Origin of the sequence: Corynebacterium sp. NML180780 (assembly GCF_007786415.1) — a bacterium.
GTDB classification, from domain to species: domain Bacteria; phylum Actinomycetota; class Actinomycetes; order Mycobacteriales; family Mycobacteriaceae; genus Corynebacterium; species Corynebacterium gottingense.
The window spans coordinates 57,672-113,515 of record NZ_VNKN01000003.1 but is presented as its reverse complement, the minus strand read 5'-3'; the positions used below and the strand labels follow the sequence as shown (position 1 = coordinate 113,515).

The 55,844-nt window shown below is 66.2% G+C and carries 55 protein-coding genes, 1 tRNA gene and 1 pseudogene (2 of these 57 cut by a window edge); 32 read left to right on the top strand and 25 right to left on the bottom strand.

Annotated elements, in window-relative coordinates; translation table 11 throughout:
• From FPP74_RS02770 to FPP74_RS12135, 4 genes and pseudogenes are all read right to left on the bottom strand, one after another.
• Positions 1-433 carry the 5' portion of a hypothetical protein gene (locus tag FPP74_RS02770; RefSeq protein WP_255456041.1) on the bottom strand. It extends 431 nt beyond the left edge of the window, so the window shows 433 of its 864 coding nt (coding positions 1-433); the start codon lies at positions 431-433; the stop codon falls past the left edge of the window.
• Between the two features lie 896 nt (positions 434-1,329).
• Positions 1,330-1,419, bottom strand: a pseudogene (locus tag FPP74_RS12395) (hypothetical protein); the annotation flags it as partial.
• Positions 1,420-1,493: 74 nt separating this feature from the next.
• Positions 1,494-1,802, bottom strand: coding sequence for a Shedu anti-phage system protein SduA domain-containing protein (locus tag FPP74_RS12390; RefSeq protein WP_255456047.1), 309 nt, complete (start codon positions 1,800-1,802; stop codon positions 1,494-1,496).
• 65 nt (positions 1,803-1,867) lie between these two features.
• On the bottom strand, positions 1,868-2,227 hold the full coding sequence (locus FPP74_RS12135; protein ID WP_095535076.1) for a hypothetical protein: 360 nt from the start codon (positions 2,225-2,227) through the stop codon (positions 1,868-1,870).
• A 103-nt stretch (positions 2,228-2,330) separates the two neighbouring features.
• Here FPP74_RS12135 and FPP74_RS02755 point away from each other — a divergent pair, with 103 nt between their 5' ends.
• Positions 2,331-2,690, top strand: coding sequence for a helix-turn-helix transcriptional regulator (locus FPP74_RS02755; RefSeq protein WP_095275948.1), 360 nt, complete (start codon positions 2,331-2,333; stop codon positions 2,688-2,690).
• Positions 2,687-3,289 (top strand): cadmium resistance transporter, encoded by a 603-nt coding sequence (locus FPP74_RS02750; RefSeq protein WP_095535075.1) that lies wholly within the window; start codon positions 2,687-2,689, stop codon positions 3,287-3,289. The genes FPP74_RS02755 and FPP74_RS02750 overlap by 4 nt, the downstream gene beginning before the upstream one ends.
• Positions 3,290-3,610: 321 nt before the next feature.
• On the opposite strand, the gene FPP74_RS02745 is transcribed toward FPP74_RS02750, so the two are convergent.
• The 5 genes from FPP74_RS02745 to FPP74_RS02725 all read right to left on the bottom strand — a co-directional run bounded on the left by FPP74_RS02745 (position 3,611) and on the right by FPP74_RS02725 (position 8,740).
• A tRNA-Arg gene (locus tag FPP74_RS02745) sits at positions 3,611-3,684 on the bottom strand.
• 315 nt (positions 3,685-3,999) lie between these two features.
• Positions 4,000-4,653, bottom strand: a complete 654-nt coding sequence (locus tag FPP74_RS02740; protein WP_144717081.1) for an LUD domain-containing protein — start codon at positions 4,651-4,653, stop codon at positions 4,000-4,002.
• A gap of 2 nt (positions 4,654-4,655) precedes the next feature.
• Positions 4,656-6,224, bottom strand: coding sequence for a LutB/LldF family L-lactate oxidation iron-sulfur protein (locus FPP74_RS02735; protein WP_173783207.1), 1,569 nt, complete (start codon positions 6,222-6,224; stop codon positions 4,656-4,658).
• A complete protein-coding gene (locus tag FPP74_RS02730) occupies positions 6,221-7,006 on the bottom strand; it encodes a (Fe-S)-binding protein (RefSeq protein WP_095535074.1) in 786 nt (261 codons plus the stop codon). The genes FPP74_RS02735 and FPP74_RS02730 overlap by 4 nt, the downstream gene beginning before the upstream one ends.
• Before the next feature lie 57 nt (positions 7,007-7,063).
• On the bottom strand, positions 7,064-8,740 hold the full coding sequence (locus FPP74_RS02725) for an L-lactate permease (RefSeq protein WP_095535073.1): 1,677 nt from the start codon (positions 8,738-8,740) through the stop codon (positions 7,064-7,066).
• A 288-nt stretch (positions 8,741-9,028) separates the two neighbouring features.
• On the opposite strand from FPP74_RS02725, the gene argS reads away from it, so the two are divergent.
• The 4 genes from argS to thrB all read left to right on the top strand — a co-directional run bounded on the left by argS (position 9,029) and on the right by thrB (position 14,437).
• The gene (gene argS, locus FPP74_RS02720; RefSeq protein ID WP_095535072.1) at positions 9,029-10,681 is read left to right on the top strand and encodes an arginine--tRNA ligase; all 1,653 of its coding nucleotides are present in this window, start codon (positions 9,029-9,031) and stop codon (positions 10,679-10,681) included.
• Between the two features lie 15 nt (positions 10,682-10,696).
• Positions 10,697-12,052, top strand: coding sequence for a diaminopimelate decarboxylase (gene lysA / locus FPP74_RS02715; protein WP_144717080.1), 1,356 nt, complete (start codon positions 10,697-10,699; stop codon positions 12,050-12,052).
• Between the two features lie 85 nt (positions 12,053-12,137).
• Positions 12,138-13,490: a homoserine dehydrogenase gene (locus FPP74_RS02710; protein ID WP_095546172.1), complete on the top strand. Its 1,353-nt coding sequence runs from the start codon at positions 12,138-12,140 to the stop codon at positions 13,488-13,490.
• Between the two features lie 17 nt (positions 13,491-13,507).
• On the top strand, positions 13,508-14,437 hold the full coding sequence (thrB, locus tag FPP74_RS02705) for a homoserine kinase (RefSeq protein WP_144717079.1): 930 nt from the start codon (positions 13,508-13,510) through the stop codon (positions 14,435-14,437).
• Positions 14,438-14,447: 10 nt separating this feature from the next.
• Here the strand turns inward: thrB and FPP74_RS02700 are convergent, their stop codons facing one another.
• The 4 genes from FPP74_RS02700 to FPP74_RS02685 are packed head-to-tail and all read right to left on the bottom strand — an operon-like array spanning position 14,448 to position 17,585.
• Positions 14,448-15,458 carry a ThiF family adenylyltransferase gene (locus FPP74_RS02700; protein ID WP_144717078.1) on the bottom strand — a complete coding sequence of 337 codons (1,011 nt, stop codon included), beginning with the start codon at positions 15,456-15,458 and terminating at the stop codon, positions 14,448-14,450.
• Positions 15,451-15,933, bottom strand: coding sequence for a molybdenum cofactor biosynthesis protein MoaE (locus FPP74_RS02695; RefSeq protein WP_144717077.1), 483 nt, complete (start codon positions 15,931-15,933; stop codon positions 15,451-15,453). Before FPP74_RS02695 ends, FPP74_RS02700 begins: the two co-directional genes overlap by 8 nt.
• Positions 15,923-16,396, bottom strand: coding sequence for a MogA/MoaB family molybdenum cofactor biosynthesis protein (locus FPP74_RS02690; RefSeq protein ID WP_144717076.1), 474 nt, complete (start codon positions 16,394-16,396; stop codon positions 15,923-15,925). The genes FPP74_RS02695 and FPP74_RS02690 overlap by 11 nt, the downstream gene beginning before the upstream one ends.
• Before the next feature lie 25 nt (positions 16,397-16,421).
• Positions 16,422-17,585, bottom strand: a complete 1,164-nt coding sequence (locus tag FPP74_RS02685) for a molybdopterin molybdotransferase MoeA (RefSeq protein ID WP_144717075.1) — start codon at positions 17,583-17,585, stop codon at positions 16,422-16,424.
• Positions 17,586-17,625: 40 nt separating this feature from the next.
• On the opposite strand from FPP74_RS02685, the gene FPP74_RS02680 reads away from it, so the two are divergent.
• On the top strand, positions 17,626-17,880 hold the full coding sequence (locus tag FPP74_RS02680) for a MoaD/ThiS family protein (protein ID WP_095275974.1): 255 nt from the start codon (positions 17,626-17,628) through the stop codon (positions 17,878-17,880).
• 29 nt (positions 17,881-17,909) lie between these two features.
• Here the strand turns inward: FPP74_RS02680 and FPP74_RS02675 are convergent, their stop codons facing one another.
• Complete coding sequence (locus FPP74_RS02675; RefSeq protein ID WP_144717074.1) at positions 17,910-19,703, bottom strand: ATP-binding cassette domain-containing protein; 1,794 nt, start codon at positions 19,701-19,703, stop codon at positions 17,910-17,912.
• Positions 19,700-20,443, bottom strand: a complete 744-nt coding sequence (modA, locus tag FPP74_RS02670; RefSeq protein ID WP_240511650.1) for a molybdate ABC transporter substrate-binding protein — start codon at positions 20,441-20,443, stop codon at positions 19,700-19,702. The genes FPP74_RS02675 and modA overlap by 4 nt, the downstream gene beginning before the upstream one ends.
• 297 nt (positions 20,444-20,740) lie before the next feature.
• Between modA and FPP74_RS02665 the strand changes: the two genes are divergently transcribed.
• A complete protein-coding gene (locus tag FPP74_RS02665; RefSeq protein WP_144717073.1) occupies positions 20,741-22,027 on the top strand; it encodes an HNH endonuclease signature motif containing protein in 1,287 nt (428 codons plus the stop codon).
• Here the strand turns inward: FPP74_RS02665 and FPP74_RS02660 are convergent.
• Genes FPP74_RS02660 through FPP74_RS02640 form a run of 5 tightly spaced genes read right to left on the bottom strand, consistent with a single transcriptional unit; the run spans position 21,991 to position 27,163 of the window.
• On the bottom strand, positions 21,991-22,590 hold the full coding sequence (locus FPP74_RS02660) for a molybdenum cofactor guanylyltransferase (protein WP_255456040.1): 600 nt from the start codon (positions 22,588-22,590) through the stop codon (positions 21,991-21,993). The two genes, FPP74_RS02665 and FPP74_RS02660, sit on opposite strands and share 37 nt — an antisense overlap.
• A gap of 3 nt (positions 22,591-22,593) precedes the next feature.
• Positions 22,594-23,091: a cyclic pyranopterin monophosphate synthase MoaC gene (gene moaC / locus FPP74_RS02655; protein WP_144717127.1), complete on the bottom strand. Its 498-nt coding sequence runs from the start codon at positions 23,089-23,091 to the stop codon at positions 22,594-22,596.
• Positions 23,092-23,099: 8 nt separating this feature from the next.
• Positions 23,100-24,362, bottom strand: coding sequence for a molybdopterin molybdotransferase MoeA (locus FPP74_RS02650; RefSeq protein ID WP_144717072.1), 1,263 nt, complete (start codon positions 24,360-24,362; stop codon positions 23,100-23,102).
• Between the two features lie 3 nt (positions 24,363-24,365).
• On the bottom strand, positions 24,366-25,394 hold the full coding sequence (gene moaA, locus FPP74_RS02645) for a GTP 3',8-cyclase MoaA (protein WP_144717071.1): 1,029 nt from the start codon (positions 25,392-25,394) through the stop codon (positions 24,366-24,368).
• A complete protein-coding gene (locus FPP74_RS02640) occupies positions 25,391-27,163 on the bottom strand; it encodes a long-chain fatty-acid--CoA ligase (protein WP_144717070.1) in 1,773 nt (590 codons plus the stop codon). The genes moaA and FPP74_RS02640 overlap by 4 nt, the downstream gene beginning before the upstream one ends.
• A gap of 393 nt (positions 27,164-27,556) precedes the next feature.
• On the opposite strand from FPP74_RS02640, the gene rho reads away from it, so the two are divergent.
• The 19 genes from rho to FPP74_RS02545 all read left to right on the top strand — a co-directional run bounded on the left by rho (position 27,557) and on the right by FPP74_RS02545 (position 44,278).
• Positions 27,557-29,380: a transcription termination factor Rho gene (gene rho, locus FPP74_RS02635; RefSeq protein WP_144717069.1), complete on the top strand. Its 1,824-nt coding sequence runs from the start codon at positions 27,557-27,559 to the stop codon at positions 29,378-29,380.
• Entirely contained in the window at positions 29,380-30,453 is a 1,074-nt protein-coding gene (gene prfA, locus FPP74_RS02630) for a peptide chain release factor 1 (protein WP_095553094.1), read from the top strand. Before rho ends, prfA begins: the two co-directional genes overlap by 1 nt.
• 10 nt (positions 30,454-30,463) lie before the next feature.
• Positions 30,464-31,294 (top strand): peptide chain release factor N(5)-glutamine methyltransferase, encoded by an 831-nt coding sequence (gene prmC, locus FPP74_RS02625; RefSeq protein ID WP_144717126.1) that lies wholly within the window; start codon positions 30,464-30,466, stop codon positions 31,292-31,294.
• A 24-nt stretch (positions 31,295-31,318) separates the two neighbouring features.
• Positions 31,319-31,978 (top strand): L-threonylcarbamoyladenylate synthase, encoded by a 660-nt coding sequence (locus tag FPP74_RS02620; RefSeq protein ID WP_095275998.1) that lies wholly within the window; start codon positions 31,319-31,321, stop codon positions 31,976-31,978.
• Positions 31,979-33,181: a glycosyltransferase family 4 protein gene (locus FPP74_RS02615; RefSeq protein WP_095548255.1), complete on the top strand. Its 1,203-nt coding sequence runs from the start codon at positions 31,979-31,981 to the stop codon at positions 33,179-33,181. It abuts the gene before it with no gap.
• An 11-nt stretch (positions 33,182-33,192) separates the two neighbouring features.
• Complete coding sequence (locus tag FPP74_RS02610) at positions 33,193-33,657, top strand: hypothetical protein (RefSeq protein WP_095548256.1); 465 nt, start codon at positions 33,193-33,195, stop codon at positions 33,655-33,657.
• Between the two features lie 440 nt (positions 33,658-34,097).
• A complete protein-coding gene (gene atpB / locus FPP74_RS02605) occupies positions 34,098-34,892 on the top strand; it encodes a F0F1 ATP synthase subunit A (protein WP_095276005.1) in 795 nt (264 codons plus the stop codon).
• Positions 34,893-34,993: 101 nt separating this feature from the next.
• Complete coding sequence (locus FPP74_RS02600) at positions 34,994-35,239, top strand: ATP synthase F0 subunit C (RefSeq protein ID WP_095276007.1); 246 nt, start codon at positions 34,994-34,996, stop codon at positions 35,237-35,239.
• A gap of 54 nt (positions 35,240-35,293) precedes the next feature.
• A complete protein-coding gene (locus FPP74_RS02595) occupies positions 35,294-35,866 on the top strand; it encodes a F0F1 ATP synthase subunit B (protein ID WP_095536947.1) in 573 nt (190 codons plus the stop codon).
• 5 nt (positions 35,867-35,871) lie between these two features.
• Positions 35,872-36,705 (top strand): F0F1 ATP synthase subunit delta, encoded by an 834-nt coding sequence (locus FPP74_RS02590; protein WP_095276012.1) that lies wholly within the window; start codon positions 35,872-35,874, stop codon positions 36,703-36,705.
• A 10-nt stretch (positions 36,706-36,715) separates the two neighbouring features.
• Positions 36,716-38,380: a F0F1 ATP synthase subunit alpha gene (gene atpA, locus FPP74_RS02585; RefSeq protein ID WP_095276014.1), complete on the top strand. Its 1,665-nt coding sequence runs from the start codon at positions 36,716-36,718 to the stop codon at positions 38,378-38,380.
• A 56-nt stretch (positions 38,381-38,436) separates the two neighbouring features.
• Positions 38,437-39,411, top strand: coding sequence for a F0F1 ATP synthase subunit gamma (locus tag FPP74_RS02580; protein ID WP_095536946.1), 975 nt, complete (start codon positions 38,437-38,439; stop codon positions 39,409-39,411).
• Between the two features lie 3 nt (positions 39,412-39,414).
• The gene (atpD, locus tag FPP74_RS02575; RefSeq protein WP_233126885.1) at positions 39,415-40,923 is read left to right on the top strand and encodes a F0F1 ATP synthase subunit beta; all 1,509 of its coding nucleotides are present in this window, start codon (positions 39,415-39,417) and stop codon (positions 40,921-40,923) included.
• A gap of 9 nt (positions 40,924-40,932) precedes the next feature.
• Positions 40,933-41,304 carry a F0F1 ATP synthase subunit epsilon gene (locus tag FPP74_RS02570; protein ID WP_144717068.1) on the top strand — a complete coding sequence of 124 codons (372 nt, stop codon included), beginning with the start codon at positions 40,933-40,935 and terminating at the stop codon, positions 41,302-41,304.
• A gap of 219 nt (positions 41,305-41,523) precedes the next feature.
• On the top strand, positions 41,524-41,982 hold the full coding sequence (locus tag FPP74_RS02565; protein WP_095535050.1) for a DUF2550 domain-containing protein: 459 nt from the start codon (positions 41,524-41,526) through the stop codon (positions 41,980-41,982).
• A 74-nt stretch (positions 41,983-42,056) separates the two neighbouring features.
• Positions 42,057-42,749, top strand: coding sequence for an endonuclease NucS (gene nucS, locus FPP74_RS02560; protein WP_144717067.1), 693 nt, complete (start codon positions 42,057-42,059; stop codon positions 42,747-42,749).
• A gap of 16 nt (positions 42,750-42,765) precedes the next feature.
• Complete coding sequence (locus FPP74_RS02555; protein ID WP_095276028.1) at positions 42,766-43,053, top strand: hypothetical protein; 288 nt, start codon at positions 42,766-42,768, stop codon at positions 43,051-43,053.
• 25 nt (positions 43,054-43,078) lie between these two features.
• Positions 43,079-43,405 (top strand): thiamine-binding protein, encoded by a 327-nt coding sequence (locus FPP74_RS02550; RefSeq protein WP_095554637.1) that lies wholly within the window; start codon positions 43,079-43,081, stop codon positions 43,403-43,405.
• Positions 43,406-44,278: a tetratricopeptide repeat protein gene (locus tag FPP74_RS02545; RefSeq protein ID WP_144717066.1), complete on the top strand. Its 873-nt coding sequence runs from the start codon at positions 43,406-43,408 to the stop codon at positions 44,276-44,278. It abuts the gene before it with no gap.
• On the opposite strand, the gene glgB is transcribed toward FPP74_RS02545, so the two are convergent.
• Both glgB and FPP74_RS02535 read right to left on the bottom strand, forming a co-directional pair.
• Complete coding sequence (gene glgB / locus FPP74_RS02540) at positions 44,275-46,479, bottom strand: 1,4-alpha-glucan branching protein GlgB (RefSeq protein ID WP_144717065.1); 2,205 nt, start codon at positions 46,477-46,479, stop codon at positions 44,275-44,277. The two genes, FPP74_RS02545 and glgB, sit on opposite strands and share 4 nt — an antisense overlap.
• A gap of 38 nt (positions 46,480-46,517) precedes the next feature.
• The gene (locus FPP74_RS02535; protein WP_144717125.1) at positions 46,518-48,542 is read right to left on the bottom strand and encodes a maltotransferase domain-containing protein; all 2,025 of its coding nucleotides are present in this window, start codon (positions 48,540-48,542) and stop codon (positions 46,518-46,520) included.
• A gap of 188 nt (positions 48,543-48,730) precedes the next feature.
• Between FPP74_RS02535 and FPP74_RS02530 the strand changes: the two genes are divergently transcribed.
• The 5 genes from FPP74_RS02530 (at position 48,731) to FPP74_RS02510 (ending at position 54,026) form a co-directional block, all read left to right on the top strand.
• Positions 48,731-49,588 carry an ABC transporter ATP-binding protein gene (locus FPP74_RS02530; protein ID WP_095276037.1) on the top strand — a complete coding sequence of 286 codons (858 nt, stop codon included), beginning with the start codon at positions 48,731-48,733 and terminating at the stop codon, positions 49,586-49,588.
• A gap of 52 nt (positions 49,589-49,640) precedes the next feature.
• A complete protein-coding gene (locus FPP74_RS02525) occupies positions 49,641-50,513 on the top strand; it encodes an NUDIX domain-containing protein (RefSeq protein WP_095535046.1) in 873 nt (290 codons plus the stop codon).
• Complete coding sequence (locus FPP74_RS02520; protein WP_144717064.1) at positions 50,494-51,663, top strand: SAM-dependent methyltransferase; 1,170 nt, start codon at positions 50,494-50,496, stop codon at positions 51,661-51,663. Before FPP74_RS02525 ends, FPP74_RS02520 begins: the two co-directional genes overlap by 20 nt.
• Positions 51,664-51,684: 21 nt before the next feature.
• Positions 51,685-52,821: a cysteine desulfurase family protein gene (locus FPP74_RS02515; protein WP_144717063.1), complete on the top strand. Its 1,137-nt coding sequence runs from the start codon at positions 51,685-51,687 to the stop codon at positions 52,819-52,821.
• Positions 52,822-52,922: 101 nt separating this feature from the next.
• A complete protein-coding gene (locus FPP74_RS02510; protein WP_240510581.1) occupies positions 52,923-54,026 on the top strand; it encodes a glycoside hydrolase family 25 protein in 1,104 nt (367 codons plus the stop codon).
• A gap of 13 nt (positions 54,027-54,039) precedes the next feature.
• On the opposite strand, the gene FPP74_RS02505 is transcribed toward FPP74_RS02510, so the two are convergent.
• The 3 genes in view from FPP74_RS02505 to FPP74_RS02495 are tightly spaced (at most 31 nt apart) and all read right to left on the bottom strand, a layout consistent with a single transcriptional unit that may run on beyond the window.
• The gene (locus FPP74_RS02505; RefSeq protein ID WP_144717062.1) at positions 54,040-54,870 is read right to left on the bottom strand and encodes a spermidine synthase; all 831 of its coding nucleotides are present in this window, start codon (positions 54,868-54,870) and stop codon (positions 54,040-54,042) included.
• 31 nt (positions 54,871-54,901) lie between these two features.
• Positions 54,902-55,651 (bottom strand): ABC transporter permease, encoded by a 750-nt coding sequence (locus FPP74_RS02500; protein ID WP_144717061.1) that lies wholly within the window; start codon positions 55,649-55,651, stop codon positions 54,902-54,904.
• 2 nt (positions 55,652-55,653) lie between these two features.
• Positions 55,654-55,844 carry the final stretch of an ABC transporter permease gene (locus tag FPP74_RS02495; RefSeq protein ID WP_144717060.1) on the bottom strand. The gene runs 556 nt beyond the window's last position, so the window shows 191 of its 747 coding nt (coding positions 557-747); its start codon lies beyond the right edge, outside the window; it ends in the stop codon at positions 55,654-55,656.

Genomic DNA, 55,844 nt, shown 5'->3' with positions numbered 1-55,844 from the left:
CGGCCGGTGGTGCCGTCTCGGCGGGCGTCGGCCCCTCGTACTCAGTGACGGTCTGTTTCACCGTCACGGTTTCGGGCGAATCCTGTGCCGCATTCGGGGCGCCACATGCGCTGATGGCAAGGCCGGAGGCGAGCAGGAGCGTGCTGGCGAGTCCTCGTTTCATGTTGGTGAGTGTAACCGAACTTTGAGTAAGGTTGCAGTACTCTGTCAGGCAGCGTTGACGTGTGGTCGGGTGGTCTACCTCTGTGGACACGCGGAGCATCCGTCTGTTGCCCGGCATCACCAAGAACTGGAGCAGTGCAAAGAGAGCGTGCGCGATCCGCCCAAGCATCGGCGTATCAATGAGAATCCAGCACAGCAGCGCCATCAGCAGCGAAGGCACCACGAAGACCAGCATCAAGGTTCGCGGGTCCCGATGCAGCTGCGTGAGCACTCGCTTAGCGACGGCTAACGTCACCCTCATCGTCCCATCACCGCCAACAATGCGTCTTCCATCGAATCCGCTCCGGTGCGTTCCAGTACTTCGTTGCGGGTTGCGTGCTCGACGCGTCCCTCATCCACAAAGAGCAGGTGCTCGCTACCCTCCGTCTCGTCTTCAACGACAAGGACACCCGAGCCCCTGTCACCGGATACATCGAGAGGGAGATTCTCGTTGAGGCGGAAAAATCAAGGCGCGGCACCCCGCCCCACCACCGCAAGCGCGTATGAGGCCGTCATCGACCTCTCAACGGTGCTGCTCGGCGTGCACGTGTCGCGCTACCTCCTTCGTGCTGGTCCGCACGCAGGCACGTCCGTATACGACTTCGGTGGGGTCATGGAGCGGGTGCTCAGAGGTGCGCTGGGGTGGGGACTACCCCGCTGACCCTCGCACGATGAATGTGCCGGAGGAGTGATGGATTCCAGGATCACTACCGCCAATGAAGCCGGTGCGCCCCGCTTCGCCAGATACCGATACCGGCATGGCGAGAATGCAGTACAGGGGGCCAAACGCCTACTCAGGGCCCCGGCGATAACGGCAACAAAAAGAAAGAAGCCCCGAGACATAACCGGAACGATGTCTCGAGATTTCGGGGCTTTCGCGAAACACCCTGACCAGTTATATCAGATCCGCGGCTACACCCCGGTTACACCGGGTTCCTCCTCCGGTTACACGACAGTAGTCAAGCAAATGCCGCGAGCAGGAACTTCGTCTTAGAACTCAAAGTCAGGAACTTCCGTCTCCGTGCCTTCTCGCTTCTCGGCAAGCTCCACATCCCACCGTGCCTGCTCGACAAGTTCGTCAAAGGTAAGCACCTCCGGTGACTTAAGGTTCGAGCGGAAACTTTCAAAGCTACGGAACTTCGCGTCAATCCGGTTTCCTTGCGAGCTACACAAGTCGCTCATGGAGCCGATCACCAAAAACGAGCGTGGCTCGACCAAATTCGCACCGTCGCCAGTGCTGCCGCCCTCGGTGCCCCTCTCGGGAATCCAGCTAGCGTGGCTCTCTTTGGCGACTAGAACCGTTTCTTGGCCTGGGCTTCTGCGCCGAAGAACTCGCGGCTGATCCCGTAAACATCACTGCGGTATTGGTCTCGTGTCAGCAAAGGCGTGTCCGGGTGTTTAATCTCTGCCAGCGCCACTGAACGCAGCAGGCCGTTGGACACTAAGAAGGCGTCGGCACGTTTCCCGGAAGTGTGCAGGTTTGCTCCGCGAACTGTTTGCTCAAGTTTTCCCTCGTCCCAAGTGGTGTAGAGCCCTATCTCCGAGACCAATGCCGAGGACCCATGGGTTGGCTTCGAGAAGGTTCTGCCACGCCTTCTCATCGCCACCCGCCGCGTTTTTCGCTTCGGCAAACGCTTCGTGGTCGTCGAGCCACGATTGCATAGTGTTAACGACGTCGCGATGGTTCTTCAGTTCCCTTGATCTCAGCCGCCGAAGTCTCGGCTTCTACGAGTGCCTGGAGCGCCTTAGGGTCTCGCTTGTACAGCCGTTGAAGTTCGCTTTGGTCGGCGATGATGCGGTTGAGAACGTCATCGTCAACCCTGGAGGTTTTCTCGCCGTTAACGGGAATCGAATCGAGGTTGCGGGTCAGGTCGATAATTTTGTTCGAGCCTTCCCGGTTCAAGATGATCAGGTCATCAAGTTTCGGGTCGTTCGGGTCTTTTCTTCGCGCTTGAATTCGGATTTCCCGAACTACGCCCAGTTCACGAACGACATGAACCTTGATCTGGCGACGCTGTTTTCGCAACTTGCCGGAATCTCTGCCACTTCCACTGTCCTTTGAGCAGCGCACACAGCTGCACCGCTACCCGGAATTTGACTAGTTCAGTGCTCGCTGTATAGTTCAGTGCATGCTGACTATTGCTTCACGTCTCGACGTGATGAACCGCCTGGGTCGTGCACTGGCCGACCCCACTCGATCGCGGATCATCTTGACCTTGCTCGACCATCCCGCTTACCCGGCGGAACTGGCTCGAGCTTTGAATCTGACACGCCCGAATGTGTCCAACCACCTGGCATGTCTGCGCGATTGCGGGATTGTCGTCTCCGAGCCCGAGGGGCGTCGGACGCGATATGAGATCGCCGATCCGCACTTGGCGCAGGCGCTGACTGCATTGGTCGATGCCTCCTTGGCAGTAGACGAAGACGCCCCGTGCATCGATCCCGCCTGCTCGCTTCCCGGGTGCTACACAGCTGGGGAGGGCGCATGATCCTCACCGCAGTCTTGCAGGCGATAGGCCTGTTCGCAGCTACCAACATCGACGACATCATCGTGCTCTCTCTCTTCTTCGCGCGAGGGGCAGGCCAGCGCGGCACAACCGCGCGCATTATGGCCGGCCAGTACCTCGGATTTGCCGGCATCCTCGTCGCCGCGATCCTTGTGACCATCGGCGCCGGAGCATTTCTGCCCCCGGCAGCTATTCCATACTTTGGTCTCATCCCTCTGGGCATCGGCCTCTGGGCCGCATGGGAGGCTTGGCGCGGAGACGATGACGACGATGACGACGAGGCCAAGGTTGCCGGCAAGAAGGTCGGCGTTTGGACAGTCGCAGGCGTCACGTTTGCCAACGGTGGCGACAACATTGGCGTCTACACCCCTGTATTCCTCAGCGTGGAACCTCTCGCAGTAGTCGCCTACTGTGTTATTTTCCTCGCGCTCGTTGCGGTCCTGGTGGCCCTGGCAAAGTTCGTCGCCACCCGCCCCCCGATCGCGGAAGTGCTCGAACGCTGGGAGGGCATCCTCTTTCCCGTCGTTCTCATCGGCCTCGGCATCGTGATCCTCGTCAGTGGCGGAGCCTTCGGGCTCTGACGTAGCGGCAGCGTTCCAAACGGTCCTGACCGGGCGCACCCCTCTCGGTTCAGACCCCAACAACTACCCGCAGCCAGTCCTGCGTGATCACAGCAACAAGACCGCTATGACGGGCTGCAAAAACCGTGCCACCAGATGAGTACGGAAACTCTTCCGCGGCTCGGTCCGCGCTCATAAACAATCCGCGCTATAACCCGAGCAGGAACGGCGTTCAGACAAAGAAAAATGACCCCTCCGAACGAACGGAGCGGGTCATTTTTGTGTTCGCGGCCGTATTCCTTCGGTCGACAGGAGGTTTCGTGAAACCCCCACTTCACAGCGTGTCCCCGACAGGATTCGAACCTGCGACCTTCGGTACCGGAAACCGATGCTCTCATCCACTGAGCTACGGAGACAGTGCTTTACCTGCACATACGTGCGCGGGAAAGCAATACCGTAAAGGGTAGCACTTGGGGTGGGCGGGGGAGTAATCGGCCTGGTCGGTGGCGTCGACAAGCGAATGCGACGGAGTCCGGAATTTCCTAAGCACGTCTATGGAATGGGCCAGGGAGTTTTCACGGATTTGCAGGGGTGGTGTCGCATGATGATTGTGCGCCTTTGAGGAGGCGTGACACGGGAAACAATGACAGCAGAACGGCCGGTACCGAAAGGTACCGGCCGTTCTGTGTGTGGAGACCGCTGGAGGGCGAAGCCTTAGCGGTCGTGGCGTTCTAGTGAACGACCATCACGATCAGGTCGCGGGGACCGTGCACGCCCTCGACGCGGACCAGCTCGATGTCGGAGGTTGCGGAGCCACCGGAAATCATGGTGGCCGGCTTCTCCGCGTCGATGCGGCTCATCATCTCCGGGACGCCGTAGACCAGCGAGTCCGGGCGGACGATGACCACGTGGCGGTCGGGCACGAGCGAGAGCGCGCGGCGGCCGCAGAGGTCGCCGGACTCGAGCACGATGGAACCCGTCTGCGCGGAGGTGACCTGGGAGTCGGTCACTGCGGCGCCGATGTCGCCAAGCTGGCGCGGGTCGGACGCGGGGTCGTCCGCGCGGGCCTCGCCGTCGAACTCAGCGAACAGGGAGGCGTCCAGGCCTGGGGCGTAGACGATGTCGTTCGCGCCGCGCTCGGCGAGGATCTTGGCAATGTTGGACGCGAGGTCCGCCTCAGACGTCTCAACGACGCTTGCCTTGTAATCCAGCAGGCGGTCGATGAGGATCTCGCGGAGCTGCTCCGGGGTGTGATCGGAGGTGGTGCGGTACTCGCGCACTGCCTCGACGTGGGACGGGGCCTCGGAGAGCTGCTGCGCATCGCGGACGCGCTTGAGAATCTCCTTCTTTGCGTCCTCGTTACGGGAGGAAACGTTCGGTGCCATGCTTACTTATCCTCTCCGGTGTTCGGGTCGACAAAGTTGGTGGCGTGCGACTCGGAGTCGCGCCCCGGGACGCCGCGCTTGCGCTCGGCGGCGAGCAGGTCGCGCGCCTCGTCCGTCTCCCACCACTGGCGGAAGGACTTCTTCGGCGGCACGGCCACGTCGCGGTACTCCGTCCATCCGGACAGCGGCGCCGGCATGGACGAGATCTCGCCCTTGAAGCCGCCGAGGATGCGGCCGAGCGCGACCATGCGCACTGCCTTGTCCCACAGCTTCGGGTTGCCCCACATGGTGCCGATGAGGCCGAAGGCCTTGGACTCCATGAACGGACGGTGCTGCTCCACCTTCTGGTGGCGCATCTCCAGCAGGATGTCCGTGATCGGGATCTTCACCGGGCAGACCTCGTTGCAGCGGCCGCACAGGGACGACGCGTACGGCAGGGAGGAGTTCGGATCATCCAGGTCTTCCATGCCGGTCAGCTGCGGGGTAAGGATGGCACCGATCGGCCCCGGGTAGGTGGAGCCGTAGGAGTGTCCACCCGCGCGCTCGTAGACCGGGCACACGTTCAGGCAGGCGGAGCAACGGATGCACTTGAGGGCCTCGCGGCCGATCTCATTGGACAGCGCCGCGGTGCGGCCGTTGTCCAGCAGCACGATGTGGAAGTTCTGCGGGCCGTCGCCCTCGGTCACGCCGGACCAGAGGGAGGTGTACGGGTTCATGCGCTCACCGGTGGAGGAGCGCGGCAGGAGCTGCAGGAAGACCTCCAGGTCCTGGAATTTCGGCACGAGCTTCTCAATGCCCATGACGGAGATGAGGGTCTCCGGCATGGTCAGGCACATGCGGCCGTTACCCTCGGACTCCACGATGGAGACGGTACCGGTCTCGGCAACACCGAAGTTCACGCCGGAGATAGCGACCTTCGCCTTCATGAACTGCTCGCGCAGGTACTGGCGGGCAGCCTCTGCCAGCTCGGCCGGGTCCGAAGTGAGGGACTCGTCCGTGTTGGGCATCTTATCGACGAAGATGTTTCGGATCTCAGCGCGGTTGCGGTGAATCGCCGGCACCAGGATGTGGGAGGGGAAGTCCTCGCCGAGCTGCACGATCAGCTCCGCAAGGTCGGTCTCCTGCGCGGTGATGCCGCGCTTTTCCAGCTCCTCGTTGAGGGCGATCTCCTGGGTGGCCATGGATTTGATCTTGACCACGTCGGTCTCGCCGGTCTCGCGGATGAGGCCCTCGATGATGTCGTTGGCCTCGGCGGCGTCGCGCGCCCAGTGGATGTGGCCACCGCGGGCGGTCACGTTGCGCTCGAACTCCTCGAGCAGCTCCGGCAGGCGCGCGCCGACGTCCTGCTTGATGGTGGAACCTGCGGTGCGCAGCTCCTGCCAGTCATCCAGCTCGTCGACAACCTCCTGGCGCTTCACGCGAATCGCGGTGGTGGCGTAGTTCAGGTTGCGGCGCTTGGTGACGTTGTCTAGCTCGTGGTGCGCAGCCTTCTGAAACTTCTCGGTGCCGCGCAGGTGGTTGGGGCCAGCCGCGTGGGGCGGCATCTGGGGTTTGCCAAGTGCAACTTTCACAGCATGGTCTCCTTCGAGTAAGCGGCCGACTTGGGGGTCCACGGGTGCTCCTTCGTGGAGGCGAGGATCTCGGCCATGTGCAGGGCGCGGACGCCCGAGTGCTGGCGGCTCATGGAGCCGGCGATGTTCATGAGGCAGGAGGAGTCACCGGCGGTGACGAACTCGGCCTGGGTCTCCTTGATGTGGCGGGTCTTGTCAGAGACCATCGCGGCGGACACCTCAGACATCTTCACTGCGAAGGTGCCGCCAAAGCCGCAGCACTCCTCGCGGTTGGGCAGCTCCACCAGCTCGAGGCCCTCGACTGCGCGCAGCAGCTTGTAGGGGCGATCGCCAACTTCCAGGAAGCGGCGGGAGTGGCAGGACTCGTGGTAGGTGACGCGGTGGGGGAAGAACGCTCCGACGTCCTCGGTCCCTGCGACGTCGATGAGGAACTCGGAGAGCTCGTAGGTCTTCTTGGAGGCCTTCTTCGCGCCGTCAATCAGCGCGGAGCTGCCGTAGCGGTCGGCCAGGAAGACGTGCTGCTCGCGGACAGCGCCAGCGCAGGAGCCGGAAGGTGCGACGACGTAGTCAATGGACGGGTCGGCGAATGCGTCGACGTAAGACTCGACGATCGGGACGGCTTCCTTCTGGTATCCGGTGTTGACGTGCATCTGGCCGCAACACGTTTGACCTTCTGGGAAGACGACCTCGTAGCCCAGACGGGACAGCACAAGGGCGGTTGCCTTGTGTGCGTCCGGGAACAGAGCGTCGCCGATACAAGTAGAAAACAGTGCTACTCGCAAAGTGGACTCCTTAGAAAAATTGCTACTGCCGGTTCATCCGACAGCCGGGCGGGTGCATTATACGGCAGGTGCCAGGAAGCTGAGAATATTGGTCTGCAGGAAGACCATCACGCAGACCGCGAGCAAGAAGATAAACGAGTAGCCGACAACCTTCTTGAAGATCTCCGATTCCTTGCCCTCCATATCTACCGCTGTTGCAGCGATTGCGAGCGACTGAGGCGAAACCATTTTACCCACAACACCACCGGTGGTGTTGGCGGCGAGCATGAGATCCGGGTTGAGATTCAGCTGATCAGCCGCTGTGACTTGCAGTTTGGCAAAGAGTGCGTTGGCGGAAGTGTCGGAACCGGTGACGGCGACACCCACCCAACCCAATATGGGGGCAGCGAAGGCGAAGAACCCACCCAGGTTGGCAAAGAACTCGCCGATGGTCACCGTCTGGCCGGAGTAGTTCATCACGTAGGCGAGTGCAAGAACGAGCACGATGGTGGCGGCGGACCAGCGCATGCGGTACATGGTGTCCGTCAGCTCCTTGCCCACCTGGCCCCAGGTCAGCGAGTAGCGGCCGTTCTCGTTGAACATGATGTAGGCCAGGGCGACGATGAGGCCGGAGATGACCAGCAGGGTGCCCGGGTTGTTGAGGTAGGCGAAGGAGTAGTCGGCCTTGACGTCGGCGCCGTTGGCGTCGAGAAGCGAGCCCTGCGGCAGGCCCGGCCAGGGGAAGGTGACCTTGAAGGAGCTCAGCCACTCGGGGATGGTGGAGCCCAGGTTGGCCAGGCCGAAGATGACCACGACGACGGCGTAGGGCATGAGTGCCATCCAGATGCGGTTGCCGGGCAGCTCGACCTCGTCGGGGTTCTCCGAGCGCGGGAGCTCAAGGCGTTCGCGCATGTCGGCGATGCCCTTCGGCTGCCAGAAGCGGAGCAGCAGGAAGGCTGCGCCGAGCGCGACGATGCAGGCGACGACGTCAGTGAGCTGGTAGGCGAAGAAGTTCGAGGTGAACCACTGCGCGATACCGAAGGAGAGGCCGATGACTAGGGCTGCGGGTGCGGTCTCGCGGACGCCGCGCATGCCGTCGATAATGCCGGCGATGATGAAGGGGACGAAGAACGCCAGGAACGGGGTCTGGTGGCCGACGATGGCAGCGATGTTCTCGGTCTGCTCGAGGGTGCGGCCACCGACCTCGCCGGCGGTGGTAATCGGGATGGCGACGGCGCCGAACGCAACCGGTGCGGTGTTGGCAATCAGCACGATCGTTGCGGCGCGCAGCGGCTTGATGCCCAGGGCGAGAATCATGGTCGCGGTAATGGCGACGGGGGCGCCGAAGCCTGCGAGGGCCTCGAGCAGTCCGCCGAAGCAGAACGCGATGAGCATGGCCTGGATGCGCACGTCACCGTGGCCCATCTTGTCAAATACGAGGCGCAAATCTTCGAAGCGGCCCGAGGCGACCGTGATTTGGTAGAACCAGATCGCCGCCATGATGACAAAGACGATGGGGAGCAGGCCGAACAGGCCGCCACGGAAGGCGGAGGAGATGGCCATTCCCGCGGGCATGTTGAAGCCAAAGATGGCGACCAGCAGGGCGGCGACGAGGGCGACGAGGCCGGAGAGGTGCGCGCTGGCTTTCACGCCCAGCAGCATGATGAAGAAGGTGAGCAGAGGGATCGCCGACACCAATGCGGAAAGTCCGACGCTGCCCCCGACTGCGTCGGTGAAGACCTGGAACTGGTCCATGTTTGCGCTCCTTGGTTGGAAGGAAATGTATGAAATGCCACGCGGGGCGTTCCCCTGTGTGTGCGCCGACATTCTCACGGAATTATGACACGCGAGTAAACGTATTCGCAGGAGAATTTTGAGAAAAGTACATTCAACGCGAAACTATTCTGAGCTGGGCCGACGCCGGAGGCGGGGGTATAAAAGGCGGCCAGACGGGGGAGGAGGTACCACCATGCGAACCGGGAAACGTGGTGCGCACGCGGGCCATGGAGAGAATGCGGTAGGGGTGAATTAGACTTGCACCCCATGACGCCAGCAGACCTTTCTCAGCTCATCAGGACGACGACCGTTTCCGTGCTCACGCAGCACGACCTCGACGCATCCGTAGTGCCGGACAACGTCACCGTGGAGCGCCCGCGCAACCCGGAGCACGGCGACTACGCCACCAACATCGCGCTGCAGGTGGCCAAGAAGGCGGGGACCAACCCGCGCGAGCTCGCCACCTGGCTGGCCGAGGCGCTGTCGTCGGACGATGCAGTGGACACCGCCGAGGTCGCGGGCCCCGGGTTCCTCAACCTGCGCCTGGCATCCGCCGCGCAGGGGCGCCTGGTTGGCCAGATCCTGGACGCGGGAGAGGGCTTCGGTGGCTCGACTCTGTACGCAGGCGAGAAGATCAACCTTGAGTTCGTCTCTGCAAACCCGACCGGCCCGATCCACCTGGGCGGCACCCGCTGGGCTGCCGTGGGTGACTCGCTGGGGCGCGTGCTGGAGGCTTCCGGCGCCGAGGTGACCCGCGAGTACTACTTCAACGACCACGGCGGGCAGATCGACCGTTTTGCCCGCTCACTCGTGGCCGCGGCGAAGGGGGAGCCGACCCCCGAGGACGGTTACGGCGGGGACTACATCAAGGAGATTGCGGGCGCTGTCGTCGATAAGCATGCCGATGCACTCGACGGCGATGACGCGCAGGTGCAGGAAAACTTCCGCGCGGCTGGCGTGGAGATGATGTTTGCGCAGATCAAGGAGTCGCTGCACGAGTTTGGCGTGGACTTCGACGTGTTCTTCCACGAGAATTCACTGTTCGAGTCGGGCGCGGTGGACAAGGCGATCCAGACGCTGAAGGACAACGGCAACCTCTACGAGGCTGAGGGGGCCTGGTGGCTGCGCTCGAGCGACTTCGGCGACGACAAGGACCGCGTGGTGCTGAAGTCCGACGGCAACGCCGCCTACATTGCGGGCGATATTGCCTACGTGGCGGATAAGTTTGATCGCGGCCACGACCTGGCCATCTACATGCTCGGCGCGGACCACCACGGCTACATCGCGCGACTGCGGGCCGCAGCGCAGGCGCTGGGCTACAACCCGGAGGCCGTCGAGGTGCTCATTGGCCAGATGGTGAACCTGGTGCGCGACGGCAAGCCGGTGAAGATGTCCAAGCGCGCGGGCACGATCATCACGCTGGATGATCTTGTGGACGCCATCGGTGTGGACGGCGCGCGCTACTCGCTGGTCCGCTCCTCCGTCGACTCCAGCGTGGACATCGATCTGGACTTGTGGACGAAGCAGTCCAGCGACAACCCGGTCTACTACGTGCAATACGGCCACGCGCGCCTGTGCTCGCTGGCACGCAACGCGCAGGACGCCGGCGTGAGCGCCGAGGGCGCGGACTTCGCGCTGCTCACGCACGAGAAGGAGGGTGACCTGATCCGCACGCTCGGCGAGTTCCCGGCAGTGGTTAAGGCCGCCGCTGAGCTGCGCGAGCCGCACCGCATCGCCCGCTACGCCGAGGAGCTGGCGAGCTCCTTCCACAAGTTCTACGACTCCTGCCAGGTCCTGCCGAAGTCCGGCGAGGACACCGCCCCGATCCACGGCGCGCGCTTCGCGCTATCTATGGCCACCCGCCAGGTGCTGGCAAACGCGCTGCGCATGGTCGGCGTGTCCGCCCCGGAGCGGATGTAGGGGGACTGGCGCACCATGGATAATGCTGTAGAAACCCCGTCTGCGCAGCAGTTTAATGAGCTCCCCGCGCACGTCTGGCCCCGCAACGCGGCGCGCCAGGAGGATGGCGTGATCACCATCGCGGGTGCGCCGCTGCCCGAGATCGCCGCGGAGTACGGCACGCCCGTCATGGTGGTGGACGAGGACGATTTCCGTTCGCGGTGCCGCGACATGGCAGAGGCGTTCGGCTCCGCCCGCAACGTGCACTACGCGTCGAAGGCGTTTTTGACCCGCCACATCGCCCGCTGGGTCGACGAAGAAGGCCTGGCCCTTGACGTAGCGAGCGAGAACGAGCTGCGCATCGCACTGGCCGCCGATTTCCCGCCGGAGCGGATCACGGTCCACGGCAACAACAAGTCCGCCAGCTTCCTGCGCCTGTGCCTGGACGCCGGCGTGGGCCACGTGGTGATCGACTCCCGCCAGGAACTCACCGAACTCGCGGCGCTGGCGGAAGAGTGTGGCAAGGTGCAGGACGTCTTCGTCCGCGCCAAGCCGGGTGTGGACGCGCACACGCATGAGTTCATCGCCACCAGCCATGAGGACCAGAAGTTCGGCCTGTCGCTTGCCTCCGGCTCGGCGTATGAGGCCGCGGTCGCCGCGATCCGCTCGCCGAACCTGGAGCTCACCGGCTTGCACTGCCACGTCGGTTCCCAGGTCTTCGACGCTGAGGGCTTCAAGCTTGCCGCCCAGCGCGTCCTTGGCCTCTACGCCCAGATCTGGAAGGAGCAGGGCGTCGCGCTCAAGTTCCTCGACTTGGGCGGCGGCTACGGCATTGCGTACATGAACGGTGAGGAGCCGCTGGACGTCGGGGCGGTGGCGAAGGACCTTCTGCGCGAGGTCCAGCACGTCGCCGACGACTTGGGCATCGAGGCCCCCACTGTGGTGGTCGAGCCCGGCCGCGCCATCGCGGGCCCGTCCACGGTGACGGTGTACCGCGCCGGCATCGTCAAGGACGTCCACACCTCGTACACCGCAACGCGCCGCTACATCGCGGTCGACGGCGGCATGAGCGATAACATCAGGCCAGCGCTCTACGCATCGCTTTACGACGCCCGCGTGGCCAACCGCTTCACCGAGGGCACCCCAGTGCCGACGCGCCTGGTCGGCTCGCATTGCGAGTCTGGCGACATCCTGGTGGAAAACGTCGCGTGGCCCGACGACATTGCGTCCGACGACCTCATCGCCATCGCGGCGACGGGCGCGTACTGCTACTCCATGAGCTCGAACTACAACTCCTTCGGGCGCCCGGCCGTGGTTGCCGTGCGCGCGGGGCAGGTAAAACCCATGGTCAGGCGCGAAACGGTCGAGGACATTTTGGCCCGCGAATATTAACACCGGTACCCGGCCCCGAAAAAGTAGACCAAGCGGTACACTGTGCCGGGTACGCAGACCCGTTACTTGAGGAGAGGGAACACGCATGACCGTCGCAAGCGCCGAAGGCCACAACGGCAACTACCCGGGCAAGGGGATTGGGCACGCCGTGGGCGTGGCCGTGCTGGGCAAGGGCACCGTGGGCACCGAGGTGCTGCGCCTGCTCAAGGAGTTTTCTGACAGCCTGGAGCAGCGCGTCGGCGGCCCGCTCGAGGTCCGTGGCGTCGCCGTGTCCAACCTGGACAAGCACAAGGACGCACCGGAAGTCCAGGACGTGTACCTCACCGACGATGCTTCCGAGCTGGTCACGCGCGACGACGTCGACGTCGTCGTGGAGCTGATCGGCGGCATCGATTACCCGCGTGAGCTGGTGCTCAAGGCGCTGCACGCGGGGAAGTCCGTCGTGACCGCTAACAAGGCGCTGGTGGCGGCGCACGGCTCCGAGCTGGCGGACGCCGCCAACGAGGCCGGCGTGGACCTCTACTACGAGGCGGCCGTCGCCGCGGCCATCCCCGTGGTTGGCATGCTGCGCCGCTCGCTGGCTGGCGACAAGGTGGAGCGGATCTCCGGCATCGTCAACGGCACCACCAACTTCATCCTGGACGCGATGGCGTCGACTGGCGCGAGCTACGAGGACGCGCTGGCGGAGGCGACCCGCCTGGGCTACGCCGAGGCCGACCCGACCGCGGATGTGGAGGGCCACGACGCGGCGTCGAAAGCCGCGATCCTTGCGTCCATGGGCTTCCACACCCGCGTGACCTTTGATGATGTGTACTGCGAGGGGATCTCCAAGATCACTGCGGATGACATTGCGGCGGCGAAGAAGTCGAACCAGACGATCAAGCTGCTGGCCATCTGCGAGCGGCTGTACGACGATGCGGGCAACACCACCGCCGTCAACGCCCGCGTCCACCCGACCCTGGTGCCCAACGAGCACCCGCTGGCCACGGTGGACAAGTCCTACAACGCCATCTTCGTGGAGGCGGAGGCGGCCGGCCGCCTCATGTTCTACGGCAACGGCGCCGGCGGTGCTCCTACCGCGTCGGCGGTGCTCGGCGACCTGGTCGGCGCCGCCCGCAACAAGGTGCACGGCGGCCGCGCCCCCGCGGAGAACCCCTACGCCGACTACGACGTCGTGGCCTTCGACGAGGTCCCCACGCGCTACCACATCAACATGACGGTCTCCGACCGCGTCGGCGTGCTGGCCGACCTCGCTCGGCACTTTGCCGACGACGGCGTTTCGCTCTCTGCGGTGCGCCAGGAAGAGTCCGGGAACGAGGCCCACCTGATTGTGGTCACCCACAAGGCGCTGGAGAAGGACCTGCGCGCGATTGTGCAGCGGCTCTCTGAGCACGACGCCGTCCAAGCGGTTAACTCCGTCATCCGTCTCGACTCCTAAGGCAGAAAAGGAACGCAATGCCCACCGACCTGCAAGTAGGCCTCAAGGCCACCGTGACCGTCCCGGGTTCCTCCGCAAACCTGGGCCCGGGGTTTGACACCCTGGGCATCGCTGTGAGCATCTACGACACGGTGGAGGTCGAGGTCACCGCGTCCGGGCTGGACGTACAGATCTTTGGCGAGGGCGCCGACGAGCTGCCGCGTGACAACTCCCACCTGGTGGTCAAGGCGATCCGCTCCGGGCTCAAGGCGGCTGACGCCGAGGCGCCGGGGCTGAAGGTGACCTGCAATAACGACATCCCGCAGTCGCGCGGCCTCGGGTCTTCTGCAGCAGCCGCGGTGGCCGGCGTTGTTGCCGCGAACACGCTCGCGGGCGGTCCGCTGAGCACCGACGAGATCGTCCAGCTGTCCAGCGAATTCGAGGGGCACCCTGACAACGCCGGCGCGTCCGTACTCGGCGCGGCAGTCGTGTCTTGGACGGAAATCCCGGTGGACGGGCGCTCCCTGCCCGAGTACCGCGCCGTGGGCGTGGACGTCGATCCGCGGATCAGCGCGTACGCGCTGGTGCCGGACTTCCACGCCTCCACCAACGCGGTGCGCAAGGTGCTGCCCAGCCACGTCACGCACACGGACGCGCGCTTCAACGTGTCGCGCACCGCGGTGATGACGGTGGCGATTCAGAACCACCCTGAGCTGCTGTGGGAAGGCACCCGCGACCGCCTGCACCAGCCCTACCGGTCCGACGTACTCCCGGTGACGGCGGAGTGGGTCAACCGCCTGCGCAACCGCGGCTATGCCGCGTACCTCTCCGGCGCCGGCCCGACCGCGATGGTGCTGTGCACCGAGCCCGTCGACGAGGCGATCCTGGACGAGGCCCGCGCCGCCGGCCTGCGCGTGCTGGATCTCGAGGTCGCCGGCCCAGTGAAGGCCGAGCTGACGAGCGACTAGGGGCGAGCGCCTAGCGCCGCAGGCCGTCCATCCCGCCGCGTAGGCTCGCCACCCCGCGCACGCCGCGGGCCTCGAGCGCGGCGACCGCCCGCGCGGAGCGGGCGCCCGAAGCACAGATGAGCACCCCGCCGCCTTCTAACTCCGGCGGGGTGTAGCCGTCGAGGACCCTGCCCAGTGGCACGTTGATTGCGCCCCGGATGTGGTGGGTGGCGTATTCGGCGGGCTCGCGGACGTCGATAAGCACTGCCCCCGGCGGTATGCTGCCTACTTCCGCGGGCCCGTGCGGTGGGTCAAGCTCGCGGACGCGCTCGGTCACGGCGGGGTCCGCGTTGAGCGGGACGTATTCCCAGGTGCCGGCGAGGCCGTCGAAGTAGCCGAGCGTGCCCACGAGCGGCGTGCCCATACCGGTGGCGAGCTTGAGCGCCTCCAACGCCATCGCTGAGCCGACGACGCCGACGAGCGGCCCAAGCACACCCGCCTGCGAGCACGACGGGACCGAGCCGGGCGGCGGCGGTGCGGAGAAGAGGTCCTCGTAGACGGGGCCGTGGCCGGCCCAAAAGACGGAGAGCTGCGCCTCGAAACCCAGGATGGAGCCCCAGATGTGCGGGATGCCCAGCCGCGCGGTCGCGTGGGAGATGACGTGGCGGGTGTCAAAGTTGTCGGAGCCGTCGAGGACCATGTCCGCGCCGGCGAGCCGCGCCACGGCGTTGTCCCACGTCAGGCGCGTGCGGACTGGGTCGACCTCCGTGTCGGGGTTGAGGGCCTCGAGCGCGTCCATGGCGGAGAGCACTTTGGCGTCGCCGACGCTGTCGGTGGTGTGGATGACTTGGCGGTGCAGGTTGGAGAGGGCGACCGCGTCGTCGTCGATAAGCACGATGCTCCCGACGCCCGCGCCGGCGAGGTAGAGGAGGGCGGGGGAGCCGAGGCCGCCCGCGCCGACGACGGCGATGCGTGCGCCGCGGAGTTTCTGCTGGGAGGCCTCGCCGATGAGCGCGGTTTGGCGCAGGTAGCGGCTATCCATCGATGCCCACCCACTGAGTTTCGCCGCTGGCCATGACCTGCCGTTTCCAGACCGGCACCTCGGACTTGACGCGGTCGGCGGTTGCCTCGCACGCGTCGAAGGCAGCGCCGCGGTGCGCACTTGCGGCGAGGACGAGGAAGGCGAGCTGGCCGATGGGCACCTCGCCCGTGCGGTGTGCGGTAAAGAGGCGGATCGGGTGGGCGGTCGCGACCTCCGCGGCGACGCGCCGCAGCTCATCGGTGGCGCTGGGGTGCGCCTCGTAGGCGAGGGTGCGCACGCGCTGGCCGCCGTCGTGGTCGCGGACAATCCCGTCGAAGCGGACGAGCGCGCCCATCGCGTCGGTGAGTGTGTCGGTGGTGGCCTGCTGCGCGAGCAGTTCGAGCGGTTGGTCCGTGACGATGGCGCCGATGACCTGGCCGGTCTGCGCGGCGACGTAGTCGGGATCGGTGTCGGGGTCGGGGCGGCTAGTGTGCATGGTTGCCTTCCAGCTGGTCGAGGAGGTGGGACAGGATCGGGGCGAGCACCGCGCACCCGTCCTGCACGCCGCCGCGCGACCCGGGCAGGGCCATGATGAAGGTGCCGCGCTGGGTGATACCGGCGACGGTGCGCGAGAGGATCGCGGTCGGGGTGGAGGCGAGACCTTGCTGGTAGAAGGCGTGCGCGATCCCCGGGAGCTCGCGGTCCACAAGCGCGGCGACGGCCTCGATCGTGCGGTCGTCGGGGCTGATGCCGGTACCGCCAGAGGTGAGGACGACGCTGGGCCGGCGGGCGATGGCGTCGCGCACAGCGGCGTCGATGTCGGCGTCTGCGACCACGGTGGCGTCCGGGGTGCGCAGGTCCATTCCGCGCAGGAACTCGACCGCGATCGGCCCGGATTTATCCTGGTAGATGCCTTGCGACGCCCGCGTGGACGCGACGATGACCTCTGCGTTTCTCATAGCGTCCCCATCGTACCGCCGGGCGCTACAGCGGGTACGCGGCGGCGAGCTCGCCGGCCCGCAGGGTGGCACCCGCGGGAATCCGGATGAGGTGCGTCGCCTGCGCCCCCTGCGCGAGGAGGTGTGAGCCGGGGCCGCCGATCGGCCGAAGCGCCCCGTGCTTGACCGCGCCACGCAAGAACTGCTCCCTGCCCTCCAACCCCGCGACATCGCAAGCAAGCGGCGCCAGAATCGGCTCGGGCGCGTGCCCGAGCAGCGGCGCGACGTAGGTACGGAAGCTGACCAGCGTGGAGATCGGATTGCCGGGCAGGCTGATCACGGGCGTCTCGGCGAAGCGGCTGAGCCCTTGCGGGCCTCCCGGTTGCTGGGCCACGTGCCCGTACCAGCCCTGGCGGAAGACCTGGCGGACCACCTCGAACTTGCCGTGGCTGATCCCGCCGGAGGTGACCACCGCGTCCGGCGCGTGCTCCGCGATTGCCTCCCGTACCTGCGCCTCCAGCTCGTCCGGATCATCGCTGGTGCGTACGTGCGCTGCGACCCCGATGCCGTACCGCGCCGCCAACGCCCGCAGCATCGGCCCGTTCGCGTCGGGGATCGTCGCGGGGCCGGCAGGCCTAGCGGTGACTTCGGCGCCCCCGGTGACGATGACAATCCGCGCCGCCTGCTCGACCTCGACCTCGCCGATGCCCTGGCTTGCCAGCGCGCCGACGAGCGCCGGGGTAACCGGCGCGCCCGCCGGAGCGAGCTCTTCGCCCGCCGCGATGTCGGAGCCCGCCCGCCGCACGAAGGCGCCTTCTTCCGTTGCCGGCAGGCGCACGTGTCCGCCCTCGCCGACGAACGAGCCCGGGTCGCACGCCTCCACAGGCACGACCGCCCGCGTCCCGCGCGGCAGCTTCGCCCCCGTCATCACCGGCGCCGCCAGCGCGCCGAGCCCCACCGGGTACGCGGCGTCCGGGTCCGCGCCCGCAGCAACGGTGGGGCCGACTACCGCCTCGCGAGCGCCCACCTCACCCACCGCGTACCCATCCATCTGCGAGTTTGTAAAGGGCGGTTGCTGGCGCAGCGCCACGACGGCGCCGGCAAGCGACGCCCCGCGCGCGGCAGCGTCAAGCGGCGTGGTCAGCTCGCTGCGGCGCTCGCCCAGCGCTGCAGCCACCGCGGCGAAATGCGTTTCGGGGGTTCGGCTCATGGGGCCATCGTACGGCGCAGCACGCAGGTATCGTGTGAGCATGCAGATCCACTACTTCGCCGCCGCCCGCGCGGCCACTGGCACGCCGTGCGAGGACGTCGGCGAGTTCTCAACGCTCGAGCAGTTGCTTATCGACGCCACGTCGCGCCACACCGGCACCACCGATTCCGGCCAGACGCTCGCGGACATCGTGGCGCGCTGCACATTCCTCGTCGACGGCACCCGGTCGGATCCTTCCACGCCGCTGGCCGGCGCGTCGCGCGTCGACGTGCTTCCACCGTTCGCGGGTGGGTAGTGAAGTTTTTCCGCACGTGCGGAAAAACTTCACCCGTGTTCCGCCGGGATGAGCCTGACCTTCCGCGCGTCTAACGCGCAAGTCACCTGCGTTCCGGGCGCGAGGTCCTGGCGCAGCACCGCGTCGCGATCCACGAGCAGCGAGACGTAGTGTTCGGTGTGCTCGGTGTGCTCGGCGTCCCCGCCCACGGCCAGCTCAACGGCGGCGCCGCCTCCCGGGAGCAGGTCGACCGCGCTGACGCGCCCGCGGAGCAGGTGGGAGCCCGCGGGCTGTGGGGTGCGAATCACAGAGAGCGCGTCCGGGGGGAAGGAGGCGCGGAGGGGGCGGGGCACGGTGGCGTCGGGAAGCGGTGGCCCCTCGAGCAGGCTGAGGTCCGCGAGCAGGTTCATGCCCAGTAGGCGTGCGGAAAATGCGGTGGCGGGGGCGGCGAGCTCGTCGGCGGCGGGGCGCAGGCTGACGACGCTGCCGCAGCGCATGACGGCGACGTAGTCCGCAAGCGTTGCGACGTCGATGGCATCGTGCGTGACCACGATCGTGGTGCGTTCGCTGGCCGTGGCCTGCAGCAGGCGGCGCCACTGGGCGGTGGTGGCGGCGTCAATGGCGGCGAGCGGTTCGTCGAGGATGAGCACGCGGGGGCGGGCGGCGAGCGCGCGGACCAGCGCGACCTGGGCTGCCTGCCCGCCGGACAGCGCGGGGACGGGGACGTCTGCCAGCGATGCGAGCCCGGCCGCGCGCAGCAGCTGCTCGGCGCTGCGGGTGACCATAGCGAGCGCGGTGCGCGGCGTCGCGGTCGGCGGCAGTGCGGGGTCCTGCGTGAGCAGCACTACGCCCCGTTGCTTTGCAACGCCCCTGGCCAGCGTCGTCTTCCCCGCGCCATTCGGCCCGATGAGCGCCGTTGTTGCGTTGGCGGGAAAGCGGGTGGCCCCGACAAGGACTTCCTCGCCGCGCGCGTCGGGGCGGGTCAGCTGACTGAGTTTCGCGGCGTCGATCGTGCCGGTTTCCCGCGGTTGTTCCGCGGGCCGGTGTCGGCCGCGCCACTGCGCGAGCGCGGCTGGCAGGGCGGTTGCCGCCAGCGCGAGGACCGCGAACCCCACCAGAATGGCGGAAAGCCCGTAGGCGAGTGACTGGTCGACCTCGCGCGCCAGGTAGATCCCCAGCGGCATGGTTCGTGTGGTGCCAGGCATGGAGCCGGCAAAGGTGAGGGTGGTGCCGAACTCGCCCAGCGAGCGGGCGAACGCGAGCCCAGCGGCGGTGACGAGAGCCGGGGCGATGGCGGGCAGGATAATCCGGCGAACGATCCGTCCCGGCGGGATCCCGACCGCCTCCGCCGAAGCGGCCACCTCCGGCCCCAGCTGGCGCAGCGCGGAATCGAGCGTGATGACCACGAAGGGCAGGGCAACGTACACGTGAGCGGCGACAACGCCGGGGAAGGCGAAGGCGAATTGCCAGTGCAGCGCGTCGAGGAGCGGGGCGGCGAGGCCTCGCCTGCCGATGAGCGCCGAGAGCGCAAGGCCCGCGACCACCGGCGGCATTGCCAGTGGCAGGAGGACGAGGAGCCGCGCCAGCGATGACCCGCGGCGGACCTGCTGGAGCCACAGCGCCAGCGGCGTGCCGAGCGCGACCGCGATGACCGTGGCAAGCGTGGCCGACGCAACCGTTACCCGCAGCAGATCGTGCGTTTCCGGTGCCCGGAGCACGGCGCCGAGGTCGGTCCACGGCACGCGCGCTCCGAGCGCAAACACGGGCAGGACGATGAGCGCGAGCGTGATCGCCGCCAGCGCCGAAACGGCTGGCGGGGTAGGGGTCGGTCGAGCGCGCATCATGCCGCCGGTGTGAAGCCGGACTGCTCCCACATCTCGCGCGCCTGCGGGCTGTGGAGTCGGTGCACCAGTTCGCCGGCCTCGCCCGGGTGCTCGGAGCTCGTGACGACGCCCGCGACCAGGGAATTCGGGAACTCGGCGGCGTGCGGAATGTCGACGGTGTCCACGTCGCCGTCAGCCGCGGCCGCGTCGGTGCGGTACACGAACGCGGCGTCGGCTTCGCCCGAGACCACTTTGCCCAGCGTGTCTGCCACGTTGTGCTCCAGCGAGACGGGGTGAACGTCGAGCGAGTTGGCGCGGAGAAGCTGCTGCGACACCGCGCCGCAGGGGACCTGGGCGTCGCACATGACAAAGTTCACGTCGTCGCGCTCCAGGTCATCGGCGCTGCGCACGCCCGCCGGGTTTCCCTTCGGCACCACGAGCACCATCGAATTCGTCGCCACGACCTCGGGGTCGCGCGCCACGCCCGCGCGCACCGCGTCGTCCATGTTTTTCTCGTCGGCGGTGATGAGCACGTCGCCGGGTGCGCCGTCGCGCAGCTGCTGCACGAGGGTGGAGGAGCCTGCGTTGTTGAAGGTGAGTGGGGCGTCGATAAGCGTGCGCATCTCGTCGTTGAGGACTCTTGTCGACGCTGCGCCGAGGACGACCACCGCCTCGCTGGCGCCGGGAACGGGGTCGCTTGCGCACGAGACGAGGAGGGATGCGAGCGCGGTCGCGGCGATGGCGGCGTGAACGGCGCGCACGGCGGCTCCTTTGTGGCGGCGAGTTGTACGGAGAGAATCTACCACGCAGGGGTGGGCGCAACGGCGCGGTGCGATGGGCCGGTTTTTCCGCACAGGCGGAATTTCTGGCGGGCCGATTTTTCCGCACAGGCGGAAAACCGAATGCATGTGTGTGCGTAAATGTGGCGGGTTCTAAGAGGAGAATGTTCGGCCGTAGTATGCGCGATTACCTGCTATGTTCGAAATGTTCTGACTCCGTGTTCGGTGGGGGTGTTACTGTTCGCACAAACATGAGATCGATGATTCGGAGACAGGACAGTGACTACCACCTTGGAGCGGCCGAAGAGCCTCAAAGCGCTCTCGGCGGAGATAGTGAAAGCGAGCCACGCGCTGAGCCAGAGCCACGCTGCGGTGCTGGATGCGATAGGGCAGTTTGATGAGGCAGACTACGCCGGCGAAACCGGGTGCCGCAGCACCGCGGCGTGGCTCATCCGTTACTGCAGGATGAAGAAGTCCCGCGCCTACGAATACGCTGATGTTGCCCGCAAGCTGCGCCCATACGAGCTGCTTCGTGAGGCGTTTGCCAGCGGGGAGCTTGATTATTCGACGGTCAGGCTTGTCCTGAAATACATCACGCCGGACAACGAGGCGGTGCTTGTTGAGCAGGCGGTTGAGCTGGGTTACCACGGGCTCAAGCAGGCGCTGGCGGGCAGCATGGAGAACGATTCGGGCGGATCCACGCACTCCGCCAATGGACTGCAGCTGAGGGAGGATGGGGAGAAGACTCGAATCTGGGGCACGATGAGCGCTGTCGACGGAGCGCAGTTCAAAGCGGCGCTGAAGGCAGGTGCGCTGGCGTACCACGCCGGGATGAGGGACATGCGCGACTACCTGGATGCGGACGGCATGCTGGACCACGCCAAGCTGGACGCGGCGCTGGACAAGGTCGCCGACCTCCCGGACGCCGCACAGGCTGACCTCCTGAAATCAGGGACGGGTCTGCCTCCGCAGCGGCTGCTGCTCGCGTCGCTGATGGGGATGGTGCAGCTGGTCCGCTCGGGGATGGCCAGGTCGACCAAGCTCGCCCCGGCAGCGCAGGTGACCATCATGATGGACACCCAGGGGCGGGGATATTTGCCCAACAACACTTCGGTGCCGGCGTTCAGGCTGGCAAACATCGCGGCGAACGCAGAGGCGCGCGGCGTGCTCGCCGACACCCACGGGCTGATCATCAATTACGGGAGAAAGCGCAGGCTGGCCAGCAAAACCCAGATGCAGGCGCTCTCCGCGATGTGGGGAAGTCAATGTGCCATGCCCGGATGCACGCATGAGCACTTCATCGAGGCGCACCACATCGACGACTGGGCCAACGGCGGGCTGACCGACCTGGACAACCTCCTCCCGCTGTGCAGTTCGTGCCACTCCATGGTCTCCGACGGGGAAATACGAATTCTGCGACAGGGCGACGACATCCACTTCGTCGGTCCCGACGGCGCGCGGTGGGTCTCGCGGGACCGGCGCACCCCGCTGCGCGACGACGATGCCCGCGTCATGGCGGAGCTGCCAGATTACGGCGAATGCTTCGACGATTGGTTGGACGCATGAGTGGGGCCGAGTTCGACCTCACCGAGGGCGCCCAGTTCCTCTGGGGTGTCGTAGTCCTGCTCGCGGCCGTCGCCAGGTACGCGCGCCACCTGCGTGGGGGCGTCGAAAAGCCGCTTTGCGGCGACGCCGCTTGTGCCTCCGCGCTCGAGCGCCCGGAGCAGCGCTGTGCGGTGCCAGACGGCGCACAACGGCTGCAAGTAGCTGTCTTCGGCTTCGACTGCAGCGACGTCGGTCTCCTTGTCGGTGAGGGTGCGCACCAGGCAGGGCAGCAGCGCGCCGGACCGGGGAGCGTCCACGGCGATCACGCCGACGAGGTCGGTTTCGAGCGCGCCCAGACCCGCGGCAATCCCCGCGACGGGGCCGCCGAACGGCGGGTCCTCTGCGACCTGGCTGACGCCGCGCAGTCCCAGCGGGAATGGGGACACCACCACGACGTCCGCATCGTCCGGCAACGAGGCGATGACGTGGTCGACCAGCCGCTGGCCGTCGAGTTTGACCTGCGCCTTCTCCGCGCCCATGCGCGTGGACCTGCCGCCAGCGAGGACGATGACGCCGAGCGACACGCGCTACGCCCCCGGCTGCTCGCGCAGCGTGGGCAGCTCGCGCGACCAGTCACCGGAGCGCCCACCCGATTTCGCCGTGATGCCGCAGCGGCGGATGTACGCGGACCGGTCCACGCCCTTCACCATGTCTACGATCGACAGCGCGGCGACGTTCACCGCTGTGAGCGCCTCCATCTCCACGCCGGTACGGTCGGCAGTGCGCACCGTCGCCTGGATAAACACGTGGTCCTCGCGCAGCGCAATCTCGACCGCGCAGCCGTGCACGCCAATCGTGTGCGCCAGCGGCAGCAACTCTGGCACGCGCTTCGCAGCGGCGATCCCGGCGACGCGCGCCACCGCGAGCACGTCGCCCTTCGGCACGGTTCCGTTCTCCAGCGCCGCCATCACCTCGGGCGAGCACGCGACCTCGCCCTGCGCCGTCGCCGTGCGCACGGTCGGCCGCTTCTCCGTGACGTCGACCATGTAGGCCTCGCCAGCGCCGTTCAAGTGGGTGAATTCCATCATGCTCCTTAGAGATATACGTGTACTGGGCCAGAGTGCTTATCGACGACAGCGAGCCCGTCCACACCCGCCAACGATGCCACGAAACTCGAGCTCGTCGCCGCCGAAAACGGCTCGGCCACCGCCCGGTCGCCGTCGTACCGCAGCCGGACGGGCACCGCGAACGTCGTGCCCGGCTTCGACGTCGACGGGAACCCGGGTGCACGCTCGGCCACAACCCGCGGACGCTCGGCGAGACGCAGTCGGTCAGTGCGACCGGTGTGGGCTGCAATCAACGGCGCGGCGTACAGGACGAACGAGACGTAGGCGGCAACCGGATTGCCCGGCAGGCACACCATTGGGGTGCCGCGGAACGTGCCGGCCCCCTGTGGGCTGCCGGGGCGTTGCGCAACGTGGCCGAACCACATCGACCCGCTCGCCTCGTCCTCCGCCACCGCGCGGACCACATCGAACGCTCCGGCGCTGACGCCGCCGGAAGTAATGACCAGGTCTGAGGATGCGGCGGCGCGGGCAAGGAGGTCCGCGGCGTCGGTGGCGGCGTCGTTGGTGTGGAAGCGCTGGACGGTCCCGCGGTGCCCGGTCGCTGCGGCGGCCAGTTCTGCGAGCATTGGCAGGTTCGAGTCGGGGATCTGCGGGCCGCTGACCGCGCCGGGCCAGGGCACGAGTTCGCTCCCCGTGGACACGACGGCGATGCGAGGCGCCGCGAAGACGTCGACGGTGCGAATGCCGGTGGAGACGCACGCGGCGAGCGTGGGGGCGTCGCAAAGCGTGCCGCGGCTGGCTATCCGCGTGCCGGGGCGGACGTTCTCGCCGGCGCGCCGGATGTGGCTGCGCGAGGTGTCGGCTTCGTTGATGGTCACGTGCTGCGGGAGCGGGTGCGGGCCGCGGGGGATGCTGGTCTGCTCGACCGGGACGACAATCAGGTCGGAGTCGGCTCCGTCGACGGGGGCGCCCGTCATGACCCGGATGGCGTGGCCCGCGGGGCAGGCGAGTGCGGGCGAGCCGGCGGGGACGTCGCCCGCGACCGGGAGCGTCCACGGGCCGGGGGCGGGGAGGTCTGACGCGTGGACGGCGAACCCGTCGACGGCGGAGTTGTCAAACGGGGGAACGGCGAGCGCTGCGCTGACGTCGGAGGCGAGCACGAGGCCGGCTGCGGCGTCGAGCGGGACGTCGCGTTCGACGCGCGGGTGGGCGAGCGAGAGCACGCGTTCGAGGTGTTCGGTAACGCTCGGCCGTGTGCCCTGGCCTTCTCCGGGGTGGTGGGCGCTCATGGGTTAGCCGCCGATCTCGCTCATGAGGCGTTCGGGCTGGAGGAAGCCTTCGTCGTCAATGCCGTGACCTGGCTTCTTCAGCCACATGGCCTGGGCCCAGGCGTCGGCAAGTTCGTCGTCCGAGGCTCCTGCGCGCATGAGGTCGCGCAGCGACACCTCGTCCGCGGTTGAAGAGAATAGGCAGGAGCGGACCGCGCCATCTGTGGTGAGGCGCGTGCGGTCGCAGGCACCACAGAACGGGTGCGTCACCGATGCGATGACCCCCAGGGTGCCCGAGCGGGTGCCGTCCGTGATGTTCCACAGGGCGGCGGGTGCCGAGCCGCGCGGTGATTCGGCGGGCGAGAGCGCGTAGCGTTCCTCGACCTGGGCGAGGATGTCGGTGGCCGTCACCATGTCGCTGCGTCGCCAGTTTTCCCGCGGCCCCAGTGGCATCTGCTCGATGAAGCGCAGCTGGAGTCCCTTGTCCAGGGCGAAGTCGACGAGGTCGAGGATCCCGTCCTCGTTCACCCCCGGCATGACCACCGCGTTGACCTTGACGGGGGTCAGGCCGGCGGCGAGGGCGGCGTCGATGCCCGCGAAAACGTCGTGGATACGGTCGCGGCGCGTCAGGCGCGTGAACAGGTCCGGGCTCGTGGTGTCTAGGGACACGTTGATGCGGTCCAGCCCCGCATCGGCGAGCGCGGTGGCGCGTCGTGCCAGGCCGAGCGCGTTGGTGGTGAGGGCGGTGGTGGGAGGGGTGGGCGTGGCGTCGATACGCATGCGCTTCGTCGCGGCGACAATCTGCTCGAGCGACTTGCGCAGGAGCGGCTCGCCACCGGTGAAGCGGACCTGGCGGATGCCCAGCGACTCGACGGCGAGACGGATGAGGCGGATGGTTTCCTCGTCCGTGAGTGCTTGCTCGGTGGGCATCCACTCGAGGCCGTCTGCCGGCATGCAGTACGTGCAGCGCAGGTTGCAGCGGTCGGTCAGGCTGACACGGAGGTCTCGGGCGGTGCGTCCGTAGCGGTCATCAAGCGTGCGGGCTCCTGTCACTTTCGCTCCTCTTCGTGCGCAGCCTCCACCTCCGCCGTCGACGGGTTGCCGTGCGACCGGTTGCCGGGGCCGGGTAGCGCGATGATGTCGAACTCGTCGCGGGCGAGGTGCTTGCGCAGGTCTTTCTTGTCAAACTTTCCCACGGAGGTTTTGTCGATGGAATCCACAAACGTCCAGTATTCCGGCGTCATCCACTTCGGCAGCACCGATTCCAGCCCGGCGCGCAGTCGCTCGGCGGTGGCGGGGGACGCCTCGATGCCTTTGAGCAGCTTCGTCACCGCGAGCGGGCGCTCGCCCCACTTTTTGTCGGGGATGCCGATGACGGCGCACTCGACGACGACGTCGGACTCCATGATGAGATTTTCCACCTGTGCGGAATAAATCCACTCGCCGCCGGAGCGGATGACGTCGCGGGCGCGGTCGTAGAGCGTCATGAACCCATCGTTGGTCACGGTGCCAACGTCACCGGTGCGGAGCCAGCCGTCGGCGGTGAAGTGCTTGCGGGCGTCGGTAATCTGCTCCCCGCGGAACTCGGAGGCGATTTTTCCGGGCTCCTGGGTCGGGGAGTGGTAGTAGCCCTTGGCCACGAGGTTGCCGCGGACCTGGATCTCGCCCTGGGTCAGGTCCGTCGAGGCCATGATTTGGCCGTCGTTGACCACCCGGTACTCCAGTGACGGCGAGAACCGGCCCTGGGAGATGCGGTACGCCCAGCGAGCCTCGCCGGACGCGCCCGACGGCGGGCGCGCAACCGTGCCCACCGTGGACGTTTCGGTCATGCCCCACACGTGGACAACGTCGACGCCGTAGCGCTCCTCCCACATCTTGATCAGCGCGGGCGGGGCGGGGGAGCCGCCGACGTAGAGCTCCTGCAGGCTCATGCGCTCCGGGGGATTGTGCAGGTAGTGGACCATCAGCTGGATCCAGAGTGTCGGCACGCCGTGGGCGACGCGCGGGTGCGTGGTGGCGATGAGCTTGGCCAGCGTCGGCGCGGACATGTCCGAGTCGGGCAGGACCAGGGGCGCGCCGGCGAGGAACGCGGCGAAGGGCACACCCCAGCTCAGCACGTGGTAGATGGGGATGCAGCAGAGGAATGATTCGCCATGGGTCACGGCGAGCGAGTCCATGGCGCGCAGGCTTGTCGCCTCGAGCCACAGCGAGCGGTGCGAGTACGCCACGCCCTTCGGCGCGCCGGTCGTCGCGGTGGAGTACACCAGGGCGGCGGCCGTGTTTTCGGGGAGGGTGGGCCAGGGGAAGACGGTGCTGCGGCCGTCGAGAAGCTGCTCATAGCTCGCCGTGCGAACCCCGTCCGGCATCTCCTCCGAGGGTTCCGTGACGGGGTAGAGGCCGGTGAACACGACCGTCTCTACCAGCGGGCACTGTGCGAGCAGGCGGCCGAGCTTGGGCGCGAGGCGCGGGTCGGCGACCACGACCTTCGCCTCGGAGTGGTTGACAACGTAGGCGATCTGGTCCTCCATGAGCTGGATATTCAGCGGCGTGAAGACCGCGCCCTTCGCGGCGACGGCGAACATCACCTCGAGGTGCTCGGCGCAGTTGTACATGAAGGTGGCCACGCGCTGGTCGCCGTCGATCCCCAGGTCATCGTGCAGTGCGTTGGCGAACGCCCCGGCGCGCGCGCCAATGTCCGCAAACGTGCATTCCTCTGCGCCGGTCGCGCGCCAGGTGGTGCACTTGGTGGACCCGTGGGTGTGCTGCCCGTAGTGCAAAATCTGCGCGACTGAGAACGGCACTTCCTGCATCGTTGAAAGCATGCGGTCTAGTCTAGCCAGTCCGACTCGCCGGAAAACAAGGGTAGGAAGTACACGTGTTGCGTCATGCGCTACACTGTTCGCGGGTTCGACATAGTGCCTGGGCGCTTGACGCGCAGTCGGGGTTCCAGGTAGTTCCCACCAACCCTCCGCACTCGTCGCGTCGCGCACGCAGGCGGCGTACGAATGGTGCGAGGCCAGTGATGCCTTGGCCACCACGACCTCGAGGCCTTTGAGGGGAACACTCGCGGCGAGCAAGTGCCGCATAGAGATTGACACGCCGGTTTAGGCGATGAACGTCCCACATATTGCGCACGGAAACGCGATCGCTTCCGGAGCGCCCGCCGGCTCCTTGGCGGGGGACACCACAACTGGTCAAGCGACGAAAGGACATTCGTGACCGACACGGGTAACGCGGCAGCAGGCGGCAACGCCGATCTTTCCGCACTCAAGATCCCCGAGCTGCGCAAGATGGCGGCGGAAAAGGGCCTGAAGGGCGTCTCCGGTTTGCGGAAGGGCGACCTGATCCAGGCGATTGTGACCGGGGAGGTTCCGCGCAAGGCACGCGCCGCGGCGGCCGAGGCAGCAGCCGAGGAACACACCAACGAAGGGCATCACCGCCGCGCTTCTCGACGCTCCGCTGGTCCCGCGGACGGTGAGCACACAGCGCAGGACACGCAAGCGGAACAGCCGCAGCAGGGCGAGCAGGCTGAGAACGAGGGGCAGAAGTACGAATCGCGCTCGGCCGCGCGTCGGGCGCGCCGCAACCGCGCACGCCAGGACCAGGACGACAACAACAATCGCGACGACAAGCGCGATGAGAAGCGTGACAACAACGATCACGACAATCGCGACAACAACAACGACAACAACGGCCGCGGCGGCAAGCACAACAATCGCGGTGGCCGGAACAACAACAACGACGACGGCAACCAGGGCGGCGGCGGACGCCGCGGCCGCCGGAACCGCCGCAACCGGAACCGAAACCGGGACAACCGCGACAACCAGCACAATCAGAACGACAACAACCAGCAGTTCGACCCGGAGGAGCTGCAGGAAGTTGCCGGCATCGTGGACATCGTGGACAACAACGCTGCGTTCGTCCGCACCACCGGTTACCGCAAGAACAGCGCAGACGTGTACGTGAACCAGAAGCTGGTGCGCCAGAACGGCCTGCGCGCGGGCGACGCCGTAATCGGCCAGGTTCGCCAGAACGGGCAAAGCCACTCCCACGGCAACGGCCGCAACCGCCAGCGCTACAACCAGCTCGTCCGCGTCGACTCCGTCAACGGGATGACCACGGAGGAGGCGAAGCAGCGCGCCGAGTTCCACAAGCTCACCCCGCTGTACCCGAACAAGCGCCTCCGCCTGGAGACCGAGCCGAAGATCCTCACCACCCGCGTGATCGACCTGGTCATGCCGATTGGTAAGGGGCAGCGCGCGCTGATTGTCTCCCCGCCGAAGGCTGGTAAGACGACAATCCTGCAGAACATCGCCAACGCGATCGCCACTAACAACCCGGAGTGCTACCTCATGGTCGTTCTCGTCGACGAGCGCCCGGAAGAGGTCACGGACATGCAGCGCAGCGTGAAGGGCGAGGTTATCGCGTCGACCTTCGATCGCCCGCCGTCAGAGCACACTGCCGTCGCGGAGCTCGCGATCGAGCGTGCGAAGCGTCTGGTGGAGATGGGGCAGGACGTCGTTCTGCTGCTCGACTCCATCACCCGCCTGGGCCGCGCGTACAACAACTCGTCGCCGGCGTCGGGCCGCATCCTTTCCGGCGGTGTGGACTCCAACGCCCTGTACCCGCCGAAGCGCTTCCTGGGTGCAGCCCGAAACATCGAGGAGGGCGGCTCGCTGACCATCATCGCGACCGCCATGGTGGAGACCGGTTCCGCCGGCGACACCGTCATCTTCGAGGAGTTCAAGGGCACCGGTAACGCGGAGCTCAAGCTGGACCGGAAGATCGCGGAGCGCCGCGTGTTCCCGGCGGTGGACGTCAACCCGTCCGGTACGCGCAAGGACGATCTGCTCATGAGCCCGGAGGAGACGCGCATTATGCACAAGCTGCGCCGCATCCTCTCGGCGCTGGATCCGCAGCAGTCCATCGATATGCTGATTAAGCAGCTGAAGAAGACGAAGTCGAACGGCGAGTTCCTCATGGGTGTGGCCAACTCCGCTCCCATGGTCGCGGACAAAGACGAAGAGGAGTACAAGTAATGGCGAATGAAGTCTCACTTGTAGACGACTATGTCTCCGAATACCAGGGCATCCAGGCACAGATGAGTGACCCGGAGGTGACCTCGGACCAGAACCTGTTCCGCAAGCTGTCCAAGCGCTACGCCGAGTTGCAGCCGATCATCAAAGCGAACGACGCGCTCCAGCAGGCCAAGGACGACCACGAGGCGGCAGCCGAGATGGCCAGCGAGGACAAGGAGTTCGCGGAGGAGGCGGAGCGCCTCGAGGGCGAGATCGTCCGCCTGGAGGAGGAGCTCGCAGACCTCCTCGCCCCGCGCGACGAGCACGATGGCGACGACGTCATCATGGAGCTCAAAGCCGGTGCGGGCGGCGAAGAGGCCGCCCTGTTCGCGGGCGACCTGGCGCGCATGTACCAGAAGTACTGCGAGAAGAACGGCCTGAAGTGGGACGTCCTCGACGCCGCGGAGACCGACCTCGGCGGCATCAAGGACATGACGGTGTCCGTCAAGGCGAAGAACCCGTCGCGCGACGGCGCCTGGTCCAAGCTGAAGTTCGAGGGCGGCGTCCACCGCGTGCAGCGCGTGCCCGTCACCGAGTCCCAGGGCCGCATCCAGACCTCCGCGGCAGGCGTCTACGTCTTCCCGGAGGCCGACGAGGTCGAGTCCGTCCACATCGACGAGAAGGACATCCGCGTCGACGTCTACCGCTCCTCCGGTAAGGGTGGCCAGGGCGTGAACACCACGGACTCCGCGGTGCGCATCACACACCTGCCCACCAACATCGTGGTGACCTGCCAGAACGAGCGCTCCCAGATCCAGAACCGCGCCCGCGCGATGCAGGTCCTGCAGGCCCGCTTGGACCAGCTGGAGCGCGAGAAGGCCGAGGCCGCCGAGGCCGAAGGCCGCGCCTCCCAGGTCCGCACGATGGACCGTTCGGAGCGCATCCGCACCTACAATTGGCCGGAGAACCGCATCTCGGATCACCGCATCAACTTCAAGGCGAACAACCTGGATTCGGTCCTCGACGGCAACATGGAGGATCTGATCACCGCGCTGCAGACCCACGAGCGCCAGGAGCGACTTGAAGCCGAGTAGGCGCACCACGATGCGGGAGCAGCTTCTCGACGCCACCTCGATCCTCGCCGACGCCGGCGTCCCCACCCCGGACGTCGACGCCCGCCTGCTCGCCGCCCACGTGCTGGGCATGAGCCCGATGGCGGTTATGTTTGCAGATGTGGACGAGACGTTTGCTGAGCGTTTCGCTGGCGTGGTCAAGCGTCGTGCGCAGCGTGAGCCGCTCCAGCACATCACGGGCACGGCCCCCTTCGGGCCGCTCGACCTCGCCGTCGGCCCTGGCGTGTTCATCCCGCGCCCGGAAACGGAAGTCCTGGCCGATTGGGCCGTGCGCACCCTCGCCGGCACGCCGGCACCCACCGTGGTGGACATGGGCACCGGCTCGGGGGCGCTGGCTATCTACGTTGCCAGCCATATCCCCGAAGCGCGCGTGTACGCCGTCGAGCTCTCCGCCACCGCGCGTGAGTACGCGGCGCGCAACGCCGCCTCGCACGGGGTGCGCATCACGCTTGTCGACGCCTCCATGACCGACCCCCAGCTCCTCCGCGACCTCGACGGCGCGGTGGACCTCGTGGTGGCCAACCCGCCGTACGTCCCGGACACCCCGGACCTCGAGCCGGAGGTGTACTGCGACCCGCCCGAGGCCGTCTTCTCCGGCGCCGACGGCATGGACGCAATCCGCGGGCTCGTACCGGTGGCCCAGCGACTACTGCGCCCCGGGGGCTGGTTGGGCGTGGAGCATGACGACGTGACGTCGACAAGCACCTGCTCCGTGATTGAGGCCTGCGGCGGTTTCGGTCCGCTGACGGTACTGCGCGACCTGGCCGGGCGGAACCGGTTTGTGTGCGCGAGTAAGCTGTAGCCGAAACGGAACCGAAGGAGCGATATGGGGAGCATGATCTACAACTGCCTCGAGCCGAGCGGGCGCGAGGCGGGGCTGACCGCTGCGGTCGAACAGGTGCAGGCGGGTCGCTGCGTCGTGCTGCCCACGGACACGGTCTACGGGATCGGCGCTGACGCCTTTAATAACGACGCCGTGGCGAGCCTCCTGGCCACCAAGCGCCGCGGGCCGGACATGCCGGTGCCGGTGCTCGTCGGTTCCTGGACCACCATTCAGGGGCTCGTGCGGGAGTTCTCCGACACGGCGAAGACGCTGGTCGAGGCGTTTTGGCCGGGTGGGCTCTCCATCGTCGTCCCGGAGGCGCCGAGCCTGCCGTGGAACCTGGGCGATACGCGCGGCACCGTGCTGTTGCGCATGCCTAACCAGCCGCTCGCGCTGGAGCTGCTGCAGCGGACGGGGCCGATGGCGGTGTCGTCCGCCAACATCTCTGGCAATCCGCCGGCGCTCAACGCAGCGAACGCGAAGCAGCAGTTTGGCGACGCGATCGGCGTGTACCTCGACGGTGGCGACGCGCAGGTGGGAGAGCCTTCCACGATCATCGACATTTCCGGCCGCCACCCGCAGATCTTGCGCGAGGCAGCGATCAGCGCCGAGCGGCTCGGTGAAGTCCTGAACCTTGACCCGGAGAGCTTGCGGAGGAAGTAGATGACGGGAGCTGGCGTCCCGCTGCGCGAGCTCGGCCTCGTCCTGCTCGTAGCCGCCGCAATCACGTACCTAGCCACCGGCCCGGTGCGCTCATTGCTCGTGCGCACCGGGCGTGTCGCGGAGGTCCGCAAACGAGACGTGCACACGCAGCCGACGCCGTCCGTGGGCGGGCTTGCTATGTTCACCGGCTTCGTTTGCGCCGTGTTCCTCGCACAGCAGCTTCCCGCGCTGACCCGCGGGTTTGCGCCGATCACCCCGGAGATGACGGCGGTGCTGGCGGGCGCGTTTGCGATCGTCATCGTGGGTATCGTGGACGACCTCTACGAGCTCGGCGCGATGACGAAGCTGCTGGGGCAGTTCTTGGCCGCCATCATTATGTGCCTGATGGGCATCGCGTTCACCGTGTTCTACGTGCCCTTCGGTGAGGGCACCACGCTGATTCTGGACCAGATGCAGGGGATGGTGATCGCTGCCGTGTTTACGGTGCTGCTGGTCAACGCCGTGAACTTCGTCGACGGCATCGACGGGCTCGCCGCGGGGATCGGCGTTATCGCCGGCACAGCGATCCTGGTGTTTTCGCTGACCGTCCTGCACGAGCAGGGCGGTGCCGTGTCCGCGTATCCGCCTGCGATCATTTGCGCGGCGCTCGTGGGCATCTGCGCGGGTTTCCTTCCGCACAATTTTGAGCCGGCACGCATCTTCATGGGCGACTCGGGCGCGATGCTGATCGGATTGTTGCTGGCTGCGGCGTCGATCTCGGCGTCGGGCAAGATCAACATGTCGCTGTACGGGACCGCAGACCTGGTGGCGTTGATCAGTCCGATCATCGTGGTCGCTGCTGCGATTGCGCTTCCGGTGGTGGACCTGGTTTGGGCGGTGATTCGACGCACCGCGAGGGGGCAAAGCCCCTTTGCTGCGGACGCCGGGCACATCCACCACAGGCTTCTGCGCTTGGGGCATACGCACCGACGCACCGTGCTCGTCCTGTACTTCTGGGTCGCCGCTGTGGCGTTTGGCGCGGTGAGCTTCTCCATCGTGCCGGTGCGGGTGGCAGTGGTATTCACCGCTGTACTCTTGCTCGGCGCCTTTCTGCTCACACTCGTCCCGCTGATGGCCGGAAAGATTGGGCCGAAACCGGTCGTGGCCCCGCAGGGGTCCGGCGAGGGGAGAGGGCGCGGGGAGGTCGAGCACGCGCGTAGGTAAACTTACCCACCGTGACTACTTCCAGCCCGAATCCGGAATCCCAGCCCCGCGACCTTAACGTCCGCGACGCTTCCGAATACACGGACCAGCGTCGGCCAATCATCCGAGCCCTCAAGGTTGCCGGGGGAGCGCTCGTCGCGCTCACGTTGATCAGCCTGATGGCATGGGGCGCCACGCGCGATCTCCCCGGGATCTGGGCCGTGCTCTTGGGCGTGGCCATTGGCGGTGGGTTCGTGCTGGCTACCGCGGTCACCGTCCTGGTGACCTCCGAATCCTCGCCCAGCACCACGATGGCGGTCGTCCTCGGCGGGTGGCTGGTCAAGATGGTGGTCTTGATTTTGCTCTTCGTCTGGTTGCGTAACTTCAACTTTTATGATTTGACGGCGTTCGGTGTCACCACGCTCGCGGCGCTCGTCGTCGCGCTGGCCGCCGAGGCGTGGGGCGTTATTACGACGAGGACGTCGTACCTGAGCTAGCCCCGAGCTATCCCCGATCCGGCCTGCCCCCGGAGGTGCGCAACCGGGGGTAGCTAGGCCCACGCCTTGGTCAAAGAAGGGGAAAATTCCACCCCTTTTCGCGTGTGTGTGACTGATGTTACAGGAGGGCAAATCTGCAGGCTGTTGAGTCAAAGTTGGGCGCAAACTTCCCAGGTTGAGGGTGCATAGTGTCCGAGTCCCCCCAAAGTCCAGGAAACTCATGACGACCTGTTAAAGTATCCGCTGGGCTTACTTGAGGCAGGGGACTGCCCAGCGCCGCTGGGTCTCGCTGCCTGAAGAGACTCCCCTGTCCCCGCGGAAGCAGATGTGCGACGGAGTCCGCCGCGGGAGACAGCCTTGATGAAGACGTCCATCGCACCGCATTCTTTGAGGATGCGGCCCGAGAACGGGAGAGAACGCTGAGCGTTACAACTTTGGCCATGAAGGGTTCATTCCACGCACCCGAACTTGGTCCAGAAATTTTCCCGGGGCACACGTACGACCAGTTCATTGGTGAAGACTTTGCCAATGGATGGTTCGCGCTCGACCGCATTATGCTTGTCCGACTTCTTGTCGCGGCAATCCTTGTGGTCCTCTTTGTTATTGCCTTTAGGAAGCCGAAGCTGGTTCCTAAGGGGCTGCAAAACTTCGCAGAGATGGGCGTGGACTTCGTCCGCGTCAACATTGCAGAAGATACGTTGGGGAAGAAGGATGGAAACCGGTTCCTGCCGGTCATTGCCACCATCTTCTTCACCGTGCTGTTCATGAATGCCGCGACGATCATTCCGTTCCTCAACATCTCACCTAACGCACGTATCGGCATGCCGGCCGTGCTGGCGGTTGTTGCCTACATCGCGATGATCTACGCGGGCGTCCAGCGCTACGGTGTGGCGTTTTTCAAGCACTCCACCGTCATTCCTGGACTGCCTTTCTTCCTCCACTTCCTCGTGGTGCCGATTGAGATCTTCTCAACCTTCATCCTGCGTCCGGTCACCCTGGCAATTCGTCTGATGGCGAACTTCCTGGCCGGCCACATCATTTTGGTCCTGCTGTACTCTGCTACGAACTTCTTCTTCTGGCAGCTCAACGGGTGGACCGCATTCAGTGGCCTGACCATCATTGCTGCGATTCTGTTCACGCTCTACGAGCTCATCGTTATTTTCCTGCAGGCATACATTTTTGCCCTGCTGACGGCGGTGTACATCGAACTATCGCTGCATGCGGATGCGCACTAACAAAGCGCGACCAACCGGTCAAACTGAATAACCCCTCCACATTGTCACTCGCCCTCCCGCACTAGGAGCGGGGGAGCACCTAGAAAGGGAACGACTTTCACATGAACGACATCATCCTCGCCCAGGCAAACGAGTCTGTCACCGCGTTCGACGGCCTCCAGTCCATCGGCTACGGCATCGCCACCATCGGCCCCGGCATCGGTATCGGCATGCTGGTTGGCAAGACCGTTGAGGGCATGGCTCGCCAGCCCGAGATGGCTGGTCAGCTGCGTACCACCATGTTCCTGGGTATCGCCTTCGTTGAGGCCCTTGCCCTCATCGGCCTCGTTGCCGGCTTCCTGTTCTAAGAAAAGCTCGCACCACCTAGCGAACAGATTTCATTTCTAGAACAGGAGCAACCAATGACTAACGTCAACGAATTTCTCGTGGCGGCAGAAGGGACCGAGGAGATTCCGATGACTTCGGAGCCCTCCGTGCTTCTGCCTGCCCCGTACGACGTGGTTTGGTCGCTTGTCGTCTTCATCATCATCTTCCTCCTCTTCTGGAAGTACGTGCTTCCGAAGTTCCGGGAAGTGCTGGCGGAGCGCGAAGACCAAATCAAGGGTGGCATTGAGCGCGCTCAGGCTGCCCAGGCTGAAGCATCGGCTGCCCTGGAAAAGAACAATGCTGAGCTTGCCGAGGCACGCGCCGAGGCCGCCGCGATCCGCGAAGCTGCCCGCACCAAGGGTAAGGAGATCGAGGCGGAGTCCCGCGAGCGCGCGGAGGCAGAGTCCAAGCGCATTGTGGAAGCTGGAGAGAAGCAGCTTCTGGCATCCCGTGAGCAGGTCGTCGCAGAGCTGCGCAACGATTTGGGCCAGAACTCGATCAACCTCGCCGAGCGCCTGCTTGGCACCGAGCTGTCGGACTCCACCCGCCGCTCGAACACGATCGACTCCTTCCTCTCTGAGCTCGACAACGTCTCGACGAGAAAGTAGGCGAGATGAAGGCAGCGAGTCGCGAAGCACAAGCAAAGGTCTCGGAGAAGCTTGATCAGCTGATCCAGAATTCCGACAATGCCGTCGCCGTGGCGATGAACGTCGGTGCTGAGCTCTTCCTCATCGTGAACCAGCTCGACGGCGAGCGCGCACTGCGCATCGCCGTTGCTGATAACTCGGTGGAGAGCTCCCAGCGCACCGGCATTATGCGCGACGTGTTTAGCGCCAAGGTCGCAGATCCGACGCTTGAGGTCCTGCTGGCAGCAGCCGAGCAGGAGTGGTCCACGCCCCGCGAGTTCCGCACCGGGCTGGTCAACCTCGGCCGCCGCGCAATCGCGCGCGGGGCCGAGAAAGACGGCAAGCTCGAGCAGGTTGAAACTGAGCTGTACCAGCTCGCCAACGTGCTGGAGCGCGAAAAGGATCTGACCCAGCTGTTGTCCGACCGCACGGCGGCCTCCGAGAAGAAGCGAGGACTGCTGGCAAACGTGATTTACGGCAAGGTGACGATGTTCACCGAGGCTTTGGCTTTGCAGGTCATCGGTCGCCCGCGCCACAACCCGGTAGATGACTTGGTGGAGCTGTCCTCCGAGTTTGCCGGTATGCGTGGCAAGACCGTGGCACGTGTCGCCACCGCGGAGGAGTTGTCCGACTCCCAGCGCGGCGTCCTGGCGCAGAAGCTTGAGAAGATTTACGGCCGCGAGATGGCCATCCACTCCGAGGTTGACCCCAGCCTCCTCGGTGGTGTGGTTATCCGCGTTGGTGACGAAGTGATTGATGGTTCGACGCGTGGCAAGCTCACGCGCCTGCGCACCGACGTCGCTGCCAACGCGGCCCTTTAGAACGAAGATAATGCTGGAACAAACTACCGAGAGCAGGAAGAACATGGCGGAGCTGACGATCTCCTCCGATGAGATCCGTAGCGCGATAGCGAACTACACCTCGAGCTACTCCGCGGAGGCCTCCCGTGAGGAGGTCGGCGTGGTGACTTCGGCTGCAGATGGTATTGCCCAGGTTTCCGGGCTGCCAGGGTGCATGACGAACGAGCTGCTCGAGTTCCCGAACGGCGTCATTGGCGTCGCACAGAACCTCGAGACCGATTCCATCGGTGTCGTGGTGCTGGGTAACTTTGAGTCCCTGACCGAAGGCGACGAAGTCAAGCGGACGGGCGAAGTCCTGTCCATCCCCGTTGGGGAAGACTTCCTTGGCCGAGTAATCAACCCCCTGGGTCAGCCGATTGACGGCCTTGGCCCGATTGAGTCCAAAGAAGAGCGCGCCCTGGAGCTCCAGGCCGCAGGCGTTCTCGACCGCCAGCCGGTCGAGGAGCCGCTGCAGACGGGCATGAAGGCGATTGACGCCATGACCCCGATCGGCCGCGGCCAGCGTCAGCTCATCATTGGTGACCGCAAGACCGGTAAGACCGCGGTCTGCATCGACACCATCCTCAACCAGAAGGCTTTCTGGGAGACCGGTGACCCGTCGAAGCAGGTGCGCTGCATCTACGTGGCTGTGGGCCAGAAGGGCTCCACCATCGCTGGTGTGCGCAAGACCCTGGAGGATCACGGTGCGCTGGAGTACACCACTATCGTGGCGGCTCCGGCGTCCGACTCCGCAGGCTTCAAGTGGCTGGCACCGTTCTCCGGCGCTGCACTCGGCCAGCACTGGATGTACCAGGGCAAGCACGTCCTGGTCATCTACGATGATCTGACCAAGCAGGCCGAGGCCTACCGTGCGATCTCGCTGCTGCTGCGCCGCCCGCCGGGCCGCGAGGCATACCCGGGCGACGTCTTCTACCTGCACTCCCGTCTCCTGGAGCGTGCAGCGAAGCTGAACGACGAGCTCGGCGCTGGCTCCCTGACCGCACTGCCGATCATCGAGACCAAGGCAAACGACGTGGGCGCGTTCATTCCGACCAACGTCATTTCCATTACGGACGGCCAGGTCTTCCTTCAGTCCGACCTGTTCAACCAGGGCGTGCGCCCGGCTATCGACGTGGGTATCTCTGTCTCCCGTGTCGGTGGCGCTGCGCAGACCAAGGGCATGAAGAAGGTCGCAGGTAACCTGCGTCTGGACCTCGCCGCATACCGCGACCTCGAGGCGTTCGCGGCCTTCGCTTCCGACCTCGACGCTGCTTCCAAGAAGCAGCTTGAGCGCGGTCAGCGTCTGGTCGAGCTGCTGAAGCAGTCCGAGAACGCACCGCAACCGGTTGAGTACCAGATCGTGTCCATCTGGGCAGCGAACGAGGGCCTCTTCGACGTCGTTCCCGTCGAGGATGTCCGCCGTTACGAGTCCGAGCTGCAGGAGGCCATCCAGTCCTCCGCACCCGAGGTCTTTAGCCAGATCGAGGGCGGCAAGCAGCTTGACGACGCTTCGAAGGACGCCATCAAGCGCGTCAACGAAGAGTTCGCTCGCACCTTCCAGGCTTCCTCGGGCGAGCGTGTCGTGCGCGAGCCGGAGGCGCAGGCCCTGGACGCCGGCGAAGTGTCCAAGAACAAGCTCAACGTCAGCCGCTCCTAGGTTCTGCAGCGCGCAGGATTTTAGGACCTACATAAAGGAAGGGAGGAAACAGCACCATGGCAACACTTCGCGAATTGCGTGACCGCATCCGGTCCGTCAACTCAACGAAGAAGATCACGAAGGCCCAAGAGCTGATCGCTACGTCGCAGATCACCAAGGCCCAGGCTCGCGTCGCTGCGGCGAAGCCGTACGCGGACGAGATGCAAGACGTCATGGAACGCCTCGCCGCCGCGAGCTCCCTCGACCACCCCATGCTCCGGGAGCGTGATGGTGGGCGAGTCGCGGCGATCCTCGTGGTCACCTCTGACCGCGGTATGGCTGGCGGCTACAACCACAACGTGCTGAAGAAGGCCGCCGAGCTTGAGCGCATGCTGAGCGACGCAGGCTACGAGGTGGTTCGCTACGTCACCGGTAACAAGGGAGTTACCCACTTCCGGTTCCGTGGCATGGACGTCGGTGGCGCGTGGACCGGCTGGTCCCAGAAGCCGTCGTGGGAGGATACGCACAACGTGCGTCGCCACATCATCGACGGTTTCATGGCTGGTTCCGAGGACACCGCCAAATGGCGCGAAGGCGTCAACGGCACGGAGGGCCAGGGCGTGCGCGGTTTCGACCAAGTGCACGTTGTCTACACCGAATTCGTGTCTATGCTCTCGCAGGAAGCGCGCGTGCACCAGCTGCTGCCCATCGAGCCCGTCCTCGAGGAATTCGAGTACGAGCAGAAGAGCATGCTGGAGCAGGACGGCTCCGTGAACCCGGATATGAGCTTCGAGCCCGATCCGGACACGCTGCTGACCTCGCTGCTTCCGACATATGTTTCCAGGTCGCTCTACTCGATCTTCTTGGAAGCATCGGCTTCGGAATCCGCTTCTCGCCGTACGGCGATGAAGAACGCGACGGATAACGCCACCGACCTGGCGAACAATCTGTCCCGAGAGGCTAACCAAGCCCGTCAGGCAAAAATCACCCAGGAAATCACCGAGATTATCGGCGGCGCTGGCGCGCTGTCCGGTAGTGGAGAAAGTGACTAAATCATGACTACTGCTCAATCATTTGATGAGCGCAACGATGAGCCGGTGGGCGAGGCCGAGACCAAGGCTGCAGCCCACGAGGCACAGTCCGCGCAGAACCCGCAGGGTTCTGACAACGGACGCGTCGTTCGCGTAATCGGCGCAGTCGTCGACGTGGAGTTCCCGCGCGGCGAGCTGCCCGCTCTGTACAACGCACTCGAGGTCGACATCGAGCTCGAGGGCATGTCCCGCACCATCGTGCTCGAGGTTGCCCAGTTCCTGGGCGACAACCTGCTGCGTACCATCGCCATGGCTCCAACCGACGGCCTTGTGCGTGGTGCGAAGGTGCTCGACACCGGCAACCCGATCTCCGTCCCGGTCGGCGACCAGGTCAAGGGCCACGTGTTCAACGCACTCGGCCAGTGCCTGGATGACCCGAGCGTCGGCGAGGGCGGCGAGCGCTGGGGCATCCACCGCCAGCCCCCGGCCTTCAAGGACCTCGAGGGTAAGACCGAGATTCTGGAAACCGGTATTAAGGTCATCGACCTGCTCACCCCGTACGTGAAGGGCGGCAAGATCGGCCTCTTCGGCGGCGCAGGTGTGGGCAAGACGGTCCTCATCCAGGAGATGATTACCCGTATCGCCCGCGAGTTCTCCGGTACGTCGGTCTTCGCCGGCGTCGGCGAGCGTACCCGTGAGGGCACCGACCTCTTCCTCGAAATGGAAGAGATGGGCGTGCTCCCAGATACGGCCCTTGTTTTCGGCCAGATGGATGAGCCGCCAGGGGTTCGTATGCGTGTGGCCCTGTCCGGCCTGACCATGGCGGAGTACTTCCGCGATGTGCAGAACCAGGACGTGCTGCTCTTCATCGACAACATCTTCCGTTTCACCCAGGCCGGTTCCGAGGTCTCGACCCTGCTGGGTCGCATGCCTTCCGCCGTGGGCTACCAGCCCACCCTGGCTGACGAGATGGGCGTGCTGCAGGAGCGCATTACCTCCACCAAGGGTCGCTCCATTACCTCGCTGCAGGCGGTCTACGTGCCTGCCGATGACTACACCGACCCGGCACCGGCGACCACCTTCGCCCACCTGGATGCGACGACCGAGCTGTCGCGTTCCATTGCCTCCAAGGGCATTTACCCGGCTGTGGACCCGCTGACCTCGACGTCCCGCATCCTGGAGCCGGGCATTGTCGGCGAGCGTCACTACGCTGTCGCGCAGAAGGTGATCGGTATTCTGCAGAAGAACAAGGAGCTGCAGGACATCATCGCCATCCTTGGTATGGACGAGCTGTCCGAAGAGGACAAGATCACCGTTATGCGTGCTCGTAAGCTGCAGCGCTTCCTCGGCCAGAACTTCTTCGTCGCGAAGAAGTTCACGGGCGACGAGGGCTCCTACGTCCCGCTCGAGGAGACGATCGAGGCCTTCGACAAGCTCTGCGAGGGCGAGTTCGACGCCTACCCGGAGCAGGCCTTCAGCAACCTCGGTGGTCTCGACGACGTCGAGGCCGCGTACCAGAAGCTGCAGGGCTAGGAGGCAGACATGGCTGAACTTACCGCGCAATTGGTGTCGGTGGACCGCATGCTTTGGTCGGGTCAGGCCAGCATCGTCACCGCGCAGACCATCGAAGGTGAGATCGGCGTACTGCCCGGTCACGAGCCGTTCCTTGGCCAGCTCAAGGAGAACGGCGTGGTGACCATCCGTCCCACCAGCGGCGACCGCATCGTCGCCGCTGTGCAGGGCGGGTTCCTCTCCGTCCAGGGCGACAAGGTGACCATCCTCGCTGACTTCGCGAAGCTCGCGGACGAGGTTGACACCGCCGAGGCAGAGTCCGGCCTGCGCGCCGACGACTCGCTCGTGAAGGCCCGCTCGGAGGCCGAGCTTGCCGCGGTTCGCCGCAACAGCTCGCGCTAGACCGAGTTTGCGTCAGCGCCCGGGAGGAGGGCAACGCACGCTCCTTCCTTGTACGTTTCGCGCCCCCACCTGCCGTGAGGTAGGCGGGGGCGCGACGTCGTTAAGCGGCTGTCCCGATGATGCTTGCATTGTCTGCGCAGCAAAGTAGGATTATCGCTTAAGCGTGCTTCCACGATGTGCGGGGGCCTGGCAACAACGGAATCTCGCAGGGAGGTGTCGATGGAGATCATCGTCTCTGTGGTGCTGCTTGTGGTCATCGGGGTCACGGGTATTGCGATCTGGCGGTTTGCCATGTTCCGGAATTCCGGCGGGCGCGCGCTGATCCGCAAGCTGCCGGCCCAGGGGCTGCACGGCTGGCGGCACGGTATTCTGCGATACACGGGGGAAGAGCTGCAGTTTTATAAGCTGCGGTCGCTGTCATCAAACTACGATTACGCGCTGGACCGCCGCGACCTGACTATCAACGGGGTGCGCGACCTGACTGCGGATGAGCAGGAAATTATGCCGGGGGTGTCGACGGTCCTGGAGATGACCAGCCCGCGCGGGCAACTCGAGTTTGCGGCGGATCGCCACGTGGAGATGGCGCTCATTTCCTGGGTGGAGTCTGCGCCGGATCGTCGCCAGCAGCGCGTGGACGTTCGCTCGCTGGCACAGCGCGTGCAGCGGGGCCGCGCCTAAGTGCTTCTCGACGCCACCGCGCACCCACCCGACCCGTTTCTGTTCCCCGCTGCGCGCCCGGTACCCTGTGGTGCATGCGTCTCGTCATAGCTCGTTGCTCCGTTGACTACGTTGGTCGCCTCGCGGCGCACCTTCCGTCCGCGTTGCGCCTCATTTTGCTGAAATCCGACGGCTCAGTGTCCGTCCACGCGGACGACCGTGCCTACAAGCCCCTGAACTGGATGACGCCGCCGTGCACCCTGAAGGAGGAAGCGGTGGTGGACATCGACGGCGAGGATACCGGCGAGCAACTCTGGATCGTGGAGAACCCGAAGGGGGAGCAGCTGCGCATCACGGTGGAAGAGATCCTGTCGGACTCCTTCTACGAGCTGGGCGAGGACCCGGGGCTGGTCAAGGATGGCGTCGAGGCGCACCTGCAGGAGCTGCTGGCGGAGCACATCGGCACCCTCGGCGAGGGCTACAGCCTGGTGCGCCGCGAATACCCCACGGCGATCGGTCCGGTGGACATCCTCGCCAGGGATGCAGACGGACAGACCGTGGCTGTAGAAATCAAGCGGCGCGGCGGGATCGACGGCGTCGAGCAGCTCACTCGCTACGTTGAGCTGCTCAACCGCGACGAGGTGCTCAAGCCGGTGCGCGGGGTGTTCGCGGCGCAAGAGATCAAGCCGCAGGCGCGCACGCTCGCCGAGGACCGCGGCTTCCGCTGCCTGACCCTGGACTACGACGAGCTCCGCGGCATCGAGTCCGACGAGCTGCGGCTCTTCTAGGCGCGAAGGGGAAACGATGCCGAGACGGAACCGGAGACACAACGTCACCCCGTCCTACGTGCTACCGCGCGACGGGTCCACATTCATTGGGACCCAGGAGGTCGAGGGGCCCAGCTGGGCGAACGGCGAGATCTACCTCGTACGCCAGATCGGCGCCGCAGCGGCGAATAAGTTCTACGTGTGCCCGCGATGCAACCAGAACATTCCGCCGGGCGTGGCGCACGTCGTGGCGTGGCCGCGCGACACAGGCGGGCGTGGCGACGATCGCCGCCACTGGCACAAGCACTGCTGGGAGAAGCGGTAGCGTCCGTCCGGGTAGGCTGGGCCGCATGATTGCTGCATTTTCTGTCGCCCCAACGGTGACCAATAACGCTACTGCAGAGATGTCGGAAGCCGTGTCGCGCGCCGTGCGCGTCGTGCGCGAATCCGGGCTGCCGCACGAGACGACCGCGATGTTTACCACGATCGAGGGGGAGTGGGACGAGGTCATGGACGTGATCAAGCGTGCCACGCAAGCGGTGGAGGCGGTGTCCCCACGGGTATCGTTGGTGATCAAAGCTGACATCAGGCCGGGCTACACCGACATGATGCACCAAAAAGTCGCGTCGCTAGAGCGGCACTTTTCCAATGACGCCAATGACGAAGGAGCGAACTAAATGCCGGATTTCGGACCAGGCGCAGTTGACCTGAACAAGCTGGTGGAGCAGAAGGAGGCGCAGCAGCAGCTCAAGGAGGGCGGATTCGAGCCGTTTATCACGGTCACCGAGAAGGACATCGAGGCCCGCGCCTTCCAGCGCTCCGTGCAGGTGCCGGTGGTGCTGATGATTGGCACCTCCCGGTCCGAGGATTCGGAGTCGCTCAAGGCTACGCTGCAGCAGCTGGCGGCGGGGCAGCGCAAGTTCCTCGTCGCGTATGTTGACGCGGACGCCACGCCGCAGGTGGCGCAGATGTTCGGTCTTCGCGCCCTGCCGACGGTGGTGGCGCTGGCAGCCGGCCAACCGGTGACTAATTTTGAGGGCAACCAGCCCGCCGACCAGCTCAAGCAATGGGTCGACGCGCTGGTGAACAACGTCGGCCCGCAGCTGCAGGGGCTGGACGACGAGCCGGAGACGGATGCCCCCGAGCCGGAAGACCCGCGACTGGCCCAGGCAACCGCCGCGCTGAATAGGAGCGATTTCGAGGGGGCCACCGCGCTTTATAACGCCATCTTGGCCGACGAACCCGACAATCAGCCCGTCAAGCAGGCGAAGGCGACGGTGGCGGTCTTGCAGCGCCTCGACCCCCAGCGCCGCACCACCGACCCGATCGCGGAGGCGGAGCAGGACCCGCAGGACGTGGACAAGCAGCTCGTTGCGGCGGACGCTGAGGTTGTCGCTGGCGCGCCGGAGAAGGCGTTCGAGCGTCTGCTGCGCTACGCCAAGGCCGAGCCGAAGGCGAAGGAGCGCCTGCTCGAGCTCTTCACCTTGTTCGAGCCGGGCGATCCGCGCGTGATCAACGCGCGGACGGCCCTGGCCAGCGCTTTGTTCTAGCCGCGCAGCGTGTACAGCTGCACGCTCATCGCCGGGATGTGCAGGTTAAGGGACTGGTCGAACTGGTCCCAGGTGGTGGGCTCGGTGTCCACGGTGTGGAGAAGCTCGTTGCCCGCGCCCCCGTAGACGGCGTCATCGGTGTTGATGAGCAGCTCCCACGTGCCCGCCTTGGGCGAGCCCAGGCGGTAGTTCGGCTGCGAGGCGCCGGAGAGGTTCACCACCGCGAGGACGGCCGAGCCGTCCGCGCCCCAGCGGATGTAGGCGAGGATGTTGTTTTGCGCGTCGTCGCCCTTGATCCACTGGAATCCCATGGGCGTGTTGTCCTGGGAGAACAGCGCCGGGGTGTCGCGGTAGACCAGGTTGAGGTCGCGCACGAGGCGCAGGATGCCCTTGTGGTAGTCGTGGCCCCAGTCGTCGGCAAGGTTGTCCCAGTTGACGGAGTGGGCCTCGTCCCATTCGGTGGTTTGCCCCCACTCGCAGCCCATAAACATGAGCTGCTTGCCCGGGTGCGAGAACATGTAGCCGTAGAGCGCGCGCAGTCCCGCGGCCTTGTTCCAGTCATCGCCCGGCATTCGGGTCCACAGCGAGCCCTTGCCGTGCACGACTTCGTCGTGGCTAAACGGCAGGACGTACTTCTCGCTGAACGCGTAGACCAGGGAGAACGTGATCTCGTTGTGGTGGTAGGAACGGTGGATGGGGTCGAGCGAGAAGTACTCCAGCGAGTCGTTCATCCAGCCCATGTTCCACTTCAGAGAGAACCCGAGGCCGTCGGACTCGGTGGGCGCGGTCACGCCGGGCCACGCGGTGGACTCCTCGGCCACGGTGATCACGCCCGGGTGGGTGCGGTGGACCGTGGCGTTCATCTCCTGCAGGAACTGGACGGCGTCCCAGTGCTCGCGGCCGCCGAACTGGTTGGGTAGCCACTCGCCGGGTTCGCGCGAGTAGTCGAGGTAGAGCATCGAGGCGACGGCGTCCACGCGCAGGCCGTCGAGGTGGAACTCTTCGCACCAGTAGAGCGCGTTCGCCACGAGGAAGTTGCGGACCTCGTTGCGGCCGAAGTCGAAGACGTAGGTGCCCCAGTCCTTCTGCTCGCCGCGGCGCCAGTCGGGGTGCTCGTAGAGCGCGGTGCCGTCGAAGCGCGCGAGCGCCCAGGCGTCCTTGGGGAAGTGTGCGGGGACCCAGTCGACGAGGACGCCGATGTTGTGCGCGTGGAGCTCGTCGACAAGCGCGCGGAACTCGTCTGGCGTGCCCCAGCGCGCGGTGGGTGCGTAGTAGCCGCTGACCTGGTAGCCCCAGGAGCCACCGAAGGGGTGCTCGGCAACCGGGAGGAACTCCACGTGGGTGAAGCCGTGCTCGACCAGGTACGGGACGAGCTCTTCGCGCAGCGTGTTGTAGTTCGAGCCCTGCTTCCAGGAGCCGATGTGGCACTCGTAGACGCTCATGGGGGAGTTCGCCGGGTCCACTCCCTGGCGGCGCTGCATCCACTCGGCGTCGCGCCACTCGTACTCGGTGGTGTCGGCGACGACGGAGACGGTCTCCGGCGGGGCGAGGGTGGCCTTGGCCAGCGGGTCCGCCTTGTCCACGCGGTAGCCTTCGGAGGTTTGGACCGCGAACTTGTAGTGGGCGCCGGGCGCGATTCCGGGGATGAAGATTTCCCACACACCCGTCGAGCCCAGGGTGCGCATCGGGTACTGGTTTGGGTTCCAGTTGCAGAAGTCGCCGACGACCGCCACACCCTTGGCGTTCGGGGCCCAGACCGCGAAGGCGGTGCCGGTGACCTGGCCGAGGTCGGTGGTGTAGGTGTGGACGTTCGCGCCGAGGACCTCCCAGAGACGCTCGTGGCGCCCCTCGGCGATCAGGTGCAGGTCCAGCGAGCCGACGGTGGGCAGGAAGAAGTAGGGGTCCGCGATGATCTGCGGCTCCGCGTCCGGGTAGGTGACCTTGAGGCGGTAGTCGCTCGCGTGCTCGCCCTCGAGCTCGGCGATCCAGATGTCGTCGCCGGTGTGGTGCATTTGCACGGCGTCGTTGTGAATGAGCAGCTGCACGTCGGTCGCGCCGAGCAGGCGGGTGCGCACGACGGTGTTTCCGGCCACGGCGTGGCGGCCGTAGAAGTCGTGCGGTGCGTGGTGCTTGCACTCGAGGAGGCGTTGGCGGTCGTGCTCCGGGATGAGCGCTGCGGGGGAAAGTTCGTGGCCGGTCATCATCGTCTTTCTAGTAAAGCGAGTAGAGAAGGTGCTGGTTACGGGCGGTAGTCGTGGTCCGAGATCTGGCGGTACGCGAGCGCTTCACGACGCTCCGGAGCAACCTCGGGCAGGCGGAAGATATGGGCGACGTTTTGCTGCGGCACGAGCTGAACGTAGTTGTGCTCGTTCCAGGTGTAGCGGTCGCCGGTGATGAGGTCGTGGACCGGGAAGGGTTCGCCGTGGTCCAGGCCGAGCGAGGCGGCGTCGATATGCACCATGCCCTCTTGCATGTGCCAGGGGTCCAGGTTGACCACAACGAGGACGGCGTTGCCCGTGACCGCGTCGACCTTGGAGTAGGCGATGATCTGGTCGTTGGTCACCTCGTGGAAGCGGATCTGGCGTAGCTGCTGCAGGGCCGGCTGTTCGCGGCGGATGCGGTTGAGCAGGGTGAGGTAGGGCTCGAGGGACTGGCCGCGCTCGAGGGCCGCCTCGAAGTCGCGGGGGCGCAGCTGGTACTTCTCAGAATCCATGTACTCCTCGGAGCCGCCGTGCACGGGGATGGACTCGTAGAGCTCGTAGCCGGAGTAGACACCCCAAAGCGGGCTCATCGTCGCGGCGAGTGTGGCGCGGAGCGCGAAGGCGGCGGGGCCGCCCTGCTGCAGCGAGGCATGCAGGATGTCGGGGGTGTTGACAAACAGGTTGGGGCGGGAGACGTCGGCGACGTCGATGAGCAGCTGGGTGAAGTCGGTGAGCTCTTCCTTGCTCACCTTCCAGGTGAAGTGGGTGTAAGACTGCGAGAAACCGGCTTTGGACAGCCCGTACATGCGCGGCGGGCGGGTAAACGCCTCGGCGAGGAAGATGACGTCCGGGTGGGTCTCGTGCACCTTGGCAATGAGCCAGTGCCAGAAGTTCACCGGCTTGGTGTGCGGGTTGTCCACGCGGAAGGTAGAGATGCCCAGCTCGACCCAGTACATGATGACGCGGTAGACCTCGTCGTAGAGGGTCTCCGGGTCATTATCAAAGTTGATGGGGTAGATGTCCTGGTACTTCTTCGGCGGGTTCTCCGCGTAGGCGATGGTGCCGTCCGCGAGCACGGTGAAGAACTCGGGGTGGTCGTCGGCCCACGGGTGGTCGGGCGCGGCCTGCAGGGCGAAGTCGAGGGCGATCTCCAGGCCGAGCTGTTCGGCGTGGTGGAGCATGTCGAGGAATTCTTCCTCGCCGCCGAGCTCCGGGTGGAATGCGTCGTGGCCGCCGTCCTTGGAGCCGATGGCCCAGGGGGAGCCCACGTCGCCGGGCGCCGCGGTCACGGAGTTGTTGCGGCCCTTGCGGTTGACCTCGCCGATCGGGTGGATCGGCGGGAAGTAGACGGTGTCAAAGCCCATCGCCGCCACGCGGTCGAGCGCCTGAGCGGTCGTCGCCCACGTGCCGTGGACCGGTGCGCCGCTCTCGTCGCGGCCGCCGGTGGAGCGCGGGAAGAGCTCGTACCAGGAGTTCACGAGCGCTTCGCGACGCTCCACGAGCACGTCGCACACCGGGCCGTGGGAAACCAAGTCGCGCAGTGGGTAGGCGGCGAGCACGTCCAGGACGTCCTCGCTCAGGCCGGCTTCGATGCGCTCCTGGAGGGGGAGGGAATCGTCGGCAAGCGCCGATGCTGCGTCGCTGAGCACAGCGGCGTCGGGGGCGGGGGTTTGCTCGGCGGCGGCGGTGAACAGCTCGATGCCGTGGGCGAGGTCATTGGCCAGCTCGGCGGCGGACTGGCCGGCCGCCAGCTTCTTCGTCACCGCGTTGCGCCAGGTCGCCATGACGTCGGACCAGGCGTCTACGCGGAACTGCCACAGGCCCTGCTCGTCGGGCACGAAGACGGAGTGGACGTAGTCGGGGCGGTAGGGCTCCGGGTGCATGTGCACGGAGTACTGCTCGCCGTCGGGGGAGGTGATCACCAGGGTTGCGGCCACCGCGTCGTGGCCCTCGCGCCACACCAGGGCGGAGACGGGAACGACCTCGCCGACGACCGCCTTCGATGGCAGCGTGCGGCCAGAGACCTGGGGCCGGACATCATCAATTCCGAATCTTGCAACCATGGCGTCATCTACCTCGTACGTGGCGTAGGGATCCCGCGACGCGCGTGCTGCGCCAACCGCGAGCCGGTCAGTAACACTAGCCACAGTAGCGAAACTGCAAGGACCGCACCGGCCTAAGTTGCTCCTAACTTTCGCGCTGGTGCGACGCGCACCCCAACCTCCCCACATGCGCCGGAAAATAGGACAGAATGGGAGGCGTGAATGACGCACAAGCAACCGAACCAGTGACCGACCCAGACCTCCTGCTCGACTTCCGCGGCGTGGAGTTTGTCCGCGGCGGCAATACACTCGTCGGCCCCGTGGATTGGCAAGTGGAACTGGATGAGCGCTGGGTGATCGTGGGCCCGAACGGCGCCGGCAAGACCACGCTGATCCGGATGGCATCGGCCCTGGAGTTCCCGTCCAAGGGCACGGCGTTCGTGCTCGGCGAGCAGCTCGGGCGCACCGACATGCGCGACCTGCGCGCCGCGATCGGGCTGACCTCCTCGGCGCTCGCGCAGCGCGTCCCGGAGGACGAGAAAGTGGGGGACCTGGTCGTCTCCGCGGGCTACGCCATTGTGGGCCGGTGGCGCGAGGACTACGACGAGATGGACTACGAGCAGGCCATGGACGTGCTCGAGCAGGTCGGCGCGATGCACCTCATCGACCGCCGCTGGGGCACGCTGTCCGACGGTGAGAAGAAGCGCGTCATGGTGGCGCGCGCGGTGATGATCAACCCGGAGCTGCTCATCATGGACGAGCCGGCCGCGGGCATGGACCTGGGCGGCCGCGAGGACCTCATGGCCTACCTAGGCGAGCTCGCGCTCGACCCGGACGCGCCGGCGATGGTGATGATCACCCACCACCTCGAGGAGATTCCGTACGGCTTTACGCACGCCATGCTGCTGGACGAGGGCGAAGTGGTCGCGCAAGGGCTCATCGATGACGTGCTGAACAGCGAGAACGTGTCCAAGGCCTACCACCAGCCGATCGAGGTGACGCGCGCCGACGGGCGCTACTTCGCGCGCCGGGCGCGCTCCTCCCGCGCTGGGGCGCACAGGAAGTGAGTGCGGGGGCGTCGAGAAGCACTCGAGGCCCTTCGGAACTATGAGTCGAGGCATGCAGCGCAGCGTGGGGGCGTTCTCCGCCGACCGCGGCGACGAGATCGACGTCACCGAGGTCAGCGGGTTCCATGGTGCGCGCATGTCCGCCACCGTGATCCTGCTGCGCGACACCGCCGGCGGCCTGGAAGTTTGGATGCAGGAACGCGTGCTGAGCATGAAGAACTACCCCGGGGTAACGGTGTTTCCCGGCGGCGGGGTGGACAGCCGCGACTTTCCGGGCCGCTCGTGGAACGACGGCGACCTGTGGCTCGGCCGCAGCGCGATCTCCATGGCCCGCCAGCTCGGCGTGACCAAGTACAAGGCACACGCGCTGGTGTTCGCGGCGGTGCGCGAGCTCTTCGAAGAATCCGGCACGTTGCTCGCCGTCGACGAGGAGGGGCAGCTGCTTGCCGACGCCCGCCCGTTCCACCACCAGCGCCTCCAACTGGAGTCGCACGAAATCTCGCTGACGGACGTGCTGCGCGACAACGACCTCAACGTGTGCGCCGACCTGCTCAAACCGTTCGCGCGCTGGGTGGGCCAATCCGCTCGCGGCGACTGGTTCGACACGTTCAGCTTCATCGCGGCCAACCCGACGGGGCAGGAACCGGACGGCAACACGGGGGAAGCAGACGACGCGAACTGGTTCCCGCCCTCCCTTCTGCTGGAGGGCTGGCGCCACGGGCTGGTCCGCTTCGCCCCCGCGACCTGGGCGCAGCTGCGGCTCATCGAGCAGTACGGAACCGTCGACGAGGTCTTGGCCGCGGCGAAGCACGCGACCATCACGCCGGTGATCGGCGACCCGGTGGACGACGAGCGCTTCGCCGAGTTTTTCACGTTCAAACCCAAGGACCGGATCGGAGGCCGCTATGGCATTCAGCCCGAGTGAGGTCGCCTACCTGGCGGAGCACGCCGCGCGGATCGAGGCGCTCGCCCCGGAGATCGCGCTGACGAAGGCGAGCGTGTTCGCGGACCGGGCGCGGCTCGACGCGGAGTTTGGGCAGCACGCCCGCGCCGTGTCCGCGCTCATCGCCGCGCAGCGGCAGGCGGACGGGAAGTTCCCCGGCTGGTGGCTCACCGACTCCGACGCCGCGCAGCAGGCGACGCCGGCGCTCGTGGCCGCGCACCGCGCGCGCACGCTCGCCGGCGCGGGCGCGACGCTCGTGCACGACGTGACGTGCTCGGTGGGTTCCGAGGCCCCACACATGGTGGACGCGGGGCTCACCTGGCTGGGCTCCGACTTGGACGCGGCGCGGCTGCGCATGGCGCGTTACAACCTCGGCCGCGACGCCTGGCTCGTCCGCGCCGACGCGCTGCACCCGGTGTCCGCGCCGGTGACAAGGGGCGTGGTTGTTGCGGACCCGGCGCGGCGCAAGAACGGGCGTCGCATCACAGACCCCGCCGACCTCGAGCCGCCCCTGCCTGCGCTCGTGGACGCCTACCGGAGTTCGGAGCTGGCAATCAAGTGCGCGCCGGGCATTGATTACTCGGAGTGGGACGGTCTGGTCAGTGTCGTCTCGCTCGACGGCGGGGTGAAGGAAACCTGCCTCTACACGCCCGGCATTGGCGCCGGGCGCGAGGCAGTCGTGCTCCGCGCCGACGGGTTCGTGGACGTGGTGCGCGGCGCGGGCGACGTCGTGGGCGAGGGGGATCACCGCGCCGAAGGGCCGGGGGAATGGATCGTCGAACCCGACGGCGCCGTCATCCGCGCCGGGCTGGTGCAGGAGTGGGCACGCCGTCACGGACTCTGGATGCTCGATCCGCACATCGCGTTTCTGACCGGTCGGGACGTACCTCCGGGGTACAGCGGGTTCCGCCTGCGCGAGGTGGTGCAGCTGAAGAAGCTGAAGGCGGCCCTCCGCGCCCACGACGCCGGGGCGGTAGAGATCCTCGTGCGCGGCGTGGGCGTGGATCCCGATGCGCTGCGCAAGAAGCTCAAGCTGAAGGGCGCACACCAGCGGGCGGTGATTGTGGCCCGGGTTGGCGACGACGCACTCGCCTATATCTGCGACGCGAGGGAGCACCGCCCGGCACCGTAGGAGGCGGCTACGATGAGCGGCATGGTGTATCTGGATCACGCAGCAACAACCCCCATGCGGCAAGTGGCTATCGACGCCTGGGTGGAACACGCACACGCCGTCAACCCAGGCGGGCAGTACGGCTCCGGCCGCGCGGCAAACGCTGTTCTCGCGCAGGCACGCGAGGACATCGCTGAGCTGCTTGGTGCGGACCCGGTCGAAGTGGTGTTCACTGGTTCCGGCACCGAGGCGGACAATATCGCGGTGCGCGGCCTTTACCGTGCCCGGACGAAGCAGGGGGCGCCGCGCCGGGTCGTCGCGAGCACGATCGAGCACTCCGCGGTCCTGGAGACGGTCAAGTCATTGGCACAGACCGAAGGGGCAGAGGTGGCGTGGCTGGAGCCAGACCGGGGTGGCCACGTCCGCGACCTTTCGGCGCTCGACGATCCCGCCGCGGTGGCGACGCTCATGTGGGCAAACAACGAGACTGGCGCGATCCAGCCGGTCCGCGAGGCCGCCGAGCGCGCGAACGCCGCCGGCACGCCGTTGCACGTCGACGCGGTGCAGGCGGTGGGCAAGGTGGAGGTGGACTTCCACGCGTCGGGAGCGACGACGCTGGCCGCCAGCGCACACAAGTTCGGCGGACCTCGCGGCTCCGGCATCCTGCTGGCCAAGCGTTCCCCGGTCCCTCTGCCGGTGGTGCTCGGCGGCGGCCAGGAGCGAGGGCTGCGCCCCGGCACCGTCGACGTCGCCGCGGCGGCGGCCACCGCGGCTGCCTTGCGCGAAGCGCTGGACGAGCGCGAGGCGGAGAACGCGCGGATCGCGGGCCTGCGCGACCGGCTCATCGAGCGTGTCGTCGCCGCGGTCCCGGGGACGAAGGTGACCGCGACCGAACCCCGCCTGGCCGGCCACGCGCACCTGCTCTTCCCGGGGGCGGAGGCGGAGTCCATGCTCATGCTGCTGGACTCGCTCGGCGTCGAGGCGTCGGCGGGCTCGGCCTGCTCGGCGGGCGTGCACCGCGTCTCGCACGTGCTCGATGCCATGGGGGTGGACGCTCGCGATGGCATGGGCGCGCTGCGCCTCACGCTGGGGCGAACCACCACCGAGGAGGACATCGATACATTCGTGGCCCACATCGCCGAGGTTATCGAGCGCGCCCGCGCGGCTGGCTCGCTGTAAGGGGCGGGCGCTTGTCGACGCCTCTGTTGCTCCCAAACTTTCCGCCTCCAATGGTGTGTCTCGTGTGAAAGTTGTGACTTGAGTGCGCTAGAGTGCCGGGTATGCACGCACCCTGGACGCTTTCACCTGCGCGCGCTTCGCGCCCGCACGCCCTGCTCAGCCACCCCAAAGCCCTCATTGCCGCAGTGGTCTCCGCCGCGATGGTGTTCACCTTGCTCGTCGTGAGCCCGTTCGGTCAGAAGACCGCGGACGCGCAGTCGCTACCCGGCTTGATCTCCGGCGTCGACGTTGCCGGACACCAGCACCCGGGCGGTGGCCCGATTGATTGGAAGACCGTTTCTGGCCCGGGCGGTCAGAAGTTCGCCTTCATCAAGGCCACCGAGGGCGTCGGATTCAAAAATGACTTCTACGACCAGGACGCCCAGGCCGCCGCGGATGCGGGCATGCAGGCCGGCGCGTACCACTACGCACGGCCCGCCGAGGACGCGCTGGCACAGGCCCGCTACTTCGCCGACGTCATCAACGCGGGCCCGAAGACCGACCTGCCGCCGGTGCTGGACCTGGAGGTCGACGAGGGACTTGGCCCAGTCCAGCTCGCAGCCTGGACCCAGCTCTTCCTGGGTGAGGTTGAAGCGCGCACCGGCCGCAAGCCGATGGTGTACACCTACCGTTACTTCTGGTACGAGCGCATGAACAACACCAACGCGTTCACCAACTACCCGCTGTGGTTGGCCGCGTACCAGAACCAGCCACCGGCCCCTGTCGGCGGCTGGCGCACGCTGAGCTTCTGGCAGCGCTCCGATTCCGGCCGCGTCGCCGGCATCAACACCCCGGTGGACATGAACCTGTTCAACGGCACCGACGGCCAGTACAACGCGTTCGCGGGCGGCAACCTGGACGCAGCCGGCGGCCTGCTCGAGCAGTTCCAGGCGCCAGACTCCGGCGAGCTGCAGGTCCTGGAGCAGGACAACACCGCGCTGGTCGTCGCGATCCTCGCGCTGGCGGGCGGCGCCCTCGGCATCGCCGGGCTCGCCGAGGCCGCCGACGAGGCGGGTTTCAGTGACGAGGACGCACGCAACATCGCCGACCTGGTGGCCAAGCTCGCCGCCAACGGCGAGCTGCCGGTCGATGACCTGCGCAACATGATGATCGGCGACTACCAGGTCGGCGACCTGCTCATCCTGTTGGATAACGCCACCAAGTAGCCGCGGGAGTTCCTCACTCGCCGGCAGGAGGCGTCGGCGCGGGATCGTGGCGCGGAGTCGTCGCTAAGCTCCGTGCCCACTGCTCGCCCTTGAACTGTGCCGGCACCGCGCCCTTGAGCAGGTTGCGCGTGAGCTGCGGGCTCGCCTCGATGGGGGTGTTGGCGCCGATGAGCACGATATTGCCGTAGCGCCGCCCCTTGAGCATCGGCGGGTCCGCGATCGCCGCAACGTGCGGGAACACCTCGAACATACCGGCCAGCTCCTCCTTGGCCTCCTTGAGATCCGCGCGCGAGCCACAGTTGGCCACGTAGACGCCGGTTTCGCTTATCGACGCCCACACGCTCCCATAAAACTCCACCGTCGTCAGCTCCCGCGGAGTCACGGCGTTGGCGAACACGTCGCGGATGATGACGTCCCGGGTCGCTGGCTTGAACGAGTCGGTGACATCGCGCGCATCGCCCACCCGGATCTTCACGGCCGGGGCGCGGGGGACGTCGAACAGCTCGCGCGCGAGCTCGGCGAGCCTGCCGTCGATTTCCACGACGGTGTTGCGCGAACCCGGCCACGCATCCGCGAAGTACCGCGGCAGCGAGCAGGCCGCGCCGCCCAAATGCGTCAGGCGAGGCTTGGGCCAGCGGGCCTGGTCGCTCCCGCCGCTGCGCTGGACCGAGTCCAGGAAGTCCGCGATCCAGCGCATGTACTCAAAATCCAGGCGCTGCGGCTCGCCGGGGACGATGTGCGAGCTGGGGACCCCGTTGACCAGCAGCACCATCGACCCGTCAGGCTCGTGGTGGACCTCGGCCTCGCCGGTGTCGATCTGGTACGTCTCCTGTTTCGCAGCCATGCCTGGCAGGGTACCCGGCAGCCCCGGGGACTTAAGCGTTCACGTCGACGCGGCGCAGGTACATCGTTGACGCGAGCCACCCTGCCACGGCGAGTACCGCGGCTGTGAGGACGATGCTGGCGACCGTTTTCGGGTCGAGTGCGTTGGCGTCCGCGACAGCAGAGCTGCCCATCCACAGCGCCTTGGACAATCCGACGGGCGGGAGCACGAACTGCATCGCGTGTGCCCTGGCAGCGGTCGACCCGAAGGAAATGACGCCCGTGACCGCGCCGAGCGCGATCGGCATAGCAAAGTTGCGGATGACCATGGACAAAAAGCTTTGCCACGCCGCGACCGCCACCGCCGGGAGCACCGCAATGAGCGACGACGCGGGCAGCGTCCACGGCGGCATGCCGCTGAGTCCGCTCATCCACCCGCCGGCAAGACTGCACACGATGAAGATGAGCTGCATGAGCAGCGTGAGGGTGGCGATCGCCCCCAGCTTCGCGGCGGTGATGACGCCCGCGGACCGGGAGGAAGTAAGCAGCGTGTGCCAGTTCCCGCCGCGGTGCTCGACGCGCCAGGCCGCTGCGGCGATGATGGCAATGCCCACCACCATGAAGAGCATGCCGTAGAACAGGGTGGCTTGCGACCAGTAGCTTTGCCACCCCGCGCTCAGTGTTTCGGAGTTTGCAGCGTGGTTGGCCACGCCGAACGCGACCGCGATGAGTGGGACACCGCACAGCACCGCAGCAATGTGGGTGCGGCGGAGCTTGGCAAGGTCATTGACAAGCAGGTCCATGGCTAAATTTCCTTCCTGTTGAGGTACCGGGTCGCCACGGCGAAGGCGACGGCAAGGCAGATGACGTAGGCGAGCCACAACACCCAATGGGGTTGGGTGAGGGCGATGCCGTCGTCAGCAAAGGTGTAGGGAAGTACCACCGCGAAGTAGCCGAACGGGTTGATCGCGGCGAGCCAGGCGGGCGAGAGCAGCG

Excerpts from the sequence above, each read along its gene's own strand:
- FPP74_RS02550 (WP_095554637.1), top strand. The coding sequence starts at position 43,079 with ATGATTGCTGCATTTTCTGTCGCCCCAACGGTGACCAATAACGCTACT.
- argS (WP_095535072.1), top strand. The coding sequence starts at position 9,029 with ATGACGCCAGCAGACCTTTCTCAGCTCATCAGGACGACGACCGTTTCC.
- FPP74_RS02615 (WP_095548255.1), top strand. The coding sequence starts at position 31,979 with ATGACGGGAGCTGGCGTCCCGCTGCGCGAGCTCGGCCTCGTCCTGCTC.
- FPP74_RS02515 (WP_144717063.1), top strand. The coding sequence starts at position 51,685 with ATGGTGTATCTGGATCACGCAGCAACAACCCCCATGCGGCAAGTGGCT.
- lysA (WP_144717080.1), top strand. The coding sequence starts at position 10,697 with ATGGATAATGCTGTAGAAACCCCGTCTGCGCAGCAGTTTAATGAGCTC.
- atpA (WP_095276014.1), top strand. The coding sequence starts at position 36,716 with ATGCTGGAACAAACTACCGAGAGCAGGAAGAACATGGCGGAGCTGACG.
- thrB (WP_144717079.1), top strand. The coding sequence starts at position 13,508 with ATGCCCACCGACCTGCAAGTAGGCCTCAAGGCCACCGTGACCGTCCCG.
- FPP74_RS12390 (WP_255456047.1), bottom strand. The coding sequence starts at position 1,802 with ATGAGAAGGCGTGGCAGAACCTTCTCGAAGCCAACCCATGGGTCCTCG.
- glgB (WP_144717065.1), bottom strand. The coding sequence starts at position 46,479 with ATGACCGGCCACGAACTTTCCCCCGCAGCGCTCATCCCGGAGCACGAC.
- FPP74_RS02545 (WP_144717066.1), top strand. The coding sequence starts at position 43,406 with ATGCCGGATTTCGGACCAGGCGCAGTTGACCTGAACAAGCTGGTGGAG.
- FPP74_RS02675 (WP_144717074.1), bottom strand. The coding sequence starts at position 19,703 with ATGATGCGCGCTCGACCGACCCCTACCCCGCCAGCCGTTTCGGCGCTG.
- FPP74_RS02590 (WP_095276012.1), top strand. The coding sequence starts at position 35,872 with ATGAAGGCAGCGAGTCGCGAAGCACAAGCAAAGGTCTCGGAGAAGCTT.
- FPP74_RS02640 (WP_144717070.1), bottom strand. The coding sequence starts at position 27,163 with ATGCTTTCAACGATGCAGGAAGTGCCGTTCTCAGTCGCGCAGATTTTG.
- FPP74_RS02690 (WP_144717076.1), bottom strand. The coding sequence starts at position 16,396 with ATGAGAAACGCAGAGGTCATCGTCGCGTCCACGCGGGCGTCGCAAGGC.
- FPP74_RS02600 (WP_095276007.1), top strand. The coding sequence starts at position 34,994 with ATGAACGACATCATCCTCGCCCAGGCAAACGAGTCTGTCACCGCGTTC.
- FPP74_RS02695 (WP_144717077.1), bottom strand. The coding sequence starts at position 15,933 with ATGCACACTAGCCGCCCCGACCCCGACACCGATCCCGACTACGTCGCC.
- FPP74_RS02750 (WP_095535075.1), top strand. The coding sequence starts at position 2,687 with ATGATCCTCACCGCAGTCTTGCAGGCGATAGGCCTGTTCGCAGCTACC.
- FPP74_RS02520 (WP_144717064.1), top strand. The coding sequence starts at position 50,494 with ATGGCATTCAGCCCGAGTGAGGTCGCCTACCTGGCGGAGCACGCCGCG.
- atpB (WP_095276005.1), top strand. The coding sequence starts at position 34,098 with ATGAAGGGTTCATTCCACGCACCCGAACTTGGTCCAGAAATTTTCCCG.
- FPP74_RS02570 (WP_144717068.1), top strand. The coding sequence starts at position 40,933 with ATGGCTGAACTTACCGCGCAATTGGTGTCGGTGGACCGCATGCTTTGG.
- FPP74_RS02740 (WP_144717081.1), bottom strand. The coding sequence starts at position 4,653 with ATGGCACCGAACGTTTCCTCCCGTAACGAGGACGCAAAGAAGGAGATT.
- FPP74_RS02680 (WP_095275974.1), top strand. The coding sequence starts at position 17,626 with ATGCAGATCCACTACTTCGCCGCCGCCCGCGCGGCCACTGGCACGCCG.
- nucS (WP_144717067.1), top strand. The coding sequence starts at position 42,057 with ATGCGTCTCGTCATAGCTCGTTGCTCCGTTGACTACGTTGGTCGCCTC.
- prmC (WP_144717126.1), top strand. The coding sequence starts at position 30,464 with ATGCGGGAGCAGCTTCTCGACGCCACCTCGATCCTCGCCGACGCCGGC.
- moaC (WP_144717127.1), bottom strand. The coding sequence starts at position 23,091 with ATGGAATTCACCCACTTGAACGGCGCTGGCGAGGCCTACATGGTCGAC.
- atpD (WP_233126885.1), top strand. The coding sequence starts at position 39,415 with ATGACTACTGCTCAATCATTTGATGAGCGCAACGATGAGCCGGTGGGC.
- FPP74_RS02500 (WP_144717061.1), bottom strand. The coding sequence starts at position 55,651 with ATGGACCTGCTTGTCAATGACCTTGCCAAGCTCCGCCGCACCCACATT.
- FPP74_RS02725 (WP_095535073.1), bottom strand. The coding sequence starts at position 8,740 with ATGGACCAGTTCCAGGTCTTCACCGACGCAGTCGGGGGCAGCGTCGGA.
- FPP74_RS02685 (WP_144717075.1), bottom strand. The coding sequence starts at position 17,585 with ATGAGCCGAACCCCCGAAACGCATTTCGCCGCGGTGGCTGCAGCGCTG.
- FPP74_RS02595 (WP_095536947.1), top strand. The coding sequence starts at position 35,294 with ATGACTAACGTCAACGAATTTCTCGTGGCGGCAGAAGGGACCGAGGAG.
- FPP74_RS02620 (WP_095275998.1), top strand. The coding sequence starts at position 31,319 with ATGGGGAGCATGATCTACAACTGCCTCGAGCCGAGCGGGCGCGAGGCG.
- FPP74_RS02510 (WP_240510581.1), top strand. The coding sequence starts at position 52,923 with ATGCACGCACCCTGGACGCTTTCACCTGCGCGCGCTTCGCGCCCGCAC.
- FPP74_RS02505 (WP_144717062.1), bottom strand. The coding sequence starts at position 54,870 with ATGGCTGCGAAACAGGAGACGTACCAGATCGACACCGGCGAGGCCGAG.
- FPP74_RS02565 (WP_095535050.1), top strand. The coding sequence starts at position 41,524 with ATGGAGATCATCGTCTCTGTGGTGCTGCTTGTGGTCATCGGGGTCACG.
- prfA (WP_095553094.1), top strand. The coding sequence starts at position 29,380 with ATGGCGAATGAAGTCTCACTTGTAGACGACTATGTCTCCGAATACCAG.
- FPP74_RS02555 (WP_095276028.1), top strand. The coding sequence starts at position 42,766 with ATGCCGAGACGGAACCGGAGACACAACGTCACCCCGTCCTACGTGCTA.
- FPP74_RS02580 (WP_095536946.1), top strand. The coding sequence starts at position 38,437 with ATGGCAACACTTCGCGAATTGCGTGACCGCATCCGGTCCGTCAACTCA.
- FPP74_RS02535 (WP_144717125.1), bottom strand. The coding sequence starts at position 48,542 with ATGGTTGCAAGATTCGGAATTGATGATGTCCGGCCCCAGGTCTCTGGC.
- FPP74_RS02700 (WP_144717078.1), bottom strand. The coding sequence starts at position 15,458 with ATGGATAGCCGCTACCTGCGCCAAACCGCGCTCATCGGCGAGGCCTCC.
- FPP74_RS02525 (WP_095535046.1), top strand. The coding sequence starts at position 49,641 with ATGCAGCGCAGCGTGGGGGCGTTCTCCGCCGACCGCGGCGACGAGATC.
- FPP74_RS02530 (WP_095276037.1), top strand. The coding sequence starts at position 48,731 with ATGGGAGGCGTGAATGACGCACAAGCAACCGAACCAGTGACCGACCCA.
- FPP74_RS02650 (WP_144717072.1), bottom strand. The coding sequence starts at position 24,362 with ATGAGCGCCCACCACCCCGGAGAAGGCCAGGGCACACGGCCGAGCGTT.
- FPP74_RS02710 (WP_095546172.1), top strand. The coding sequence starts at position 12,138 with ATGACCGTCGCAAGCGCCGAAGGCCACAACGGCAACTACCCGGGCAAG.
- FPP74_RS02755 (WP_095275948.1), top strand. The coding sequence starts at position 2,331 with ATGCTGACTATTGCTTCACGTCTCGACGTGATGAACCGCCTGGGTCGT.